The sequence below is a fragment of the Psychrobium sp. 1_MG-2023 genome (assembly GCF_030689115.1).
Taxonomy (GTDB): Bacteria; Pseudomonadota; Gammaproteobacteria; order Enterobacterales; family Psychrobiaceae; genus Psychrobium.
Genome location: NZ_JAUYVJ010000035.1, coordinates 1 through 40,880, shown reverse-complemented (window position 1 = coordinate 40,880; position 40,880 = coordinate 1). Strand labels below are relative to the sequence as shown.

Sequence of the window (40,880 nt, the reverse complement as noted above, 5' to 3'; positions counted from 1 at the left end):
AACCCCCATTCAGAAAAGAAGATTAACTAATAATTTAAATTCTACGACCGAACTCCATTAATAATGGGGTGATTACCATGTTTTTGCTCGTCTTAGTCAGAAAATCTATGGTTGGAGCCTCTTTTTTCAAAATATTTCAGAGCCAGTTGAATACACAGGGGAGTGTAAACTAGAAAAGTTGCTGATTGTGGAAGTTGAAAATAACAAAAATCCAGAACGTAAATTTATCAAAGTGCTGTTTAATGATGATTTTAAAATAAAACAGTTTGTTATAAGTGATGAAAAGTAAATGAAGGGCAGTCACAAATTCTATCTATTGCGATTCATTAGCTTGTCGTTTTATCGAGGTGCACATTGATGATTAAGTTTAAGGTTATAGTACTTGTCTTATTTTTGTTTTTACCTTCGTACTCAGAAGGTAAAGATAAGATATTGCTTGGTTCATGTGAAATAAACATTCCGAAGCATTTCAAGCAGACTTCAAATAGTGACTTTTCATTAATTGATTATATTCATATAAGGGATAGTGGACTTGCTAGTATATTAGTACTGCGTGAGGTTGTATCAGGGTTTAGAGATAACTTAAATTCGAAAAACTTTTCAATAAGGAAGACTTTTTATCACGATGGAATAGAGGTAATAGCTTATAGTCAGTTACTTTCCAAGCTGAAACAAGAAATAAAATACATCTCCTTAGAGTTTGACGGAGAACAATTTATTGCTGGTTCAATCAACAAAAAAGAGATTTATGAGATATTTAGAGATTGCTTAGATGGGCAAATAATTAACTCTCTAATTAAGCTCGACATGAATTGAAGTGGCACAATAAATCAATGCGTAAGGCTAATATTTGAACTCTAAAAATAACCCCTATGAAAAAATCTCATCAGAGGATGCTGCGAACTTTATAAAGTTGGCTGGTATACCGTTGCTATTGACCCTGTAACAGATTCTGTGTAACTACCTAATTTATATATAGTCTGCGATACGGTCTTCAAACTCAATGATAAAACGATTCAATGCCGGTTTCCAGTTTCTAATCGGCATTGTCCATTTCTTCGATGCCTGCATAATGGCCAAGTAGACAACTTTCTTAGCCGAATCATCATTTGGAAAGAGTTTACGGTTCTTGATGTATTTTTCCCTTTGCTCTTTCTTCTTGTCTTTGATGCGTTCTGGGGACTACACGTTTACTCCGAATATCGAGCGGCGTACCAGAAATGGCCAAGTTGATCACTTTTGTTATTTTAGTAATGATTTTTCTCAATTTACTCAAGAGAGTAGCAGGTTATCTACTGATTACTGTCTTGCGTTAATCGAGTTCCAACATTAATAGTCTTTAACCAAGCAATCACATAAAAACAGGCAACTGCGGCGGCGATATGTTTAAGGCTATGGCCGCTAATTAATGAGGTCATGTTGAGTATTTGTAGGTCGGCTAGCTCTAAAACTTTAGCCACTGTGTACCAAACAAGGACCGCGATTAAGTAGCTTTTATTAAAGTCATTCGATTTAAAAAAGACCAGTAATACCAAGGTAAGGATCATTGGTAGAAATTGCACCAGTACATACCAACGCAGATCGCCTTGGCCCAGCTGTTCGGTGACGGCCCAATAGCCCACACTCACTAGCCCTGCCACTAATAGCCAAGGTAAGATTTTGATGCCACTTTCTGCTTTGACAAAGGCTGACACTATCATCGCATAAAGCCCCATAAAGCCCCATAAAGCCAATCGTCATCGGCAGTCTGTCCCATACTAAGGTAGCGTTATTGGGTGCCCAATGATAATAGCCCGAGCCAAAAGCGATGAGGGTAACGCCCACAGAAAAGGTTAACCCGCCCCAATAAAATACGCCTAAGTTTTGTTTGTGCTTGAAGGTGTAAGCTAGGCCATATAAGCCAACGAATAGAAAGGGAATATTTGATAGGACATTGCCGATATTAGGGATACCCCAAAGGCTAGCTGTATCTGCAAAGTGGTGATAACTCATGTTTTGGCTAATCGGTGGCATTTGCCCAATGCTGAGTATCGCAATAAGGGTGATACACCAAAGTAAAATCCGTTTGGTAAGTAACTGATCCATTGTTGTTCCTGAGTAAATTAAATCATAGTCTCTAATGGTTGGTTAGTGTATGAGCTTAAAAGTTCACTGGCGATAGTTTATTTGTAACGATTTAATCATGCTCAGATGCCATCGCTTCTTTGATTTCATCACTGCTAAAGCCTTTGCGCGATAAATAAGCATAGGCTTTTGATTTCTCTTTATAGTCAGCTAAGTCGTAGCGTTTCTTAGCCAGTTGCTGCTTACAGCTGTGATAGAAGTCGATATCTCCGGCTAGTGTCAGTTGGTATAGCGTGTCTTCGAAGGCACTGACATCAATCAGGCGTTGTTTTAACTCATTGAGAATGAGCGATTGGCCTTTGCCCTTGCGGTATAACTTGGTTATTTCACTGGCTAGATCCGCTTTTTCCGCTTTGATGGCTAGTTTACTACGCAATGTATCTTGGGCGGGGTGTTGTGATAACGCTTGATCGATTTGCGGGCGGGTAAAGCCTTTAGTGGTCATCTGTGAGTAGACCTTTTCTCGGCTGATCCCATCGAATGTGATGTAGCGAGATAATAAGCGATTGCTCGCCATGTCGTCGAAATTAATCGCTTGTTGCTCGATAACTTGTTCGATGGCCGTATCGATGTTGGTTGATGAGATACCACGCTGTTTCAGTTTGTGTTGTACCGCACTCTTGCCAATGTTATTGCTAAACGCCGATTCGCAATAACGGATGGCAAATTCAAGGTCACTTTTGAGGTATTTATGCTCGATAAGATGATTAAGTACTTGCTTTATCCACTCACTATTTTGGGTTTTTCGCTCGAGCTTGCTGCGAATTTCAGCAATGGTGAAGTCTTGTTGATTAAGGTGCCAATAAGCACTATTAAAGACATTGTCGATAGTTTTGGCTTGTCGCAGGGGTGGCCGTTGCATAGGAAAATCTTAAATTTATTATCAGCAAGGCTAGTGTAGCAGAACCTAGTGGTTATCTGTTAAATCTTGTAGATTGGCGAGTATTATCTCAAGCTTTCTATTTGGATGGTGACTACTGACTGCGACTTTTTATTTAATACACAAAGCGCCAATTTACCATATACTCAAAATAGGCAGGGAAAGCGTGCTTCAAGTTTTATTATCTAATCTAGGGAGAGTATCGATGAAATATCATTTCGTGGCGTGTTTAGCGCTGTTTGCTAGTTTTACCGCGTCAGCCAATCAACCTGAGTTTATCTCATCTGAATTAACGACTATTTCATTTGATTTAGATAAGTACCAATATTATCTAGAAGATGCGTTAGCGAATACGGAGTCATGTAAGCAAGCTGGTTTAGTTAATTGTATTGTGGTTGGCCAGAGTATAATTGCGATCACTGACAATGTATTAGGTGCGCCGGAGCAAAATGTTAGTGAAGTGACTCTAACTGATGGTACAGAGATATATTCAATACCGATCCTTCATACTGTCAAGATTATGGGGACTGCATATCAAGGCTATATTGTGCGGGTTGAGAGCAGTCAGCCGGAGAAAAACAGTACCATTTTCTATTCCACAACCGCTGGGGTGATTATGTTTTCCCTTAACGGCTTGTCTTATTGGTCGAAAAAACCTTGTGGCTTGTTTGCACCTGAGACTTGTGGCCAATAAAGCGCTCTTGTTTGTTGTTACTGAGAGATACCGGCTAAAAGCATGCCGGTATGACGAGAGGGGAGCATGCCGGTATGACGAGAGGGGAGCATGCCGGTATGACGAGAGGGGAGCATGCTGGCACGAGGAGTTGGTGACATGCTGGAGTGATGAGTTGGGGATATGCTGGTGTGATGAATTGGGGCATGTCGGTCATCCATTTATTAGTTAAATCATTAGGGAGTTGCCTGCTCATCTCTTGGCGTATTATTCTGCTTAAACAATTACAAAAGCTTTGTGTTTGATGAATTTTTGTTGGCTTAATCAATACCTGAAACAAAGTTACAAAATAATTCATAAAAACAAACAAAAAATGTAATTTTGCAACATCAAAAGCCTATCATACGGGCGTTTAAGTGACTTTTAGTTACGAAAAAGGCACTCTCTGGTTTGATCTCTTATTTAATTGTTATTTATGGTTGAAATTAACTGGTTTAGGAGTAGATTAGGAGATAATAAACCTATTATTTCTTTCTACTTATTCGTTGGTCTAACCATTTGTTTATATTAGACCTCGAATATATTAATAACTGTTCGATCAGGGAAACCGCAAGAGAATGACCGATTTTCGTCAACAAGCGCTTGACTACCATGCGCAGCCTACACCAGGTAAAATTAGCGTAGAACTTTCAACACCAGCAGAAACAGCACAAGATCTTGCTTTGGCTTATAGCCCAGGCGTTGCTGAGCCGGTGCGTGAAATTGCACAAGACCCTGAAAATGCATATAAATACACTGCCAAAGGCAACCTTGTTGCTGTGATCACTAACGGTACGGCTATTCTGGGTCTCGGTAACTTAGGCCCATTAGCTTCTAAACCAGTCATGGAAGGTAAGGCGTTGTTATTCAAACGTTTTGCTAATATTGATTCGATCGATATTGAAGTTAAACATCGCACCGTTGATGAATTTGTTGATACGGTGGCTAACATTGCTGATACGTTTGGTGGCATCAACTTAGAAGATATTAAAGCACCTGAGTGTTTTATGATTGAAAAAGCGCTGAAAGAGCGTTGTTCAATTCCGGTATTTCATGACGACCAACACGGCACTGCTATTGTAACTGCCGCAGGCATGATTAATGCGTTAGATATTCAAGGTAAGAAAATTGAAGAGTCAGTGATCGTATGTATGGGTGCGGGCGCTGCGGCTGTTTCATGTATGGAACTACTGATTTCTTGTGGCGCGATGCGTGAAAAGATTTATATGCTGGATCGTAAGGGTGTGATTCATGCGAGCCGTGATGATTTAAACGAGTATAAGCGTCGTTTTGCTAACAATACAGATATGCGTACCTTAGAAGAAGTCATTAACGGTGCTGATATTTTCGTTGGTGTTTCCGGCCCTGATGTGATCACCGCTGATCACGTTAAATTAATGGCACCTAATCCTGTGATCTTCGCTTGTTCAAACCCTGATCCTGAAATTAAGCCGGAATTAGCCCATGAAGCCCGTAGTGATTTAATCATGGCAACAGGCCGCTCGGATTACCCGAATCAAGTGAACAACGTATTATGTTTCCCATTCATCTTCCGTGGTGCACTGGATGTACGTGCCAGCACCATTAATGAAGAAATGAAAGTAGCGGCAGTACATGCGATTCGTCAAATTGCCAAAGAGCCGGTATCAAAAGAAGTGTTAAAGGCCAGTGGCCATAAAGAGCTGAGCTTTGGTAAAGAATATATCATTCCAAAACCAATGGACCCACGTTTATTAACCCGAGTATCGAGAGCTGTGGCGCAAGCTGCAATTGACTCAGGTGTGGCTGGTATCGAGATGCCTGAAGGTTATATGGCTGAATAGTCAGTTAACTTTCATTTTAAACTGAGTTTGAAAGGCGTATTGGTTTCCAATACGCCTTTTTTCTTAGATGTATTTTATATTTGTTTCTTTCTAGTCCTAAAGTACTGATTAATTGTTGAATTAATCATTTTATTGTTGCATGTCACTGTAACAAGACTTTATGTGTATAAAGCGGTAAAACCTGTGTTATTATCCTGTGGATTTTTAGTGTAAAAACACCAATAAAGAATAAAAAAACAAGTGATGTTAGCAAATAAAAATTGTAATCAATGATATCGCCTGCACCGAATTTAATACATGAAAGGACTAAGCATGAGCGCATTCGCAGTAGTGTTAAAACAATCTAATGGGGTTCAAAAGACCTACCCTTTAACCGTATTTCAATCACTGTCGGTGATGAATGGTACTACTTATACATTAATTGATGTAAATACAAAGCAAGTACCTGATGATTTAGTTTTAAGACGAAAAGATAATGACTTAATCCTCGAAGTTGATGGTGAAGTTGTTGCGCAAATTGAAAATTTCTATATTCCTACTGTCGAAGCAACATTTAGTGTTGATGGTACAGTTTCTCCTGCGAATGGGATGGCGATAGAAAATAATCATGATACAGAATTTGACGTAATCAGTAGCGGTGACTCTGCTGTAGTTTGGCCAGCAGGTGACAATGATATTCTTGCTGATGTAGGTGGCGTTGCAACGTTACTAGCTCTTGGCGGTGCAGCCCTTGCTATTTCAGATAAACATGCAGATAGCCACAGCCCGAAGAATGATCATTATGAGGTAACGTTGGCTCCAGCCGCAGGCCCTTTTGAGTCTATCGCTATGGTTGAGCTCTATGATAAAGACGGTAACTTGCTAGAGCGTAAAAATCATGACTTTAGTACAGGACCTGTGACATTTACTATTACTAACGGTTATGTTGGCCCTATTTTAGCGAAACTAATTGATGCTAATGGTGATGAGGGTGACTATGTCGATGAAGCATCTGGTCAACTGGTAAGCTTGGGTGATTCACTTCGTGCAATGAGTATGGCTGACGGAAATTCAGATGTAACGATATCAATTACTCCACTAACTGAGCTTGCTGCTCGTCAAGCCGGTATCGATAGTAGTAATAGTGTTGACGAAGCACAAGTAGAAGTAAACAACTCGATTGGAGAGCTGTTTGGTGTTGATGATATTCTAGCGCCGGCTACAACTGTTGTTGAAGAGGAGTATGATGCGACTGATGGTATTAATGCCTCAGAGCAATATGGTAATGTGCTAGCTCTTCTTTCTGGTACAGATGCAGTTACAGGTAGCATTGATTCTACATTAGAGAAATTAGATGAGGCCATTGTCGCTGAAGATGATGGCTCTTTAGCAATAAGTCAATCAGGTGTTGAGTTATTACAAGAGGGGGTTGAGCAATTTGAACAGGGTGCGAACTCTGCGCTTGCCAGCTTAGCTGATGCACTGATTGAACCGCCTGTTATTATCGGTGCGGAGAATGGTTTTACCAAGCTCGAACGTGATCAAGCTAGTGACAACGGTATCACTATTCAAGTAGCACAAGTCAGTATCGGTGATACAGTGACTATTCAGTGGGGTGATCAAACCTTTACTGCTGAAGTAACCGCTGATGACTTAGTTGATGATGTTGCTTTGATTCTTATGCCTATTGAGTTAGTCGATGCAGCGGGCGATGGTGACATTAAAGTTACATCTCAAGTTAATGACCAAAAGGAAAGCCCTGCTAATATCATTATTGTTGATACCGCTGCGCCAACAGTGGAAATAGTGCTTGCCGATACTTCTTTAACTGCGGGTGAGACATCAATGGTGACTTTCACTTTTAGTGAAGCCCCAATCGATTTTACATTAGATGATGTAAATGCTGTCAATGGCCAGATTTCTGAGTTAGTTGCTACTGCCGATCCCCTTATCTTTACCGCGACTTATGCACCTAACATTGCTATTGATAGCACTGAAAATATCATCACTGTCACCGCAAACTATACTGATGGCTTAGGTAATGTTGGCGCTGCGGCTTCATCAGATGAGTTCTCGATTGATACACTGAATGAAGCGCCATCATTTGAGTTAGAAAAAGATAGTGGTTCACTTGCTGACGATAACTTAACCAACAATGTTGTCGTTAACGTTTCATTAGCGTCTGATGTTGCGAGCTGGGAGTACAGTGTTAATGGCGGTGATACGTGGGTGGCAGGTACAGGCACTAGCTTCGAATTAGCCGCTGATACAACTTATGCAGCTGATAGCGTGCAGGTCCGTCAAACCGATAACGCGGGTAATGTGAGTGCTGCTACAACGAACACCGCACAAATTGAAACCGATAACAGCGTTGCTGCACCGACCTTTACCTTAGTTCAAGATACTGGCTCATCAACCACGGATAGCCTAACTAATAACGTGACGGTCAATGTTGCCCTAGTTACTGATGTGGCAAGCTGGGAATACAGCGTTGATGGCGGAACGACTTGGCTTGTTGGCTCAGGTACTAGCTTTGAGTTAGCGACTGATACCACGTATGCGGCTGATAGCGTGCAAGTTCGTCAAACGGATAACGCCGGTAATGTGAGTGCTGCTACAACAAACACCGCACAAATCGAAACAGATAACAGTGTTGCTGCACCGACCTTTACCTTAGCTCAAGATACTGGTTCATCAACGACTGATAGCCTAACCAATAACGTGACGGTCAATGTTGCACTGGTTGCTGATGTGGCAAGCTGGGAATACAGCGTCGATGGTGGTACTAATTGGCTTGTTGGTTCAGGTACAAGTTTTGATTTAGCAAATGACAGCATTTATTCGGTTGGCGCGATTAAAGTACGCCAAACAGATAATGCGGGTAACCTTAGCACCATAGCGACTAATACAGCTCAAATCGAGACCGATAACAGTCTAGCTGCACCGACCTTTACCTTAGCTCAAGACACTGGTGCATCAACGATGGATAGCCTCACCAATAACGTGACGGTCAATGTTGCACTGGTTGCTGATGTGGCAAGCTGGGAATACAGCGTCGATGGTGGTACTAATTGGCTTGTTGGTTCAGGTACAAGTTTTGATTTAGCAAATGACAGCATTTATTCGGTTGGCGCGATTAAAGTACGCCAAACAGATAATGCGGGTAACCTTAGCACCATAGCGACTAATACAGCTCAAATCGAGACCGATAACAGTCTAGCTGCACCGACCTTTACCTTAGCTCAAGACACTGGTGCATCAACGATGGATAGCCTCACCAATAACGTGACGGTCAATGTTGCACTGGTTGCTGATGTGGCAAGCTGGGAATACAGCGTTGATGGTGGTGATACGTGGATGGCCGGAACAGGTACTAGCTTCGATTTAGCCGCTGATACAACGTATGCCGCTGATAGCGTGCAGGTCCGTCAAACCGATAACGCGGGTAACGTGAGTGCTGCTACAACAAACACCGCACAAATCGAAACGGATAACAGCGTCGCTGCGCCGACCTTTGCCTTAGCGCAAGATACTGGTTCATCAACCACGGATAGCCTCACCAATCATGTGACCGTCAATGTTGCACTGGTTGCTGATGTGGCAAGCTGGGAATACAGCGTTGATGGTGGTGATACGTGGGTGGCCGGCACAGGCACTAGCTTCGAATTAGCGGCAGATACAACGTATGCCGCTGATAGCGTGCAGGTCCGTCAAACCGATACCGCGGGTAATGTGAGTGCTGCTACAACGAACACCGCACAAATTGAAACCGATAACAGCATTGCTGCACCGACCTTTACCTTAGCTCAAGATACTGGTTCATCAACCACTGATAGCCTCACCAATAACGTGACGGTCAATGTTGCACTGGTTGCTGATGTGGCAAACTGGGAATACAGCGTTGATGGTGGTGATACGTGGATGGCCGGAACAGGCACTAGCTTTGAACTAGCCGCTGATACAACTTATGCCGCTGATAGCGTACAGGTCCGTCAAACCGATAACGCGGGTAACGTGAGTGCTGCTACAGCAAACACCGCACAAATCGAAACAGATAACAGTGTTGCTGCACCGACCTTTACCTTAGCTCAAGATACTGGTTCATCAACGACTGATAGTCTCACCAATAATGTCACGGTTAATGTTGCCCTGGTTGCTGATGTTGCAAGCTGGGAATACAGCGTTGATGGCGGAACGACTTGGCTTGTTGGCTCAGGTACTAGCTTTGAGTTAGCGACTGATACCACGTATGCGGCTGATAGCGTGCAAGTTCGTCAAACCGATAACGCCGGTAATGTGAGTGCTGCTACAACAAACACCGCACAAATTGAAACCGATAACAGCGTCGCTGCCCCGACTTTTACCTTAGCTCAAGATACTGGTTCATCAACCACGGATAGCCTAACTAATAACGTGACGGTCAATGTTGCCCTGGTTGCTGATGTGGCAAGCTGGGAATACAGCGTTGATGGCGGTGAAACATGGATGACGGGTACAGGTACTAGTTTTGAGCTAGCGGCTGATATAACGTATGCCGCTGATAGCGTGCAGGTTCGTCAAACGGATAATGCGGGTAACTCTAGTGCAGTAACGACCAACAATGCTGCCATCGAGACAGATCTTACGATTGTTACACCTACATTTGCATTTAAGCAAGACTCAGGTAGTTCAACGACTGATGCGATTAGTAATACAACGACTATTGATGTTGCATTGGTAGGTGATGTTGCAAGTTGGAAGTATAGCTTAGATGGTGGAACAAATTGGCTTGTAGGTGAAGGTACAAGTTTAGAATTAGCTGCTAACACCTTATATTCAATTGGTGCTGTACGTGTCATTCAAATCGACCATGCTGGTAATGAAAGCGCAGAAGGTTTTAATCAGCAAATTATTTTAACTGATATGACTGTTGCGCCAGCTGAATTAGCTTTAGTCACGGATACCGGTGCATCTGATAGTGACCATATTACTAATGATGCTCGCGTTAGTGTTAATCTAGCTACCGATGTAGCTAGCTGGCAATTTAGCCTTGATGGTGGTAATTCATGGAATGAGGGCGCTGGTACATCCTTCGGAATTGCCAACAATACTGTTTATGCCTCAGATATGATTCAAGTACGTCAAACGGATATTGCGGGCAACCAAAGCACTGCAACTATTGCTGTAACGACTGACTCTACCGTTGAACAACCAAGTTTTACTATTAATACAGATACTGGTTCATCAACAACAGACGGCTTAACATCCGATGCAACTGTTAATGTTGTATTGGCTGATGATGTTGCTTCTTGGCAATACAGTCTAGATGGTGGCATGACTTGGTTAGTGGGTGTCGGTACGAGTTTTGAGTTAGCTAACGACACTGCCTATGCTGCAGGCGCTATCCGTGTTCGTCAGACGGACGTTGCAGGTAATCTTAGTGGCTTTGCTACTAACGATGCTGCTGTAACTACCGATATGACTAATGACGCGGTTAGTTTTGAACTAGCAACAGATAGTGGTCAATTTAACAACGATCAACTTTCAAATAATAATGTTATTAACGTAACGTTAGCGGCCGATGTAGCTAGTTGGGAATATAGTGTTGATGGTGGTACAACTTGGTTAGTTGGCAGTGGAAGCAGCTTTGAGCTTACTCAAAATACAACGTTTGCTGCTGATTCAGTTCAGGTTCGTCAAACAGACCATGCGGGAAATGTGAGCGCTGTTAGTGCTAATTCTCAAGAAATTATTACGGATACTATCTTACCGACAGTCTCTATTAATGATGATACGGCAGCAACGGCAACAGGTGATATCACTTACACTTTCACTTTTAGTGAAGCCATGGATAACTTCAGTGCTGATGATGTAACACTTACGGGTGGTACTAAAGGTACATTTACTCAAATATCAGCCACTGAGTTCACACTTGTTGTCACACCTGATACAAATAGCGTCGCTGATATCGTTGTGAGCATTGGTGCTGGAATCGTAGCCGATATTGCTGGAAACACCAACCTTGATGCTGTTGACTCAACCCAGTTGGTCGATACAGTGATCCCAACCGTGTCAATTACTGATAATGAGCCTGCAACAGCAACTGATGACGTGGTTTACACCTTCACCTTCTCAGAAGATATGACCGGCTTCACGGTTGATGACATCGTATTAACAGGTGGTAGCAAAGGCATCTTCACTGAAGTCTCAGCCACAGAATACACACTTGTCGTTACACCAAATAGCGACAGCACTACAGACCTAACGGTTAATGTAGCAGCGGATGTGGCGATTGACGCCGCGGGTAATAACAACACGGTAGCGGTTGAGTCAACACAAGCGGTTGATACGGTTATCCCAAGCGTTGCGATTAGCGACGATACGACTGGCACAGCGACTGGCGATGTGCTTTACACCTTCACCTTCTCAGAAGATATGACAGGCTTCACGGTTGATGACATCGTATTAACAGGTGGTAGCAAAGGCATCTTCACTGAAGTCTCAGCCACAGAATACACACTTGTCGTTACACCAAATAGCGACAGCACTACAGACCTAACGGTTAATGTAGCAGCGGATGTGGCGATTGACGCCGCGGGTAATAACAACACGGTAGCGGTTGAGTCAACACAAGCGGTTGATACGGTTATCCCAAGCGTTGCGATTAGCGACGATACGACTGGCACAGCGACTGGCGATGTGCTTTACACCTTCACCTTCTCAGAAGATATGACAGGCTTTAGTGCGGATGACGTTGTATTAACGGGTGGTGTTAAAGGCACCTTTACTGCGGTTTCAGCGACAGCATACACCTTGGTGGTGACACCAAATAGCGACAGCACCACAGAGCTAACGGTGAATGTGGCAGCGAACGTTGCGATTGATGCAGCGGGTAATAACAACACGGTAGCGACCGAGTCAACGCAAGCAGTTGATACGGTTATTCCAAGTGTGGCGATTAGCGATAACATCACAGGTACTGCAACCGGTGATGTGGTTTACACTTTCACGTTCTCAGAAGCCATGACTGGCTTTAGCGCGGATGACATCGTATTAACAGGCGGTAGCAAAGGTACATTTACTGCGGTTTCAGCGACAGAGTACACCTTAGTAGTAACGCCAGCGGCAGACAGCACAACAGCAATGACTGTGAATGTCGCAGTGGGTGTGGCGATTGATGCAGCGGGTAATAACAACACGGTAGCGACAGAGTCAACCCAAGCGGTTGATACGGTTATCCCAAGCGTTGCGATTAGCGACGATACGACTGGCACAGCGACGGGCGATGTGGTTTACACCTTCACCTTCTCAGAAGCGATGACAGGTTTCACTGCAGATGATGTTGTATTAACGGGTGGTGTTAAAGGCACCTTTACCGCAGTTTCAGCCACAGAATACACCTTGGTGGTGACACCAAATAGCGACAGCACCACTGATTTAACGGTGAATGTGGCAGCGGGTGTGGCGATTGATGCGGCGGGTAATAACAACACGGTAGCGACAGAGTCAACCCAAGCGGTTGATACGGTTATCCCAAGCGTTGCGATTACTGATAATGAGCCTGCGACAGCAACTGATGATGTGGTTTACACCTTCACCTTTAACGAAGCTATGACAGGCTTTAGCGCTGATGACATAGTGTTAACAGGCGGTAGCAAAGGTACCTTTACTGCGATTTCAGCTACCGAATACACCTTGGTTGTTACGCCAAACGCCAACAGCACGACAGATCTAACGGTGAATGTTGCAGCGGATGTGGCGATTGATGCAGCGGGTAATAACAACCTAGCCGCGACAGAGTCAGTTCAAGCTGTTGATACGGTTATTCCAACAGTTTCAATTACAGACAATGAAGCAGAGACAGCGACTGGTGAGGTGGTTTACACCTTCACCTTCTCAGAAGCGATGACAGGTTTCACAGCAGCTGATGTTGTATTAACGGGGGGTATTAAAGGCACCTTTACTGCGGTTTCAGCCACAGAATACACACTTGTCGTTACACCAAATAGCGACAGCACCACTGATTTAACGGTGAATGTGGCAGCGAACGTTGCGACTGATGCGGCGGGTAATAACAACACGGTAGCGACAGAATCAACTCAAGCGGTTGATACGGTTATTCCTACGGTTGCGATTAGCGACGATACGACTGGCACTGCGACCGGCGATGTGGTTTACACCTTCACCTTCTCAGAAGCGATGACAGGTTTCACTGCAGATGACGTTGTATTAACGGGTGGTGTTAAAGGCATCTTCACTGAAGTCTCAGCCACAGAATACACCTTGGTGGTGACACCAAATAGCGACAGCACCACTGATTTAACTGTGAATGTGGCAGCGGGTGTGGCGATTGATGCAGCGGGTAATAACAACACGGTAGCGACAGAGTCAACCCAAGCGGTTGATACGGTTATCCCAAGCGTTGCGATTAGCGACGATACGACTGGTACAGCGACCGGCGATGTGGTTTACACCTTCACCTTCTCAGAAGCGATGACAGGTTTCACAGCAGATGATGTTGTATTAACAGGTGGTGTTAAAGGCACCTTTACTGCGGTTTCAGCCACAGAATACACCTTGGTGGTGACACCAAATAGCGACAGCACCACTGATTTAACGGTGAATGTGGCAGCGGACGTTGCGATTGATGCAGCGGGTAACAACAACACCGCAGCAACAGAATCAACACAAGCAGTTGATACCATTATTCCAGTGATCACTAATGTTGCTATCGCTGATACATCAATGAAAGTGGGTGATGTTGTCACGGTGACATTAACCGTTGAGGATGATGCAGGGGATATTTATAGTAACTTGACTGGCACAGTCGGTGGTTTTGCACTTTCGAATTTAGTTCGTGTGGATAATACTACTTATACCGCGCAATTTACGGTGACAGAAGGTGGTACTGATGTCGCTGCGGGAGATTCGATCCCAACATCAATCACCATTGATGATACTGCGGGTAATTCAAGCCAAGCGTATACAACGGCAATTTTTGTCGGTTCAAATGATAGCATCGATGCAAATACACCAAGTGTAGCGACCATTAATGTCGTTGCGTTAGATGACGTGATTAATCATGCCGAGGATTCTTCTGTCGTTATTACAGGTACTGGTGAACCAGGGGCTATGATTACCTTATCGTTAAAAGATCATGATTATACTCTGATGGATGGTAATACAGCTGTGGTTGCGCCGAATGGCACTTGGTCACTACCAGTAAACAATCTGGATATTGTATTGGGGTTAGGAGAAGGCGCAAAAACATTATCTGTTATTCAAACGGATGCCGCGGGCAACATCAGTGCGCCAAGCATTGATAAAGTAATTACTGTAGATACTAAAGCTAGTGCACCTGTGATTAATAATGTGACAGCTGATAGTGTGATAATCGCGAGTGAAGCAACAGACGGTTTTGTTATTACGGGTACAGCTGAAGCGGGTGCAACGGTAACGCTAGTATTGGGCAGTGGCCATACGTTAGCTGGAGGCAATACTGCTGTTGCTGATCAAGATGGTAACTGGTCGGTGGCTGTTAATGCGGCTGATGTTACTGCAATGGGGCAGGGGAGTGAGACAGTTACCGCAACTCAAGTTGATGTTGCAGGTAATACTAGTTTAGTGAGTTCGGTTAAAACATTTAACGTCGATACACAAGTTGGTGCACCGACTATTGCAGCAATCGCTGTTGGCCCTGTTGTTACTGCTGCTGAAGCAACCGCTGGCTTTAATATTACCGGTACCGGCGAGGCTGGCTCAACGATTACTCTATCAACGGGTCAAACGGCAACGGTTGATAACCTAGGAAACTGGAGTGTCGCGATTGATGCGGCTGCTGTAACAGCAATGGGCGAAGGTTTACAATCCATTACTGCTACTCAGGCTGATACCGTGGGTAATGTAAGTGTGGCGAGTAATGCAGAAGCGATAACGGTTAAGACAACAGTCGCTGCCCCAGTGGTTAATACAGTTGCGGTTGATGATGTGATTAACTATGCGGAAGCAAATAATAATGTGACCATCAGTGGTACGGGTGAAGTTGGAGCAACGGTCACTTTAGACTTTGATGAGAATATTATCTACAATTTTAGCTTCAAAGCATGGTCTGATCAAATAGATACCGTAGTTGATAATAGTGGTAATTGGAGTGTCACTCTGACTTCTCAAAACATCCAACGAATGGGGGAAGGGATAGAGTCAATCATTGCGACTCAAACGGACATACACGGCAACGTTAGCGCTGCGGCTGAAACGAAAAATATCACTGTGGATATCGTGGTTGACGCGCCGACTATTGATGCATTATCAGTAGGTGCAGTGTTAAATGCTGATGAAGCAACCGCTGGCTTTAATATCACGGGTAAAGGTGATGTGGGCGCGACTATTACACTGATTTTAGATAGTGGAACGACACTGGCTGGCGGAAATACGGCAACGGTCGATGCTGATGGCAACTGGAGTATTGCGGTCACTGCTGCTGATGCGGTATTAATGGCGCAAGGTAATGAGTCAATTACCGCAACACAAACCGATCAATACAATAATGTCAGTGTACCAAGCGCCGCTAAAGTGGTTGATGTGGATACGGTCAATGATGCGCCAACCTTTACACTAGCCACCGATAGTGGTGTATTAAATAGTGATAATTTAACTAATATCGCTACGGTGAATGTGAGTTTGGCTGCTGATGTTGCGAGTTGGGAATACAGTTTAGACAGTGGCGTGACTTGGTTAGCGGGTAGTGGGGCCAGCTTTGATTTAGCCAATGACAGCATTTATTCTGCCGGCGCGATTAAAGTACGTCAAACCGATGATGCGGGTAATATCAGTGACATTACCTCAAGCGCGGCTCTGATCACTACGGATATGATTGCGCCAGCGAAGCCAAGCTTTACCTTACCAGCTGATTCTGGAAAATCAGCCAGTGATGCGATTACTAACCTCCTAACGGTCACTGTTGCTTTAGCTGCAGAACAAGTTACTTGGCAATACAGTCTAGATGCAGGTACAACCTGGGTTGATGGTACTGGTACGAGCTTTGATCTTGCTGGGGATACAGCCTATGCCATTGGTGATATCCAAGTGAAGCAAACGGATAAAGCGGGTAATACCAGTGAGGCTGTGTCTAATACAGCGGCGATCACCACTGACGTAACTGCGGCGGCGGCGGGTATTGCATTAGCCAATGATCTCGGTGTTAATATTACGGACGGGATCACCAATGATTCAACCGTAAGCGTAACCTTAGCTGCCGATGTCGATAGCTGGCAATATAGCTTAAATGGTGGGGCAACGTGGAGTACAGGTGTTGGGACTAGCTTTGAGTTAGCTAATAACACCACTTATACCGCGGGTCAGGTGCAAGTGAAACAAACTGACATAGCAGGTAACGAAAGTGTCGCGGCCAGTAATGCGAGCACCTTTAAAACTGACCAAGTGGTATCTACTGTAGGTTTAAGCTTAGCTAACGATACTGGTCGTTCTAGCTCCGATGAGAAAACCAATGACGCAACGGTTAATGTCAGTCTAGCCGCTGATGTGGCAAGTTGGGAGTACCGTCTAAATAACGGTGCTTGGGTGACAGGCACTGGCACCAGCTTTGAGTTAGCTGATGATACGACTTATGGTGTGGGTGCCATTGATGTTCGTCAAACGGATATTGCGGGTAATGTGAGTGCTATTAGTAGCTTCAATGAAACTGTAACTACAGACATGACAGTGGGTGCCCCAGCAATAGCTCTTTATCACGATAGTGGCAGTTCTAACAGTGACTCGATTACCAATCACACCTATTTACGAGTCACCAAGGAGTCGAGTAATTCAACCTATATTTATAGCCTAGATGGTGGTGATAATTGGAGTTCTTCGACAAGTAGTACATACATCCAGTTAACTGCTAATTCAACTTATGCCATCGGCGATATTCAAGTGATTCAAACTGACGAAGCGGGTAATGTTAGTGCTGCCACATCAAATACTAGTGTCATTCAACACGATAATATTGCGGGAACTCCGGTGATAGGCCTTGCTGCTGATAGTGGTACATTATCAAATGACTTTATTACTAATGATCGCACGGTTAATGTGACATTAACGAGTGATGTCAGTAGTTGGATTTATAGTCTAAATGGCGGAGCTAATTGGATTAATGGTACAGGTACCAGCTTTGAGTTAGCGGCTGATCAGGTGTATACCGCAGGTGTAATTCAAATTCAGCAAACTGATATTGCTGGCAATGTTAGTAATGTAGTTCGTTCGAGTGACACATTTATTACTGATAGTACGGCGATTAAAGTTGATTCGTTTACCTCAACATCATTTGATGATAATTATCGTGAGGGGGCAAACATTAGTATTACCGCCACGATGAGTGAAGTTGTAACAAGCGGGATGGCGTTTGATGTTACTTTAGATAATGGTCAAACAGTAACATTAACAGCCGCTGCTGATGGGCTAACGTTAGCCGGAACTTATGTTGTTGCTGCGGGTGATAATAGCAGTGACCTTAATGTTGCATCGATTACTAATACGTCGGTCACTGATACCGCAGGTAATGCGTTAGCAACCGATCTGCCGAGTGGTAACAATCTAGCGGATAATAGTAATTTTGTTGTTGATACTAGTGCTCCAACAAATACCTTTACTGGTGCGACCTACGATGCAGCAACCAACACTCTTGTGCTGACAGGAACTAATATTAATAGTCTATTATCTGCCGGAGAGACCAGCTCGACCAATCTTAAAAATAATTTTGATTGGACTAAATTCCAGTGGGATATTGATACTGATAATACTGACAATATGGTCGGCTTAGCTGAAATGTTCAATACTGCGGTGGTAACAGATGATAATACCTTGACTATTACTCTGAGTCATTTCGGGGCATTAGCACTGGAGGCGACAGCAGGCTTTGACCCACTAACCGTTGACGATAGCATCGAAATCAGTGCCGGATTCTCGGGCGATAGTGCGGGTAATAAAGCGACGACAGATGCCTTTGATAGTGGACTGGATGTAACTAGCCCAGTAATTACAGATGTGTCTGTGCCTGATGCATCAATGAAAGTGGGCAGTGTGGTAACGGTTACCTTGACTGTTGAAGATGATGCTGGCGATACCTATCACAATGTTAATGGTACTGTGGGGGGCTTTACTTTAAGCAACCTACAGCGCGTGAATAGCACAACATACACTGCACAATTTACTGTTACTGAGGGTGGCACCGATGTTGCTGCAGGAGCGTCTATCCCAACGAGCATCACTATTGATGACAGTGCTAATAACACAAGTGCACAGTACACCACAGCTATAAGTAGTGGTGCGAGTGACTCTATTGACGCTAATACACCTAATGCACCAACGATTAATGTCGTTGCCACCGATGATACCATTGATAACGCTGAAGCAACGGCGGGTGTGACTATCACAGGCACTGGTGAAATCGGCGCGACGGTTACCTTGACCTTTGATAGTGGTCATACATTAGCTGGTGGTAATACGGCAGTGGTTGATGGCAGTGGTAACTGGTCTGTTGCCGCCAACGCCGCTGATGTGACGGCCATGGGCCAAGGTAATGAATCCATTACCGCCACTCAAGCAGATGCTGCTGGTAATACTAGCGTGGCAAGCAGCGCCAAAGTTGTTAATGTTGACACTATTGCAGCGGTTGAAACTTCCGTGGTCGTGTTTGATTTAGTTGAAGGGGTCTCTTCAGATCACTCTTCTCGTAGTTTTGATGCTAATACTTCTTATACTATCTATATTAAGGTCGATAGTAATAGCCATGTTTTATCTTCTGATGGTATTAGTAGCAATCCTAGTGCTAGTTGGGGCACTTGGACTGGGGCTAATAACTTAGGTGCAGATGATAAGATAGTGCTGGTAGGAAGTGGCTCTGCGGTAATCGGAGCCGGCCCTGTCATTACACACTGGAAATCACCAACCTTTATCGCGTGGAGTCCTGCTGCTGGGTTAAGGAGCCACGGGTTGTTTTCGCGTTATGATGGTATGGGAAGCAATCAACTTGATTTATGGACTGGTACTTGGAGTATTAACCCAAATACCGACGATGCGTTAGGTGAGGTTTACCTAACTGCAATGCTGAACGGCGTTTTGACCTCTCAAGGGTTGGCATAATTTGCAGGTGAGTTGATAGTGACTCATTCTTGATTAATAAGCTTGTTCGGTAGTTTAAGGTTTTTAAAGTACTGAGCAGGCTTTTGTTGTCTAAAAAGTGTCCATTATGATTTTATGCACTTTTCTCATGATTTGGATAGGTGTATGTTTGACCTGAAAAAGTTACGCCAGTTGGCAGATAATCAACAGTTTAACGAGTTGCAACTGATCGCAGAGGATGCATGGCTATCAAGCTATGCTCCGGTACTGCTACCGTTGCTTGCATTAGCGTATGCGCATTTAGGCTTACGAGAAAAAGCACTAGAGTATTATCAGCAAGCTGAAAGCTATCTTGATGAATATGATAACGAGACTGTCGTTGATATGGCCGCTGTGTTGTTAGTAACTCATCGCTTTGATGAAGCAAAAGCTTTGCTTAAGCCTATCGTTGAGTTGGGTACTGCTAATGAATTAGCTGTAGCTCGTTTAGGTTATTGTTACCTAGTTGTAGGACAATTAGATAAAGCAAAGGCGCTCTTTGAGCAAGCGCTAGCTCTTGCTCCAGAGCGGCTTCCGATTGCCAATCATTTAATCAATATTTATCTTCAACTAGGATACTTTCAACAAGCGCAGCAGCTGATTTTACAAGGGCAATCGACATTAGCTGAAATAGAGAGCGCATTGCCTGAAGAATTAAAGTTACAGTTTGCTAATCAGCTAGATGAATTACAATTGCAGCTTTGGGTTCAACTACAATCATTTACAGAGGCGGAACAATGGTTGGAACAATGCTTTCAGTTACATATTAAGTCTTCAGTTGATAGATATTTTTTTGAACTGTTAATTTATTATAGCAATTTACTTGCAGAACAAGATTTACATCAACAAGCCAGCGAAATCTTACGCCGCTACGGTAAAAAGTATCCTCATCATATTGAGCTCTGCTTGCAATTAGCTGAGTTAGCGAAATTGCAAGGACAGTTTATTCCTTCGGTACAGGTATTACAGCAGGCGCTGCATCATCACCCTGAGAGTATAAAGTTATGGGCAAAACTTTCTTATGTTTGCTTACATAACAACAATCAAAAAGCGCGTTATGCAGCAGAGCGGGCTGTTGAGTTAGCCAATAAACCTTCGAAAGACCAGCATAACGGTTTAGAAATACATATCGTACAGTTAGCGGCAAAAAATACCTTAGCTGAAGTGGAAAGTAATGAACAAAACTATGCTTATGCAGCCGTTTTGTATCAAGAGATACTTGACGAGAATCCATCATATCTTCCTGCGTTACAAGGCTTAGGTCAACAGCAAATGCTGCAAGGGAATATTGACGAAGCTATTGAGTTATTTGAAAAAATAAAAAGAATTGACCCTGTAAAAGGTCATTCAGCTTTAATCAATGCCCGCCATTTTCCTGAGGATGAAGCTACTTTAATAAAAATGGAACAGGCTGCACAACTGCCAAGCCTAGAAGGGAAGATGAAGTCAGGGATCTTATTTCAGCTTGCGAGTGCTTGGGAAAAGCGTAAAGTCTATAACAAAGCATTCGAGCTTGCCAAACTTGCGAATGAAGCGAGCAAGAAGTTTTTACCTTATGACGCTAAAGCTCACCGTAATCAGTGTGCTCGAATCAGGGTGAGTTTTACTAAAGCCCTTTATCAACACCGTCCTGATTGTGGTGTTGATTCAACTGTCCCTGTGTTTGTATTAGGAATGCCGCGTTCTGGCACAACCTTAGTCGAGCAAATTATTGCAGGGCACAGTGATATCTTTGGTGCCGGTGAACTTGGCGTAATCCCTCAAGTCATACAAGGTTTACAGCGCTGGGAGCGTCAAACGGGATCGGGGCGTAGCTATCCCGATTGTGTCGATGATTTAACGGCCGAAGTAACCTCTGGCATTGCAAATAATGTTGTTGACGAAATGCGTGCGTTAGCACAAGAGGATAAGCCCAACGCCAAACATGTGGTGGATAAACTACCGCATAACTTCGAAAATATAGGCTTAATTAAGTTTCTCTTTCCAAAGGCTAAAATCATTTCGGTGCGCCGTGATCCGCGGGATATTGCGATGTCGAATTACTTCACCGATTTTCAGGCCAAGCATGGGGGGATGGGTTTCGCCTATGATTTAGAAGATATCGGCCAACAATTAGCCGATCATAACCTGATGATGCATCACTGGCATCAGACCTTTCCCGGTGAAATTCTCGAGCTCAACTATGAAGATGTGGTGGATGATTTAGAGGGTAGTGCGCGCAAGTTATTGAACTATATTGGCGTTGAATGGCAGCCGCAGGTACTTAAGTTTAATGAGCTTGATCGAACGGTGAAAACTGCCAGTGTATGGCAGGTGCGTCAACCGATTTATAAAACCTCGAAAGCGAAATGGAAGCGCTACGAGCAATATTTAGCGCCATTAATTAAGGGAACTAATGCTAAAATAGCCCCGGATCCAATAGACGACATGATCACCTTGCCTGTTGCGGGCTTTCTTACTGACGGAGTGGCGCTTTATCAAGCGAGGGATCTCGATGGTGCAGAGCTTTGCTTTAAAAAAATGTTGCACCACAACCCTAAGCATGCGGCGTGTCAGTATATGCTGGGTCTTGTCTATATGAGTAAAAACCACCCGCAAGAGGGCGTTGCGTTGATGGCACAGGCGCTAGAGATTGCACCATGGCACCAAGAGTGGACACGCAATTTAATTAAAGGCTATGAGCAGCTCGGTGACACCGATAAGGCGAACCAGTTACGAGATGATAGTGGTTTGGAGGCAACAATGGCCGCCGACGAACTTGATGATAGCTTTACAACCTTTAACCTTGAAAGATAAAGATGTTACAACGACAAAACAATAAAACCGGTATTCTGACAGCATTAATGCTGTGTAGCGGCATCGCCTTATTTAGTGGTATGAGCTTAGCGACAGAGATGACTGAACAACAAGGCTTTACTGAGGCTGCCTCAGCAGCTGGCATTGCCGCTGCTTTACAAGCGACCATGCAGCATAACCCTGCCCTAAAAGGTAAACAATCAGTGGTTGAGGCGCAGCAATATGCGGTGGATAGTGCAAAGGCCAAAAGGTATCCGACTATTCGTGCTCAAGCGAATAATGTCAATGAACAAGAGCAAGCCACGATAACCATCGATCAACCGCTATGGACCTTTGGTAAAATATCCACCGCGATAGACCAGGCTCAGGCTAGTGTCGTTAGCCAAGAGTGGGAGTTATTAGAGGTTCAGCGTCAACTTATCGAAGAGACGGCGATTGTTTACGCGAAAATTGACGGGATTAAATTGCGTTTACAAGTCGCGCAAAAGAATGTAGCGGCGCATGAAGGCTATCATCAACGCATTAATCGTCGGCAGCAAGGACAGCTTTCTTCTGAGGCGGATGTTCGACTCGCTTATGCTCGGTTATTACAAGCGAAAACACAGCGTGAAACAGTCAAAGGTGAACTGTCGGTGGCTTTAACCGAGTTATACACCTTAACTCAAATACAAGTGGCGACAGATCAATCTATTGAGCTGCAATTAGCAGAGCTGCCTGCTTTGGCTGAAGTGGAACGTCAGGCCGCAATGCATCAGGCTACGGTGCAATTAAAACGCCAAGCGCTCGCCAATGTCCGTTTAGATTTAAAAGCAGAAGAATTAGCAGTGATGCCGACCTTATCGCTACGGGTTGAATCTGACTTGATTGAAACTGTGCCAGGGGCGGATGATTTTCGTGCTGGCTTATCGCTCGAAAGCTCATTAGAAGGGGCTGGATTTGTCGCGCGTAGTCGAATGCGCGGTGCTGAAGCGAGAATCAAAGCGGCTAAGTTTGAACTTGACAGCGCGCTCAATGATGTACGTCGCCGGGTGAAAACATTAATGCAAAATCGCAAGGTTAAACAGGGCTTGGTTGACTCTCAGCAAATGACGGTGGATGCGATGCAGCAAACGCAATCATCGTTTTTACGCCAATATGAAACGGGTCGTAAATCGTGGCTCGAGGTACTAAATACCCAACGCGAAGTAACCTCTCTTGAGATGGGGTTAGTGCAAGCGCACAGTGAATGGCTGAGCTTATCTTTACGCATAGCAGCCTTGACGGGGCGATTAGATTCGCTGGCCGGCATTAATACAGGTAGTAAATAACGTGACAGAAACTAATCAAGCCGCCGAGCCAACGGTGGCTAACTCATCGCCTGCACTGCCAGCATCAGTCCTTCAACCATTATTCGAACGTTTGGGTGTCTCTGTGCAAATGGGCGCATTGCAACAGGCGTGTCAGCAGGCACAGGCAGCGCTTGGCGATGCCCCACCCGTTAAATATTTTCACTTTATTGTTAATGTGTTGCAACTTAAAGGGGTGAAAGCGGCGCAATTACGTTGGAGTCGTTTTGATCAACGTCGTTTGCCAGCGATGCTATTACATCAGCAGCAATGGTATTTGGTCGAGCCTGCAACTGATGGTCAGTTACAATTGACCAATGCAGATAATGACACACGATTGTGTGATGACAATGAATTAGAGCAGGCCGCGGTGTTATGGGTGCAAGCGCCGAAAGAACGCAAGGCTCCCTCGGCGTTTTCACTTAAAGGCAATATTGCCGCACGCTTGGTACTCAAAGAAATGTTTAAAACCAAGCGTTGGTTAGTTGATATTGTGATAGCGACTATAGTGATCAACTTATTGGCGATAGCGACCTCTATTTTTGCGATGCAAGTTTATGATCGCGTAGTACCAACTCTAGCTTATGCCACCTTAACCACTTTGGTGGTGGGCATGTTTGTTGTCGTGACCTTGGATTGGCTGCTAAAAACAGTGCGCGCGCGAACGCTTGATAGTGTCAGTTGTGCTGTGGATAAAGCGGTGTCACAGCAAGTGTTTGATCATGTGATGCACTTACAGTTAGATACGCGACCGCGCAGTTTAGGCACGTTGGCTGCGCAGGTAGGTGGACTGGACTCTGTGCGTCAATTCTTTAGCTCCGGCGTTGTTTTTGCGTTGGTTGATATGCCCTTTGCGATATTTTTTATTGCAATTATCGCGATTATCGGTGGCCATATCGGTTGGGTTTATTTATTGCTGTTACCTGTGGCTGCGCTACTAGGCTGGTTAACGCAAAAACGTTTACGTCGTTTGCTTAAAGAACAAATGATGCGCTCCAATGAGCGTCAAGGGTTATTGGTTGATGCGATTCAAGGCGCGGAGTCTATCCGTTCGAATAACGCAACGTGGCGTTTTTCAACGGAGTGGCAGGAAATTACGGACACTATTTCTAGTTATAATATTCGCCAAAAAGCCATTAGTAACTTTGCCACCGTGACCACAGGCAGCCTCTCGACGCTTGCTTATGTGACGGCCATCGTTGTTGGTGTGAGTCAAATTGAAGCGGGTAACTTGACCATGGGGGCATTGATTGCCTGTAGTATTTTAGGTGGCCGTGTGATTGCGCCAATTTCACAAGGGGTGCAGCATTTAGCGCAATGGCAAAATGTTTCGCAGGCTCTGGAAATGGTCAATCAAGTGCTTAACTGTGAGTCTGAACGTCGTCGTGAACAACAATTGTTATTGCCAGAACAGGTGCCGGAATCGGTGGCATTAGAGTCGGTTAGCTTTTCATACCCTGAATCGCCGATTAAGCAATTAAATACTCCTGCATTATCGTTTAAGGCAGGAGAGCGTGTGGTGATTTTAGGCTCGATTGGTTCTGGGAAATCAACCTTATTAAAAGTGTTAGCGGGTTTATATCGCCCTAGTGCGGGTCGAGTACGATTAGGCCAAGCTGATTTGTGGGAGGTTGACCCAAATCTAGTGGCGCAGCATGTCAGTTATTTACCGCAAAGTGTCCATCTGTTTAAAGGCACATTGCGCAGTAATTTATCCCTTTCAGGGGCGGTCAGTGATTCGCATTTATTAGAGGTGAGTAACGATTTAAGTGTTGATCGTATTGCGGCAGAAAACCCTGCAGGACTTGACTTAGCGATTAGTGAAGGTGGTGAGGGGCTCTCTGGTGGTCAACGTCAGCTAGTGGGTCTAGCACGCGTCTTTTTAGCGCAACCTAAAATCTGGTTACTGGATGAACCTACCGCCTCTTTAGATGGTGAGACCGAAAAACAAGTGCTTGCAGCGCTTAAAAAACACGTGAAAAAGGATGATATTTTATTGATCTCAACCCATCGACCCGCCTTAGCAGCACAAATTGCAGATCGCGTGATCATGATGCAGCGGGGCGAAGTCGTGGCTGATGGTAAACCGGAAGTGGTGTTACCCAAGGTGTTAAATCGTCAACCTGCAACACGACAATCAGCGGGGCTGAATCGACCGTCTCCTAATCAAGGGTTTGCTAATAAGGGGCCGAACAATGTTATTTGATCACTTTTTTGCCGATGACGAAGTCAGTAATAAAAAAGCGGCGTTACGCTTAGAGAACTATTATAAGCGTAATTATTCAGTGGTGCTTTGGCTATTATTATTAGGCCTTATCGCTTTCACCGTATGGTCTTCTGTGTATCGTATTGATCAGGTGGCTCGCGCGACTGGTGAAGTCATTGCTAGTAGCCGAGTCCAGATTATTCAGTCTGTTGATGGCGGGGTGTTAGCAACCTTAAACGTGAAAGAGGGCGATACCGTTGCTAAAGGGCAGGTTATTGCAACGCTTGATCAAACGCGTATTGGCGCTGCCGTTAAAGAGATTGAAGTCAGGTTGTCTGCGCTGAAGGCCAAAGCAACACGTTTACGTGCTGAGGTGGTTGATTCGAAAGAGTTAGTTTTCTCAGATGAGTTACTACGCTTCCCCGATTTAGTGAAAGTTGAACAAGCACTGTTTAAGCAAAAACGCACTGGGCTCTATGAAGAACTGCGCACCCTTGAAGTGGCTGTTGAGTTAGCGCGAGAAGAGGCGCAGTTAATTGAATCGTTATCTAAGTCGGGTGATGTTAACCGCACTGAGGTGATTCGTTCGGCGCGCGCTTTAAATGACGCAGAAGCCAAGCTTATTAACCGGAAAAATAAATACCTAGAGCAAGTGAGTACAGATCTCGCTAAGGCTGAAGATGAAATAGCGCAAAATGAACAAATTTTAGCGCAGCGTCAACAGCAATTGGCCGATAGTGTGTTTACTGCCGTGCTACCCGGTATTGTTAAAAACGTGCGAGTGACCACCATTGGAGGTGTACTACGTGCCGGTGAAGAGTTAATGCAAATTATCCCCGTTGGCGATGAGTTGATTATTGAAGCGAAAGTCAGTCCAGCAGATATTGCCCAAGTACAGAAAGGCTTATCGGCAACAATCCGCTTCGACCCATTTGATTATACGATTTATGGCGGGGTTATCGGGGAAGTTGTTTATGTCAGTGGTGATACGTTAAAAGAAGAGACTGGGCGGGGTGAAGAGATTTATTACCGTGTTCATGTCACTAGCCAGACTTCACCAGTAACGACAACGTCGGGACGCACGCTGGAAATTTTACCGGGGATGACAGCTCAAGTAGATATTAAAACCAGTGATCGCACGGTCATGGATTATTTATTAAAACCATTGAAGAAAACATTATCAGAGTCATTTGGTGAGCGTTAATGCTTTTTAGTCTTTGTTAAGTCACATGTGCTAATCAATATTACCCCTTTAGTTCGTCACTGAATTAAAGGGGGCACATCTTACACAATCTTACATTTCTTAATCATTTCACCACATTTGTTCAACGGTATCCAACACGGGTTTGTAGCACTATAGCGCTATACCAACTATACGGATATCAAGATGAAAACTATTACCACACTGACTCTCACGGCTTTAGCTATTTCAGGTGCTTTACAGGCTAAAGAGCAAAGCGCTAACAAACCTGTTGAAGTGATTGAAGTGCAGGGACAACGGAATGCGCCTTTAACCGAGGTTTCAGTGCAAACTCAAAAACTGCTCAATGTGGCAGGCATTGATAATGATCCACTCAGTGCGGTGTTTAGCTTGCCGGGTGTGGTACATAGCGGCGGCGATCATGGCGGCGAGCCGGCGATTCGCGGCTCTTCACCGGAAGATAATGCGTTCTTTATTGATAATATGCCTGTGGATTATATTTTCCATATTTTTGGTGACAGTATTTTTAATAAAAATGTGGTGCAAGACTTTTCGCTTCATTCGGCCGCGTTTGGCAGCGAATACGGTAATGCCACGGGTGGTGTGTTTGATGTGAAACTACGCGCACCTCGTAACCAAGACATTACAACGACGGTCGATGCTAGCTTATTAAAAACCGGCATCATGGTTGAGGGTGGTTTGGCAGAAGATCACGCGTTTTATATCTCATATCGCCGCAGTTTAATTCACCTCTTCTTGCCTGAAGGAGAAGAGGAAGATGGATTAACCATTTTTGAAGCCCCACAAAGCGATGACTATCAGGCAAAGTATCAATGGCTGATTGGTAACGATCACCGACTCACCTTTACTGCATTAGGCGCTAATGATATCGCGGGTATTAATATTTCAGAGGCTTCCGAAGAAGGACGGCTCGATCCGGATAATGTGGGGGACTTAGAAATCACCACAGGGTTTGATAGCCAAAGCTTGGTGTGGGACTATTTTGGCGATCACAGTCAGGTGTTGAATGTGGTCTTGGCTCATAGCAGCGAAAGTGTGGTGCAAAACTATGGTGAAGGCCAATACATTCGTAATGATGAAGAAGAACTAAATTTCCGTGTTGCCTATCAAGTGGATATAGGTAATGACCATATCTTAAGCACCGGGGGCAGTGTCGAACGCGTTGAGGCGGATTATAGTTACGATGTTATTCCGTATTTTTGTACTGACCATGACGCAGATTGTTCAGCGAAGAAAGGCGAGCGTAGACAGGATAAAGATGTGTTAACCATGGTGAACTCAGCTTTTTATATTAAAGATAATTGGGCTGTATCAGCCAATGTGGAGCTTGAGATAGGCGCACGTGCGGAATATAACGATTATACCGAACAAAGCTTTGTTCATCCGCGTTTAGCCGCATTTTGGTATGTCAGCGATGATTTGAAAATAACCACTAAGGCGGGTCGATACAGTCGTTTTCCTGACATTGATACAGTGTTACGTAAGTTAGGTAACCCAGAGCTTGATGCGCCCACGGCGACTCATTATTCATTAGGGGCTGATTATCAAATCAATGATATATGGCAGACGAGTATCGAGGTTTACCATAAAGATCTTGAGGATATGGCATTGTCGCTTGATCCAGAAACGGACATTGAGCAGCGTCGTTATAGTAATGATTTATCAGGGACGGCTTCAGGCGTTGAATGGGTGGTTAAGCGTGAACGGGAAAATGGCTGGTATGGATGGGCGTCGGTGAGTTGGTCGCAAAGTGAGCGTACAGATGAGTTAACTAATATTACCAAGGACTATCATTTAGATACGCCGCTATTAGGCAATGTCGTCGCTAATTATCAGCTGAATGAACGTTGGGACTTTGGTTTACGTTATACCATCCGTAGTGGTGCTCGATATACGCCAATTATTGGGCTGCGTGAAAACCCGGATCATCCTAATCGCTTCCTCGCTAATTATGGCGAGCTTAACGCTAAAACATTGCCCGCTTATCAACGGTTAGATTTGCAGGCAAATTACAAAACAACTATTTTTTCTCACCCAGTTGAATGGCAGTTTGCATTAATTAATGCCCTTAATAGCGACAATGTATCTGGTTATTATTATGCCGCCGAAGAAGGAGATAGTTTAACTAACTTTAAGATCGAAGGTGAAGCCGATATTGGGATGTTTCCATCGATTGGTTTGAGCACACAATTTTAGTACTCGGAAGTAGAGTAATTTCTTACAAATTATAAACAATTTTAAGATAGGGCTTAGTTTAGATATTTGATAGTATTCTTGGCAGATTTTTTGGTGACTTCAAGGACGATACCATAATGTTAAGAATGCTATTACTGGCCGTAATTCTGGTATGGCCTCAACTGGTTAATGCCCAGACAGAGCAAGAATCAACAGAAGAAGAGCGCGGTTTTCAGTGGGAGTTGATCGTTGGCTTGTCGGCGGTGTATAACCCGACTTTTTTGAGTGATATTGAGCTAACAGATATCGATGATTTTATCGATATTTCGTTGCTGGTTGATGTTTCTTATAAAGATTTTTACATTCGTTCTAATCGACGTCGTGCGTCATTATATAGTGGCGAAATAGGCTACTTGTTACATGAACAGTCTGACTGGGCTATTGATTTAATTGTAAAAAATTATGTGGTTGGCTTTGATCCGCAGTCGATTGAACGCCATCACTCTGTACCCATACCCAAATATACGACATTAAATGAACGCCTTGCGGGCAATGGTATTGGCTTACGGTATTCATACTTTCAGGATGAGGCTATTTTTCATCTTGATATCGCCTCTTTACACCCCTCGATAGGGCAGAACAGCTGGGTGATTGACAGCTTTTATAGTTACTTGATCCCCTATCGTAATTGGGATGTTTATTTAGGAGCTGGCGCCACTTATTTTTCTGCCTCGACTGTTGATTATTATGTTGGTGTATCTGAGGAGGAAACTTCAGATATTTTGCCAGTCTACCGAGCCGGAGATGGTATTCAGCTTGAACTTGAAGCCTTTGCGATGTATCCCTTATCGCAAAATTGGTCATTTAATATGGGGCTGACCAATACGTTTTTGTCCAAGAATATCTCCCGCAGTCCGATTGGCATTAGGGAGCATTTCTCTGAACTAAAAATTGGTGTGCGCTATGTGTTTTAGCCGCTACCTCAAGCTGTTGAGCTTAGCTAGTGCGCTTAGTGTCGCAACAGCACATGCCACAGAGAGTGACCCTGTGTTAGAGGCTGTTGAAAACTCTTCAGTCGTCACCTTTGATGCGTTACCGAGCAAGTGCATTGCGCTGAGGCAGGGGCGAGAATGCTTTACGACCATTAAACTTAAAGTGAAGTTAGCGGCTCTAGGTCATTATTGTGTTTATCAAAATAATGTCGCTAAGCCATTAAGCTGTTTAGGAGATACACTAGATCAAACCTTGACGATTGAGTTTGAGTCGAGTCAAAAAGTGAGTTATTCACTCGTTAATCAACAATCTAAAAGAGTGATAGGTGTGGCCAATGTGGATGTTGGTTGGGTTCATAAAAAAACATCAAGAAAGCGCCGCTGGCGTCTTTTTTAGTCACTAAAGGAAACCTATGTTAAATCATGGTCATGTATTATTAGTTGAAGATGATGTCACCTTAGCTGATTGGGTGAAAGAGTATCTAGTCGAGCAAGCGTTTCAAGTGACGCATGTTGAGCGTGGGGATCAAGTGATGGCTACTTTTGAATTATGTAAGCCTGATATTGTGTTACTTGATGTGATGCTGCCTGGTGTTAATGGTATTGAGGTTTGTCACTTAATTCGTGAAGTATCAACGGTGCCAATCATTATGTTGACTGCCCGTGCTGATGAGTTTGATGAAGTCATTGGTTTGGAAGCAGGTGCTAATGATTATGTGATAAAGCCTGTTAGACCTCGCGCGCTGCTGGCACGGATTAAAAATAATCTAATCGCGGTCACGGCGCCTCAAGCAGAACAAGTGGAACTTAACTTTGGGCAACTTGTTATTAACCAGCAATCGAAGCGAGTGGTGTATCAAGGTAATGAAGTTGAACTGTCGACTAATCTGTTTTCTTTTTTATGGTTCTTAGCCAGTCAGGCTGGGCAAGTTGTCGAACGTGATAATGTGTTTAAAGCGTTGAAGGGGCGTGAATATGACGGTCTTGATCGTCGTTTTGATGTGATGTTATCGACATTACGAAAAACCTTCGGTGACGATCCGCAAAACCCAAAAAAGTTTAAGACTATCTGGGGTAAGGGCTATTTGTTTGTCGAAGATGCTTGGCAAGAGCGCTAACTAATGCGCAGATTGTATTTTACGATTATTGTGACTGTGCTTGGGGCGTTGTTTGCCACTGGGTGGGGGCTCGACCTCTTGGTGGATCATAATTCGGAACAAGAAGCTCAGTACACTAGCGAAGTGGTGGTTTATCAGAAGTTAATTAATGGCTTAAGTGAACAACTCAATCCACTGGAGGATAGTCAGCTTGAGGAGGCGGTTATTCGACTTGCGCAACATTTTTCAAGTCAATTAAGCCTTGAGTCAGCCGACAATGTGGCACTACCAAGCTCTCTCGCTCTGCAACTGTCTCAAGATGGCGGGTTGTTAATCGCGTCCGATCAGGGTGCTTATTTGCTCAAAGCCATTACAAACCATCCTCATAAATTACTACAACTTTCTTTGCCTAGCGCCGAAGATGATAATCATCAGTTTGATTTATTGTTGACCTTGTCGCTTTATTTAGGGGTGTGTCTGATTATTGTGTTGTGGTCACTTCCTCTAACAAGACGTTTATTTTTGCTCACCAGTGCTTCTAAAAAGTTTGGTCAAGGTGAGTTGTCGGTGCGTATTCCTGATAGCCGTTTTTCTTATATTCAGCAGCTTGAGCATAGTTTTAATGATATGGCTGATCAAATTGAAAAGCTGATGGCAGATAATAAGATACTAGCGCGTAGTTTATCGCATGATATTAGAACGCCATTAGCTTGTTTACGTTTTGGGGTCGAGGCGGCGTTAGACTGTTCTAATAGTGAAAAGAAAGATCAATATATCTCACGCATGGAAAGCGAAATAACCCGAATGGAAGAAATGACTGCCGCATTTCTAGAATATGCAGGAATGGAGCGTCAAGTAGGCAGCTTAAAGCTTAAGTCACTTGATTTAAATGAGTGGTTGCAGGTGGCGATTGAAGATGTTGTGAATTTATCTTTGCAACAGCAAGTCACGGTGGAATTAAATGGCACGCAAACGCCAACGTTTGCACAGATTGACCCACAATGGTTTTACCGAGCCTTGCAAAACTTATTAGCTAATGCGATTGATTATGCTGACTCCACAGTGTCAGTAACTTTGCAGTGTGATAAGCAGCAACTTAATATTTTGGTGGAAGACGATGGTCCCGGAATTGCCAATAGCGATCTAGAGCGAGTGTTTGACCCGTTTGTTAGACTTGACGCGGAACGCTCGCGGGAAATGGGGCATTTCGGTTTAGGCTTAGCGATTACGGTAAAAATAATGGATTGGCACCAGGGGTGTGTTTCCGCTAGAAGTAGCAGCCAATTGGGCGGGGCATGCCTTTGTTTAACGCTACCTTTGCGATAGCGTTATATGTCAATTGCTAGTCTTCTTTTTCGGTATCTGCTAAGTACTGCTCTAGAGTCCCTAACTCTTCCATTAGCTCACGTGCCGCTTGTGGAATTGTACTAGGTTTATCTTTTGCTAAATCACTATCTTCTGGCAATGGCTGCCCTGTGTAAGCATGTAAGAAGGCTTCACACAATAATTCACTATTGGTGGCATGGCGTAGGTTATTGACCTGACGGCGTGTGCGTTCATCAGTCAGGATCTTTAATAGCTTTAAAGGCACTGAAACGGTTACTTTCTTTACTTGCTCGTTCTTTTTGCCGTGCTCGGCATAAGGACTGATATATTCGCCATTCCAGACAGTCATGAAAACACCCTATTATATTGATCTAAACGCTGTGAAAGCTCTTTATAACTCGCTATATTGACGCATGTATTATAAAAAGCATGCAGATTTTAACGGTTGAGCGAATACTGTCAAATTTCTTGTGGTTATATTTGCTTTTTAATGACGTTTATTTCACTTTTTATTTTAAGATAGACGTCTAAACATCTTGACGTCTTTTTTTAGATAAACTAAATTAGCCATCTAGACATCTTTATATCCTAGCTGTACCTTAAGTCAAGCTTTTTGCTGGAGGATTTATGAACAAATTTGGGTCTGAAACTATCGCTGTGCGCGGTGGTATTGATACTGACACGCAACATGGCGCGGTTGTGCCACCGATTTATCTTTCTAGCAATTATACTTTTAAGGGCTACGACGAACCAAGAGAGTATGATTATGCGCGTCGTGGTAACCCAACCCGTAGCCAGTTAGCAAAAGCCTTAGCCGACCTTGAAGGCGGTGCTTACGGCGTGATGACGTGTACGGGCCTTGCAGCGATTACCACTGTTATTCAATTGTTATCCCCTGAAGATACTTTAGTGATTCCGCATGATTGTTATGGCGGTAGCTACCGGATGTTTGATCATCTTGAGCGTCGTGGATTATTTAAGCTGGTAGTGGTTGATCAAAACGACCAAGCTGCCTTAGATGCTGCGATAGCGCTTAAACCGAAAATGGTGTGGATTGAAACACCGAGTAATCCGCTATTACGTTTAGTTGATGTCAAAGCGATTGCGGCGCAAGCCAAAGCTGTCGGTGCTTATGTTGTTGTTGATAATACCTTCTTAACCCCAATCTTACAGCAACCATTAAGTCTAGGTGCAGACATTGTATTGCACTCTTGTACCAAATATATCAATGGCCATAGCGATGTTGTCGCTGGCGCGATTATTACCAAAGACCATCAACTGGGTGTTGACCTTGATTGGTGGGCTAACTGTATTGGTGTGACAGGCTCGGCATTTGATAGTTACATGGCGATGCGAGGTCTACGTACCTTGCCTGTACGTTTGAAGCAACATCAAGAGAGTGCAGCGACAATTGCCGCATTTTTAAATGAGCACCCAGCGGTAGCGAAAGTCTATTACCCGGGCCTTGAAGATCATCCGCAACATGAGTTGGCTAAATCACAACAACTGGGTTTTGGTGCGATGTTAAGTTTCGATCTTGCGGGTGATATTGAGCAAAGTAAGCTGTTTGTTGAAGAAATTGGATTATTCTGTCTCGCGGAAAGCTTAGGTGGCGTTGAGAGTTTAGTGGCACACCCTGCAACAATGACTCACGCAGGTATGGAAGAGAGCGCACGTATTACAGCGGGTATTAGTAACAGCCTGATACGTCTCTCAGTTGGCTTAGAGTCTGTAGATGATTTGATTCAGGACTTGTCACAAAGTTTAGATACGGTTTTAGCGTCGCTTTAATCGAACGTTTTTAAAGTATTGAGGAATAAGACATGAGTGTAGCGAACATTCAGGGTAGCAAGCAAAAAGCTGCTTTACATAAGTTTGGCGGAAGTAGCCTAGCCAATCCAGCTTGCTACACTCGTGTTGCAAATTTATTACTAAGCCACAGTGACAGTCACGATTTAGTGGTGGTTTCTGCGGCAGGAAAAACCACGAATAAATTATTACGCCTGACGGAGCTTGCTCAGCAAGGCTATGATTACTTGCCATTGGTCGGGCAATTAAAACATTTTCAACAGCAGTTGGTAAACGAGCTACTTTCTGAGCCGCAATCACTGTTAGAGTTGCTAGATGATGACTTTGCTGCGTTAGCGCTGTGGTTGGCGCAAACAGAAATTGATTTATTTACCGCTAATAAGATTGTTGCTTGTGGTGAGGTGTGGTCTTCACGTTTATTAGCAGCTTTATTATCACAACTGGGTCGTGAGGCGGTTGCTTTTGATACGCGTGACTTCTTAGTCGCACAAGGTGTCGTCACACCGATTGTGGATGAGCAGCAGTCAGCGCAAAACTTAGAAAATTTAAGTCAAGGCTACCTCGCTTTTCAGCGTGTTTTTACTGGTTTTATCTGCCGTGATGAAGTGCACAATACATTATTACTCGGTCGTAATGGTAGTGATTATAGTGCCACCTTAATTGCTAAATTGGCTGGTGCTGGCGAAGTTAATATCTGGACTGATGTTGCTGGAGTGTATAGTGCTGATCCTAACTTAATCAAAGAAGCCGCACTTATCGAAGAGTTAAGCTTAGCTGAAGCCGAAGAGTTGGCACGTTTAGGCAACCCTGTGCTTCATCGCCGGACTTTACAACCATTAGCACAAGATAAAATTGCGCTGCGTGTACGCAGCAGCTTTGAGCCTGATGCTGCCTTTACTGAAATTGGTAAACGGTTAGGTCATGTAGGTGATTGTATCGTCAATGGTATGGACAACGTGGAGCTTTATCATTTACCAGATAATGATAAGTCAGCAGCGCTACTAGAATCATTGCCACAGCATGGCTTTTTTCCGCTTGTGGCCACACGTCATAGCAATAAATTGTTACTGGTAATGGCTAATGAAGTAGCACAAAGCTTTGAGGGACTGTTAAACGAACATCGAAGTATTAATTGGACACGCCAATCGGATGTTGGCTTAATCTCATTACTCGATGCTGGCGTGTCGTGGTATCGTAAGCTGTTTAATAAGTTACTGGCAAAAGAGTCGTTACTGCCTGTTGTTCTTTCTGACAATGGGTTAAGTTTGAGTGCAATCGTACCGGCTAAGCGAGTGAATATTCTTGCTTATTTACTTCACCAAAAGATTTATACCCCAGCTAAGCGTGTGGGCGTTGTATTATTGGGTGCAGGCAATATTGGTCGTTGTTGGCTTGATGTATTTAACCAAGAGCAGCAAAAACTTGAGCAACAACTCAACGTCCATTTACCTGTGGTAGGTATTGTACGTTCTAGTTCAGCCCTAATCGACTTCTCTGGGATTAAACTTGACGAATGGCAGGCACGTTACCAGCAGCAGAGTCAGGTATTTGATACGCAGAATCTATTGTCATTATTTGAAAACAACCCACTTGATGAAATTGTGATGTTAGATATCACGGCAGATCAGGGTGTAACGAACCTCTATCCACAAATTTTAAGCAGCAGTTATCATTTGGTCAGTGCAAACAAGTTAGCAGGTTCTGGCGCCAATGAGTTTTATCAAGCGATAAAACAGGCTAGTCATAGTCATAACAGCAAATGGCTATATAACGCTAGTGTGGGTGCAGGTTTACCGATTCAATATGCAATCAATGACTTACGACGTAGCGGTGACGCAATACAAGCAATTAGCGGTGTCTTCTCAGGAACTTTAAGTTGGTTGTTCCAGCATTATGATGATAGTGAGCCTTTCTCCCAATTACTGTTACGTGCTTTATCTTTGGGGATCACTGAACCAGATCCGCGCGATGATCTTTCAGGCAAAGATAAGCAACGTAAGCTATTAATTTTAGCGCGTGAGTCTGGGTATGAGTTGGACTTACACGATATAGAGCTTAATTCGATGGTGCCTGATGTCTTAAGTGATATTGATTTAGAACAGTTCTTGGCACGTGCGGGTGAGCTCGATGAGCTGATGTCGGGGATGTATCAACAGGCTAAAGCTAAAAATTGTGTCATTCGCTATGTGGCAGAGCTGATCGTTGAGGGTGACAAGGTCAACGCAAAGGTTGGTTTACAGCAATTAGCCAACGATCATCCGTTTGCGGCATTAACACCTTCTGATAATGTATTCTTGGTCAAGAGTCAGTGGTATCAAGATAATCCACTGATCATTCGTGGCCCTGGAGCGGGTCGTGAAGTTACAGCCGCTGCAGTGCAGTCTGACTTGGTACAAGTGATTAAGGACGTCGCTTAATTACAACGGTCTTACTTATTCTCCAGCATTGATAGTGATGCTGGGGAAAGCTCACCCTGCTTGTTCCTGTTAAATTCAGTTGTTTTAATTTACACTTGCCAGTGATTTTATTGAAAAGATACTGATATGCCTTGTCACTCCCTACGCGACTTAAATACCTTACAACTTGAGGTTAATGCCCAGCATTATGTTGCGATTACTTCATTACGACAACTGCGTGAGCTTTTACCTTGCTCTGAGCCAACGCTTATATTAGGTGGTGGTTCTAATGTCCTCTTTACTCAAGACTATGAAGGTATGTTATTGCATAACCAGCTACGTGGAATTGAGATCACAGAATGCGAAGACTATTACCATTTAAGTGTCGCTGGTGGCGAGAACTGGCACGATTTAGTGATCTATTGCGCTGAGCAAGGCATTGGTGGCTTAGAAAATTTAGCGTTGATCCCAGGAACAGTCGGCGCTGCTCCTGTGCAAAACATTGGCGCTTACGGTGTTGAATTGTCCGATGTATGTCGTGCCGTTGAGGCTTTTTCTTTAACGAGTGCTGAGCGTAAGACCTTTTCAAGCGAACAATGTCAATTTGGCTATCGTGATAGTGTGTTTAAAGTTGAGCGTGATTGGTTTATCAGTCGTGTTGATTTTAAACTCGCCAAGCATTGGCGGCCTCAACTAGGCTATGGGGAGTTGCAACGCTGGGGGCAGCAGTTAGGATTGGATCTAAAACCACTCGATGTGGCGAAGCAAGTGATTGCGATTAGGCAAAGTAAACTACCTAACCCTAAAGTCACTCCTAATGTTGGAAGCTTCTTTAAAAACCCTGTGGTTGATAAAGCAATCGCTTCAGCATTACTGTCACAATATCCGACAATGCCAAGTTATCCTGCAGGAACACAAACTAAGCTTGCGGCGGGTTGGTTAATAGATCAGGTTGGCCTTAAAGGGTTCACTGTCGGTGGTGCTGCGGTACATCAACGACAAGCGCTGGTGCTCATTAATCAATTTCAGGCTACTGCAACAGATATTGTGCAATTAGCGCATATTGTGAGAAACAAGGTTGAACAGCAGTTTAACGTGAGGTTAGAACCAGAAGTGAATTTTATCGCGCAATTAGGTTATAGCAATTTGGACGAGGTGCTAAGCGATGTTTAATGCGACAACCCAAAAAATATTATCGACCATGGCCGCAGGACAATTTTGTTCGGGTGAAGAACTCGGGCAGTTATGTGGTATTAGCCGCGCAGCTATCGGCAAACATATTCAAGCTTTACAACAACTGGGCCTCGATATTTATTCGGTGACGGGCAAGGGTTATCGCTTAGCGACACCGATTACGTTGTTACAGCAGGGAGAAATATCACGCTTATTAGGTGATAACATTGAACATCAAGTGGCGGTTGAAACAGTCGTTGGTTCAACCAATGAACTGATTAAAGATAAGATTAAGCAAGGGGAGTTAATAAGCGCGGCTTCGGGTTATACCGTCTTTGCTGAAGCACAAACGGCGGGACGAGGACGTCGAGGTCGTACATGGGCCTCACCGTTAGGAGCAAGCTTATATTTCTCGATGCATTGGCGTTTTGAGCAAGGTATTAGTGCCACCATGGGCTTAAGCTTGGCAGTAGGCATTGCTTTGAGTGAAGCCTTAGTCGAGCTAGGTGTGAATGAGTTAGGACTCAAGTGGCCTAATGATGTTTATTATCAAGGCCGTAAGTTAGCCGGTATTTTAATTGAGCTCGAAGGGCAGGGCAGTGATAGTTGTGACATCGTAATAGGTGTTGGTATTAATGTGCAGTTGCCTGATTCGGTCACTGAACAAATAGATCAACCTTTTGCCGATCTCGCTCAGACTGGAATTAACCTCGATCGTAATGTTATTGCTGCAACTATCTTGCGTCATTTGATGCAGGTAATGAATACCTTTGAGCAAAGAGGTTTTAGTGCGTTTGTTGAACGTTGGAATGTGGTGGATTGCTTTGTGGGTACCCCAGTTAACTTATTAATTGGTCAACGTACTATCAGTGGCATTTCTCGAGGGGTAGACGCACAGGGTGGCATAGTGGTTGAATCCGATGGCGAACAGCAAACCTATTACGGCGGTGAAATTTCGTTGAGAAAGCAGCAATGATTAAATTATTAATAGAGATAGGTAATAGCAAACTCAAAGCTGCGCAATTACACCTTGATGCGAAGGGTGGCATTTCGGGTATGCATTATTTAGGTAGCTTTACTGTTAAAGATTTTTGTCATCGCCCTCCGCAACAAGATATTGGAGCTGTTGATCAGATTATTTACTCAAATGTGGGTGCTAAGCAAAACTATCACTTGATAAAAGCTTTAGCACGTAAGTTACGGGTTCGGTACCAGCAGGTGTCGAGTCCAAGTTATGCGTTTGGTGTAACTAATAGTTATAGCCCAGCAAAAAACTTAGGCATTGATAGGTGGTTGGCATTTTTAGCGGCTTATAAGGACGCATTAAAGCCAGTCGTGGTCATTGATATTGGTACGGCGATGACCGTTGATGTGGTTGATGCTGATGGTAAGCACCTAGGTGGCTGGATTAGCCCAGGCTTTCGTTTAATGAACTTAGCGCTAACTGAGCACACCGCGTTAGTTAAAAGCGGTGGTCACCACGGAGAGGAACTTACGTTTGGTAAGCATACTAAATCCTGTGTGCAAAACGGCTGTCGCGCTGCTTTATCGGGAACGGTGCTTTATGCCATTCAAAAAGCCAAAAGTTTGTTTGATGGTGATATAGAGCCTCAAGTCTACTTAACTGGGGGTGGAGTTAATCATTTACCACCAGAGATTCGTGAATTAGGGCTAAATCGTCCGCATTTGGTGTTAGAAGGTCTCGCGCTGTATGTTAATTAATCCGATTGGTTTTAATTTGACCGTAAGTAAGCCTTTTTTCAAAAAAAAGTGATTTTTTTACAAAAAGTGTTTGCATTGCTCAAACCAAATCACTAGTATACGCACCACTGAAACGGAACGCCGACATAGCTCAGTTGGTAGAGCAACTGACTTGTAATCAGTAGGTCCCGAGTTCGACTCTTGGTGTCGGCACCATCTGTTTCAATTTAGAAGTAAAAAATTCTGGAGGGGTTCCCGAGTGGCCAAAGGGAGCAGACTGTAAATCTGCCGGCTCAGCCTTCGGTGGTTCGAATCCACCTCCCTCCACCATTTTTCTAGATTGAGATAGCCATAAGTTAAAGTAGAGTTATTTGCGGGCATCGTATAATGGCTATTACCTCAGCCTTCCAAGCTGATGATGCGGGTTCGATTCCCGCTGCCCGCTCCAATATAAGTTGCTGATATGGCTCAGTTGGTAGAGCGCACCCTTGGTAAGGGTGAGGTCCGCAGTTCAAATCTGCGTATCAGCACCATTCCATTTCTTTACTCTTTCTTGATATATCTCATTCTTTTAAAAAATAATTAAATAAAGTTAAAAATTTATGGTTAGAATCAAATATTCTACTATAAGTTATTTTACTCTATTGGTATTATACGCACTGAAAACTAAACGCATGTGGTTCGATTACCACCTGTATTATCATCTGGATGAGGCTATATCATGTCTAAAGAAAAATTTGACCGCTCCAAGCCGCACGTTAACGTTGGTACTATCGGCCACGTTGACCACGGTAAAACAACTCTAACTGCTGCTATCACTAAAGTATTAGCAGAAACTTACGGCGGTGACGTAAAAGCATTCGATCAAATCGATAACGCTCCTGAAGAGAAAGCACGTGGTATAACCATCTCTACTTCTCACGTTGAGTATGATACTCCAACACGTCACTACGCACACGTAGATTGTCCAGGTCACGCCGATTACGTTAAAAACATGATCACTGGTGC

At 43.9% G+C, this 40,880-nt stretch carries 23 protein-coding genes, 4 tRNA genes and 1 pseudogene; 23 read left to right on the top strand and 5 right to left on the bottom strand.

Annotation, left to right across the window (positions count from 1 at the left end):
• The first annotated feature begins 357 nt into the window (after nt 1-357).
• The gene (locus Q8W26_RS15615) at nt 358-816 is read left to right on the top strand and encodes a hypothetical protein (protein WP_101214235.1); all 459 of its coding nucleotides are present in this window, start codon (nt 358-360) and stop codon (nt 814-816) included.
• A 153-nt stretch (nt 817-969) separates the two neighbouring features.
• On the opposite strand, the pseudogene Q8W26_RS15610 reads toward Q8W26_RS15615, so the two are convergent.
• The 4 genes and pseudogenes from Q8W26_RS15610 to Q8W26_RS15595 form a co-directional block, all read right to left on the bottom strand.
• Nucleotides 970-1,140, bottom strand: a pseudogene (locus tag Q8W26_RS15610) (IS256 family transposase); the annotation flags it as partial.
• Between the two features lie 152 nt (nt 1,141-1,292).
• On the bottom strand, nt 1,293-1,460 hold the full coding sequence (locus tag Q8W26_RS15605; protein ID WP_305473745.1) for a hypothetical protein: 168 nt from the start codon (nt 1,458-1,460) through the stop codon (nt 1,293-1,295).
• Between the two features lie 52 nt (nt 1,461-1,512).
• The gene (locus Q8W26_RS15600) at nt 1,513-2,085 is read right to left on the bottom strand and encodes a hypothetical protein (protein WP_153071488.1); all 573 of its coding nucleotides are present in this window, start codon (nt 2,083-2,085) and stop codon (nt 1,513-1,515) included.
• 91 nt (nt 2,086-2,176) lie between these two features.
• Entirely contained in the window at nt 2,177-2,986 is an 810-nt protein-coding gene (locus tag Q8W26_RS15595) for a RecX family transcriptional regulator (protein ID WP_101214233.1), read from the bottom strand.
• Between the two features lie 223 nt (nt 2,987-3,209).
• Here Q8W26_RS15595 and Q8W26_RS15590 point away from each other — a divergent pair, with 223 nt between their 5' ends.
• From Q8W26_RS15590 to Q8W26_RS15535, 12 genes are all read left to right on the top strand, one after another.
• A complete protein-coding gene (locus tag Q8W26_RS15590; protein WP_101214232.1) occupies nt 3,210-3,698 on the top strand; it encodes a hypothetical protein in 489 nt (162 codons plus the stop codon).
• Nucleotides 3,699-4,294: 596 nt separating this feature from the next.
• Nucleotides 4,295-5,539 carry a malic enzyme-like NAD(P)-binding protein gene (locus tag Q8W26_RS15585; protein WP_101214231.1) on the top strand — a complete coding sequence of 415 codons (1,245 nt, stop codon included), beginning with the start codon at nt 4,295-4,297 and terminating at the stop codon, nt 5,537-5,539.
• A 312-nt stretch (nt 5,540-5,851) separates the two neighbouring features.
• Nucleotides 5,852-19,636: an Ig-like domain-containing protein gene (locus Q8W26_RS15580; RefSeq protein WP_305473744.1), complete on the top strand. Its 13,785-nt coding sequence runs from the start codon at nt 5,852-5,854 to the stop codon at nt 19,634-19,636.
• 144 nt (nt 19,637-19,780) lie between these two features.
• On the top strand, nt 19,781-22,450 hold the full coding sequence (locus tag Q8W26_RS15575) for a tetratricopeptide repeat-containing sulfotransferase family protein (protein ID WP_101215642.1): 2,670 nt from the start codon (nt 19,781-19,783) through the stop codon (nt 22,448-22,450).
• Between the two features lie 2 nt (nt 22,451-22,452).
• A complete protein-coding gene (locus tag Q8W26_RS15570) occupies nt 22,453-23,757 on the top strand; it encodes a TolC family protein (protein ID WP_101215643.1) in 1,305 nt (434 codons plus the stop codon).
• Nucleotide 23,758: 1 nt separating this feature from the next.
• A complete protein-coding gene (locus tag Q8W26_RS15565; protein ID WP_305473743.1) occupies nt 23,759-25,981 on the top strand; it encodes a peptidase domain-containing ABC transporter in 2,223 nt (740 codons plus the stop codon).
• Entirely contained in the window at nt 25,971-27,185 is a 1,215-nt protein-coding gene (locus Q8W26_RS15560; RefSeq protein ID WP_101215644.1) for an HlyD family efflux transporter periplasmic adaptor subunit, read from the top strand. Before Q8W26_RS15565 ends, Q8W26_RS15560 begins: the two co-directional genes overlap by 11 nt.
• Nucleotides 27,186-27,368: 183 nt before the next feature.
• Nucleotides 27,369-29,399: a TonB-dependent receptor gene (locus tag Q8W26_RS15555; protein WP_101215645.1), complete on the top strand. Its 2,031-nt coding sequence runs from the start codon at nt 27,369-27,371 to the stop codon at nt 29,397-29,399.
• 116 nt (nt 29,400-29,515) lie between these two features.
• Nucleotides 29,516-30,352: a MipA/OmpV family protein gene (locus tag Q8W26_RS15550; protein ID WP_101215646.1), complete on the top strand. Its 837-nt coding sequence runs from the start codon at nt 29,516-29,518 to the stop codon at nt 30,350-30,352.
• Entirely contained in the window at nt 30,342-30,767 is a 426-nt protein-coding gene (locus Q8W26_RS15545) for a DUF3019 domain-containing protein (RefSeq protein ID WP_101215647.1), read from the top strand. The genes Q8W26_RS15550 and Q8W26_RS15545 overlap by 11 nt, the downstream gene beginning before the upstream one ends.
• A 16-nt stretch (nt 30,768-30,783) precedes the next feature.
• Nucleotides 30,784-31,488, top strand: a complete 705-nt coding sequence (locus tag Q8W26_RS15540) for a response regulator transcription factor (RefSeq protein WP_101215648.1) — start codon at nt 30,784-30,786, stop codon at nt 31,486-31,488.
• A 3-nt stretch (nt 31,489-31,491) separates the two neighbouring features.
• On the top strand, nt 31,492-32,793 hold the full coding sequence (locus Q8W26_RS15535; RefSeq protein ID WP_101215649.1) for an ATP-binding protein: 1,302 nt from the start codon (nt 31,492-31,494) through the stop codon (nt 32,791-32,793).
• Between the two features lie 16 nt (nt 32,794-32,809).
• On the opposite strand, the gene metJ is transcribed toward Q8W26_RS15535, so the two are convergent.
• Entirely contained in the window at nt 32,810-33,142 is a 333-nt protein-coding gene (gene metJ / locus Q8W26_RS15530) for a met regulon transcriptional regulator MetJ (RefSeq protein ID WP_101215650.1), read from the bottom strand.
• A gap of 278 nt (nt 33,143-33,420) precedes the next feature.
• On the opposite strand from metJ, the gene metB reads away from it, so the two are divergent.
• The 10 genes from metB to Q8W26_RS15480 form a co-directional block, all read left to right on the top strand.
• Entirely contained in the window at nt 33,421-34,584 is a 1,164-nt protein-coding gene (gene metB / locus Q8W26_RS15525; RefSeq protein WP_101215651.1) for a cystathionine gamma-synthase, read from the top strand.
• Nucleotides 34,585-34,616: 32 nt separating this feature from the next.
• Nucleotides 34,617-37,019: a bifunctional aspartate kinase/homoserine dehydrogenase II gene (gene metL, locus Q8W26_RS15520; RefSeq protein WP_101215652.1), complete on the top strand. Its 2,403-nt coding sequence runs from the start codon at nt 34,617-34,619 to the stop codon at nt 37,017-37,019.
• A 126-nt stretch (nt 37,020-37,145) separates the two neighbouring features.
• The gene (murB, locus tag Q8W26_RS15515) at nt 37,146-38,171 is read left to right on the top strand and encodes a UDP-N-acetylmuramate dehydrogenase (protein ID WP_101215653.1); all 1,026 of its coding nucleotides are present in this window, start codon (nt 37,146-37,148) and stop codon (nt 38,169-38,171) included.
• Nucleotides 38,164-39,147 carry a bifunctional biotin--[acetyl-CoA-carboxylase] ligase/biotin operon repressor BirA gene (gene birA / locus Q8W26_RS15510; RefSeq protein WP_101215654.1) on the top strand — a complete coding sequence of 328 codons (984 nt, stop codon included), beginning with the start codon at nt 38,164-38,166 and terminating at the stop codon, nt 39,145-39,147. The genes murB and birA overlap by 8 nt, the downstream gene beginning before the upstream one ends.
• The gene (locus Q8W26_RS15505) at nt 39,144-39,893 is read left to right on the top strand and encodes a type III pantothenate kinase (RefSeq protein WP_101215655.1); all 750 of its coding nucleotides are present in this window, start codon (nt 39,144-39,146) and stop codon (nt 39,891-39,893) included. The genes birA and Q8W26_RS15505 overlap by 4 nt, the downstream gene beginning before the upstream one ends.
• Before the next feature lie 119 nt (nt 39,894-40,012).
• Nucleotides 40,013-40,088: transfer RNA gene (locus Q8W26_RS15500), tRNA-Thr, on the top strand.
• Between the two features lie 29 nt (nt 40,089-40,117).
• Nucleotides 40,118-40,202 (top strand) — tRNA-Tyr (locus Q8W26_RS15495).
• 43 nt (nt 40,203-40,245) lie between these two features.
• Nucleotides 40,246-40,320: transfer RNA gene (locus Q8W26_RS15490), tRNA-Gly, on the top strand.
• Nucleotides 40,321-40,329: 9 nt separating this feature from the next.
• A tRNA-Thr gene (locus Q8W26_RS15485) sits at nt 40,330-40,405 on the top strand.
• 188 nt (nt 40,406-40,593) lie between these two features.
• Nucleotides 40,594-40,880: GTP-binding protein (locus Q8W26_RS15480; protein ID WP_305473742.1), on the top strand; the 287-nt coding region annotated here is incomplete at its 3' end.

Bases quoted from the DNA above. Each gene is read 5' to 3' on its own strand.
- Q8W26_RS15615 (WP_101214235.1), top strand. From the start codon at position 358: ATGATTAAGTTTAAGGTTATAGTACTTGTCTTATTTTTGTTTTTACCT.
- Q8W26_RS15600 (WP_153071488.1), bottom strand. From the start codon at position 2,085: ATGGATCAGTTACTTACCAAACGGATTTTACTTTGGTGTATCACCCTT.
- Q8W26_RS15595 (WP_101214233.1), bottom strand. From the start codon at position 2,986: ATGCAACGGCCACCCCTGCGACAAGCCAAAACTATCGACAATGTCTTT.
- Q8W26_RS15590 (WP_101214232.1), top strand. From the start codon at position 3,210: ATGAAATATCATTTCGTGGCGTGTTTAGCGCTGTTTGCTAGTTTTACC.
- Q8W26_RS15585 (WP_101214231.1), top strand. From the start codon at position 4,295: ATGACCGATTTTCGTCAACAAGCGCTTGACTACCATGCGCAGCCTACA.
- Q8W26_RS15580 (WP_305473744.1), top strand. From the start codon at position 5,852: ATGAGCGCATTCGCAGTAGTGTTAAAACAATCTAATGGGGTTCAAAAG.
- Q8W26_RS15575 (WP_101215642.1), top strand. From the start codon at position 19,781: ATGTTTGACCTGAAAAAGTTACGCCAGTTGGCAGATAATCAACAGTTT.
- Q8W26_RS15570 (WP_101215643.1), top strand. From the start codon at position 22,453: ATGTTACAACGACAAAACAATAAAACCGGTATTCTGACAGCATTAATG.
- Q8W26_RS15560 (WP_101215644.1), top strand. From the start codon at position 25,971: ATGTTATTTGATCACTTTTTTGCCGATGACGAAGTCAGTAATAAAAAA.
- Q8W26_RS15555 (WP_101215645.1), top strand. From the start codon at position 27,369: ATGAAAACTATTACCACACTGACTCTCACGGCTTTAGCTATTTCAGGT.
- Q8W26_RS15550 (WP_101215646.1), top strand. From the start codon at position 29,516: ATGTTAAGAATGCTATTACTGGCCGTAATTCTGGTATGGCCTCAACTG.
- Q8W26_RS15545 (WP_101215647.1), top strand. From the start codon at position 30,342: ATGTGTTTTAGCCGCTACCTCAAGCTGTTGAGCTTAGCTAGTGCGCTT.
- Q8W26_RS15540 (WP_101215648.1), top strand. From the start codon at position 30,784: ATGTTAAATCATGGTCATGTATTATTAGTTGAAGATGATGTCACCTTA.
- Q8W26_RS15535 (WP_101215649.1), top strand. From the start codon at position 31,492: ATGCGCAGATTGTATTTTACGATTATTGTGACTGTGCTTGGGGCGTTG.
- metJ (WP_101215650.1), bottom strand. From the start codon at position 33,142: ATGACTGTCTGGAATGGCGAATATATCAGTCCTTATGCCGAGCACGGC.
- metB (WP_101215651.1), top strand. From the start codon at position 33,421: ATGAACAAATTTGGGTCTGAAACTATCGCTGTGCGCGGTGGTATTGAT.
- metL (WP_101215652.1), top strand. From the start codon at position 34,617: ATGAGTGTAGCGAACATTCAGGGTAGCAAGCAAAAAGCTGCTTTACAT.
- murB (WP_101215653.1), top strand. From the start codon at position 37,146: ATGCCTTGTCACTCCCTACGCGACTTAAATACCTTACAACTTGAGGTT.
- birA (WP_101215654.1), top strand. From the start codon at position 38,164: ATGTTTAATGCGACAACCCAAAAAATATTATCGACCATGGCCGCAGGA.
- Q8W26_RS15505 (WP_101215655.1), top strand. From the start codon at position 39,144: ATGATTAAATTATTAATAGAGATAGGTAATAGCAAACTCAAAGCTGCG.